Below are 56,599 nucleotides of genomic sequence, written 5' to 3'. Positions count from 1 at the left end.
TTCTGGCTCGAAGATGCGGATTCGCCGCACCGCAACCCGGCCTGGTATGTGAATGCCGGGCTCGACCCCAACGTCTATATCGCGCGCCATTATGCCGATGCGCCGACGCGGATGCGCGCGATGATCACCTTCCTGCGCAAGATCCCCGACGCGGCCGCGCAGATCAAAGCCAACCTCAAGGCGCCGATGCCGCTCAGCTACGTCAATTTCGGCGTGGCGGCGTTCAACGGCTTTGGCGATTATTACACCGGCGATGCGAAAAAGGCGTTTGCCGATGTGAAGAGCCCGGCGCTGCAGGAGGAATTCGACAAGGCCGCGACGGCCGCGTCCAAGGCGATGCACGATCTCGGCAAATGGGTGGAGAGCCAGCGCGGATCGGCGACGCAGGACTTTGCGCTGGGGGCCGACCGCTTCTCGCGCATGATCAAGATGACCGAGGGCGTCGACGTGCCGCTGGCGACGCTGGAGGCGGCGGGCAAGGCCGATCTGCTGCGCAACCAGAAGGCGCTCGCAGAGGCGTGCGCGCAGTTCGCACCCGGTGCCACGATCCCGGCCTGCATGGCCAAGATGAACGCGAACAAGCCTGCCAATAACGATCCGGTCGCCGAGGCGCGCAAGCAGATCCCCGAATTGCGCGCCTTCGTGCTCGCCAATGACATCGTGACGATCCCCGACAACGAACAGGCTTTGGTCGAGGAGAGCCCGCCCTATAACCGGCAGAACAGCGCTTATATCGATCCGCCCGGGCCGTTCGAGAAAGGCATCCCCTCGGTTTACTACATCTCCCCGCCCGACCCGGCGTGGAGCAAGGCCGAGCAGGAGGGCTTCATTCCCGGCAAGATGGATTTGCTGTTCACCTCGGTCCATGAAGTGATGCCGGGGCATTTCCTGCAATTCCGCCATGCCAATGCCTCGCCGTCCATCTTCGGGCGGCTGTTCGTCGGCTATGCCTTTGCCGAGGGCTGGGCGCATTATGCCGAGGAAATGATGTGGGAAGCCGGGCTCCACAAGGGCGATGCCGAGACGCATATCGGACAATTGTCGAACGCGCTGCTGCGCGATTGCCGCTATCTTTCTGCGATCGGGATGCACACCCAGGGCATGACACAGGAGCAATCGCGCAAAATGTTCGTCGAGCAATGCTATCAGGACGAGGGCAATGCCAAGCAGCAGTCGGCGCGCGGCACCTATGACCCGGCCTATCTCAATTACACGATGGGCAAATTGATGATCCGCAAGCTCCGCACCGACTGGACCGCGACGCATGGCGGCCGCGCGGGGTGGAAGGCGTTCCACGACCAGTTCCTGCGCTATGGCGGGCCGCCGATCCCGCTGGTGCGCAAGGCGATGCTGGGCGGCGACGGCAAGGCGGTGTTCTGAAGCTGCGAAGGCCGGTCAGCGAACCTGGCTGGCCGGTTGGACATCGGCGGCTTCTTCGCCTTGCGGCATACGGATGGATGGACGCAGGCGCGCCAGGCTGCATAGCCCGGCAATGAAGGCGAGCCCCGCCGCAACCAGCGGCGGAGTGGCACCGCCACCGATCCCCAGCGCGAGCAGCGCGGCGACAAGCGTCGCGCCGGTCGTCTGACCGAGCAGGCGCGTGGTCGAGACCAGGCCGCCCGCTGCCGCTGCGCGCTCGCGCGGCGCGCTACCGATAATCAGGCGCGCATTGGGTGGCAGAAAGGTGCCAAAGCCTCCGCCACACAGCGCCATTCGCCAGATCACGTCGAAATGCGTCGGATGGGCTGGCATGTCGGCGATCAGCAGCAACGCGACGATCGAGATCGCCATGCCGATTCCGCCGAGCGCGCCCGCCGGAATGCGGCTCGACAGCCAGCCCGACAGCGGGGCGACGATGATGTTGGTGAGCGGCCACGGGGCCATCAACAACCCCATTTCGGGCGCGGTGAAGCCGAACTCGCTGGTCAGGCGGAAGGGCATCGAGATGATCAGCGTCATCGAGGCGATGAAGGCGGTATAGGCACCGATCACCGACAAGCGCAGCACCGGGCGCTCCAGCAAATCGATCGGCAGGATCGGGTCGGTCTCGCCGCGCTCGCGCCGCACGAAATAGAAGCCGACCAGAACCCCGGTTAGCACGATCGCGGCCGAGACGACCGGGCTGTTGCCATGCACCGCCGTTTCCAGACCACCGATGATCAGCCCGAACATCGCCGCACACATCACGCCGCCGAAAAACGTCGAACGGGGTGTTGCCGGGCGGCGTATCGGGCAGCGCGCGACCGAGGATTAGCGATCCGATCGCAAAGGGCACGGCGCTCGCAAACACCCATGGCCATGGTGCCACGCCGAGGATGAACCCGCCGAGCGACGGCGCAAGTGCGGCCCCCGCCGAGACGATCGCGGAATTGATGCCAAGCCCGCTGCCGAGCTGCTTGGCGGGGTAAGTGGAGCGGATCAACGCGGAGGATACGCTCAGCGCCGCTGCCGCGCCCATCGCCTGCGCCGCGCGGACGATGAGCAGGAAGGGCAGGCTCTTTGCAAAGAAGCACAGCAGCGTGGCGACGGTGAACACCATCTGCCCGATCTGGTACATGCGCTTAAGGCCAATGCGCTCGCCCAGCCCGGCAAAGGGCAGCAGCAGCATCACCAGCATCAACTGATAGACCGTTACCACCGTCACGGCGGACGACTGATCGATCTTAAGATCGCGCGCGATCGTTGGGAGCGCGATGTTGGCGACGCCACCGTCGATGATGATCAGCGCGGTGCCGAGGCAAAGCGCGGCAATGGCCGCGTAGCGGCGGGGTAGAGGAAGGCCATCCATCATGCGAGCGTGCTAATCCTCGGCCCGCACAGTGCAAGCGGCCTTCCCCCCATTTATAGTCAGCCGAGCGAAACTTCGGCGACCTTGTCCTTGTAATCCTGCTTGGGGTCGATCCCGAGCAGCACCTTCACCCCGGCGAGCATGCTCGACGCATCGACCCAGATCTGCGCGCGCTCGGTATCCAGCCGCAGCAATTGCAGCTTGGGGTCGTCCTTGCCGCCTTCATACCAAGCCGCGACGAAGCTGTTCCACAGCCGGTGGATGACCGCGCGATCATTCTCGGCGACCAGCGTGCCGTGGATCGTCGCGAACACATCATTGCCCTTGGATGCGAAGGTGGCGACGGCGCGGCTGTCGTGCTTCAGGTCGGCGACCAGTTCGGTGTCCTTCGCGGTGAAGAAATAGATCGGGCCGCGATCTTCGTCGCCGTCGAGTTGCCCCGTCATCGGCGCGTATGGCCCTCGTCCACGCCGGCCAGGCCGAGCATCATCGTCCGGTCGGAGCGCAACGCCTTCCAGAATTTCGCTTCGATTTCCGCGTCGTTCGCGGTGTTGTCAGTAAACATGGCATCGTCTCCTTGCTCGCTTCGAACGGGCGGAGGCCGATGCGGTTCCCTCAATGCGGGGACCAGCCAGGCGGTGCCAGCTCGAACCCGCCAAAATCAAAGGCGGGGGTGACGACGCAACTGACCAGCGCCCAGCCTTCGCGCGCCTCGGCCGATTGCCACGCATGGGCAGGGACGATTGCTTGCGGGCTTTCCCCGGACAGCAGGTGCTCACTTTGGTCGATCAACAAGGTGAGCGGCGCGCCCGCATGCCACAACCACAGTTCGGTCGCGTCTACACGATGCCAGTGCGACCGCTGCCCATCTTCCAACAGGAACAGAATGGCCGTCGCCAGCCCGCGGCCGCCATCCGGCGAAGGCTGGCGCATCGTTTCGCGATACCAGCCGCCTTCGGGGTGGGGGGACAGATCCAGCGAGGTGATCAAGGGATGCGACATCGCGCACGCTGTTAGGGCAGACGCCCCCTGGAGGCGACAGGAATTGAACATGAGGCTCTCCGCTCTCAGCGCGCTCCCACGATCGGGGTGGAGTTGGTTCTTGCTGCATCGCACCATTTTCGGTACAGCATCGTCATCAAGACTCCCGAGTATCAGGGCTACGCCGTGCAAAATCCATCCGGGCCGACCGGCCCCGTTCCGACTGTCTTCGAAGCTATTGTCCGGAAGCGGTGCTTGCGCGCGACCTACAATCGCACCGATATTACGCTCGCACCGCACATCATCTATACGCGCCACGATGACCTGTTCGTGGATGGTGTCGTGCTCGAGCGCGATGGCAAGCCGCCGCGCGAACTGAAGCTTGGGACGTTCAAGCTGGCCGGGCTCAATGGCGTCGGCCTGACCGAGCGCGACTTCGATGCCAACCCGCTGTTCGCCGCCAACGATCCGAAATATGGCGAAGCCGCTTTGATGGCGGTGGAGGCTTAACGCCCGCGCGCCGCCAAATGGCGGCGCACCATCGCCACCAGCGTCAACGCAACCCCGGCGACGGCGGCACCGGCCACCATGTCCGCCAGATAATGCGTGCCCTCGACCGGTGTGGCGAGCAACATCGCCGTGCTGAGGACCACGACCGGCCCGCGCAGCCGGAGCAACGGCCAGCCTGCCGCGATGTACAGCACCGCGCTTGCGGTGTGGAAGCTGGGGGCAGAGACGAGCCCGCGCAGCGATCCCAGATCGATCTCCAGTAACGCGTGGGCCCGCAATTGGGGAATCAGTTCTGCCTCGTACAGCGCACTTTCCGGCAGATAGGGGACCGGGCCGTGCCACAGCGTGGCGAGTGGCCCCACCGCCGGAAGATAGCGGAACAGCAACAGGCATAACACGGCCGCCACCCAGAAGCTGGCGATGAAGGCACGCGCCTCGGTGCGTTTGTCGGCCCAGGCGCAATAGCCGAGGATCAGAGCAGGGGTGACGAAGATGCTCTGATAGGCGGCGGTCCCGAGCAATTGCAGCGACCGATGGGCGGCGACCGCGCGATACCAGGCAAGCCAGTCGAACCGCAGCGCGACGTCGATTTGCTGGAGCAGCGGATCGATGCTGCCGCGCGTATCGGCCGCCAGCGGATAGGTGGCGACCGCGCCGAGCAAGGCGATCCCCGTGAACAGGCCGACCGATTCCGATAAATCGCGGGCGACGCGCTGCGCCGGGCTGGCGGGTGTTCGCATGGCATAGCGCAGCCCGATCGCCAGCGCGGCGAACATCGAAAAGATCAGCGTGCTGGGCGTGCGCGGACGGATGGTCATCCCCGCATCCCACAGCAGCGATCCGACGCATAGGGCGCTGAAGGCGAAGCCGAGCACGAGCCAGCGGCCGGGGATCAGGCCAGGCTGCGCCGTGCTGCCGGGATAGAGCGGTGCTGACAGCGGGAAGAAAGTGGTGGGACGGTTCACGGGGCGCCTGATGAGCAGACGATGTTCGCAATCGCCGACTGGGAAGGGGTATGCGATGCCGCGAACGGCTACCCTTCATGCCGTGAACTTTTTTGTGACGTCCAGATGACATTTTTGGGCGAGGAGGGGGGCCCCCTCCTCGCGCCAGGGTCAGCGGTAGCAGACCGTCACACGACGGTGATGACGCCATTCGGTGTGGCAGCGCGGACGGTGGCGATCGCCGCCATAATAACGGCCATGGTCGCGCCAGTCGCGGCGGTCGCCACGATGATCGTAGCGATGGTCATAACGGGGGCGATCGCCGCGATAGTCCTGCGCGGAGGCTGCAGTGGAAACACCAAGCCCGGCAACCATGAGCCCGGCGGCGATAAGGTGGGTCAGCTTCATGTCCTGTCCTTTCGGCCCGACGATCGGGCGTGGGTCTTCTTTACGCTTTACTGTCGCGATGGTTGCTGAACGCGTTTGTAGGGCTGCGTACAGCTTGGCGCGTTACAGCGCGATGCCGATCCGCGGCGCGAGCGCGACCATGCCGAGATACAGCAATACCGTCAGCGCGCAGCCCAGCCCGAGCGCGGGCCAGAAACCGATGCCTGCACGCAGCAAGGCGGGAATGACGAGGAACATCGGCAGCGACGGCAGCACATACCAGAAGGTCGCCTGGACGTGCGCCGCCATGTTGGCGGGGTCGGGCTTCTCGCCCCACAGCCAGACCATGCCGAGCACCGACACCAGCGGCAGCGACGCCACCAGCGCGCCGAACCCCGGATAGCGCTTGGCCAGCGTCGAGGCGATGGCAATCACGATGCCAGAGATCAGGGCCTTCAGCGCGAGGAACAGCATAGCCCCTATATGCGGCCGGGCGCAGGCGGAGGCCAGCGGCATTGCAAATTGGGGGAAGGTAACGAAGGTAAGCCCATGTCACCGCGGAAGCGGTGGCGACGGGCGACGAGCGGCGTGCCGGGGCGCGGTCATTCGGTGCGCTCATCGGGGGCGGGCGTGTCGCCCAGCGCAGCCAGCGCCGCTTGCATGCTCACGGTATCCGGCTCGACCGACGGCATCGCGCGCAGCACGGCGAGCACCAGCCGATTGTCGAACGCCTGCCGCACCCCGATCTGTCGCCCGCGATAAAAGATCGGCGTCGCGGTGCCGATGAGCGCGCGTTCGATCGCCAGATCGACTACGCGGTCCCGCCCTTCGCCAAGCGCCGCCTCCCATGCCGCCGCGAAGCTCTCCGCACCAGCGCGCTTGCGCAACGCGTAAGCCGATTTCGCCGACATCCCGACCGCTCCAGCTGCCGCCGACACCACACCGATGCGGGCGAGCTGCTGGAGGAAGACGCGCTGGCGCTCGGGCGTCCAGCCGTCATGCCGCGTCGAGCCGCTTGGTACGGGGGTGAAGGGGATGTCCGCGGCCGCGTCTGGCTCGGCGGGCGGTAAGGCGGGATAGGGGCGCATCGCCGATTGTATGTCATAGTGGCAGGTTTGTAGGACAGCGGGATTTTGGGTGGAATTTTCCGGCAGCGCTGTGGGTGTGAAGATATCAGGCGGCGCGACTCCATGTCTCAGCTACCGGGGCACCGCTGAGCCGTTGCTGAGGTGAGGGCGCGTCGCGAGAGAGCGTTTGTTAGGGTGAGCGCGTCACCCCGCCAGCGCCGCGATGACATCCGTCTGCGCGAAATCGTTTCCAACGAACAGCAGCGGGCAGTTATGCGCCGTCGCCAGCGCATAAGCGAAGACGTCGCAGATGTTGAGGGCGGCGGGATGGTGACGTTTGCCCCAGCGGAGATAGGCGCGCACGGCGGCGTAGCTGAGCTCTACGGTCAGCGGCTCGACGGTCAGCGCGAGATCGTCGATCAAGCGTGCCATTTCGCCGTGCAATGCGCGACCGGCCGCGACGATCAGGGCTTCGGTCAGGGTCGGTGCCGCGATGCGGATGTCCAGTTCGCGGGCGACGACGGCGCGGCACGCGTCGGCTTCGGGTTCGCCCAGCAGGATCGCCATCAGCGCCGACGTATCGACGACGATCATGCAGGCAGGCCGTTGTCATCGTACAGATCATCCGCGCTACGAGCGGCGCTGGGCTTGCCATCGGGGCCACGTTCGCGCGCCGCCGCTATGGCGCGATCGATGGCATCGAGACGCCGTTGGCGCACCGCTGCCATGTCGACTTCGTCGGTGACGCGCGTCAGCCGCACGGTCGGGTGGCCGCGGCGGGTGAGGGTGATCTCTTCGCCGGCTTCGGCGCGGCGGACGAGGTCGGTGAGTTGGGCTTTGGCGTCGGATACGGAGATGTGCATCGGGCGGGTCCTTCTTGGACCAAGTAGATAGACCATTTTGCGTGTTTGGCCAAGGGCGCGCTCGATCCAGCCCCTCTCCCCGACCCTCTCCCCGCAAGCGGGGAGAGGGAGACATTAGTTAGTCGGCCCGCCGGACGTAGCTCTGTTCATAAACATCGACCACAATGCGCGTGCCCGCGCCAATGTGCGGCGGCACCATCACGCGCACGCCATTTTCCAGGATCGCGGGCTTGTAGCTGGACGAAGCGGTCTGCCCCTTCACCACGCGTCGGCCTCGACGATCAGCGCCTCGATCGTGTCGGGCAGCTGCACCGAGATCGGCCGCTCTTCCCACAGCTCCATCACGACATCCATGCCATCCTGCAGGAAGGCGGCGGCATCGCCCAAAAATGTCGGCGTCGAGCGAGATCTGCTCGTAATTGATCTTGTCCATGAAGGTCAGCGTGTCGCCTTCGCGGAACAGGAACTGGAAATCGACCGTATCGAGCCGGACCTTCTCGACGCTTTCCGCCGAGCGGAAGCGGACGTTGGTCTTGCGGCCGTCGATGAGGTTCTTCATCTCGACCTGCATATAGGCACCACCCTTGCCCGGCTGGGTATGCTGGATTTTCACCGTCTTCCAGATGCCGCCTTCATATTCGAGAATGTTGCCGGGACGGATTTCGACCGCGTTGATCTTCATGGGGGTGCCTGTAGTTGGAAAGAGCAAGGCGCGGCCTTTAGCCGGGCAAGGGCTGTCCGGCAAGATAGCGGTAGGGGTCGACATCCTCCCCTTCATACCAATGCTGCTCGGGCGTGGTGCGCGTCAGGCCGAAATGCAGGTGGAAATTGCCCGCACCGGCATTGCCGGTATCGCCGACATAGCCGAGCACCGTTCCAGCCGCGACACCCTGCCCCTCGTGCAGCCCCGGCGCATAGGCGGAAAGATGCGCGTAATAATACGTCCAGCGCCGGTCGGGCGAGCGGACATAGACGGTGGTGCCGCCCGCCGCGCTTGTGAACAGCTTCTCAACCGTACCGGACGCGGCTGCCAGCACTGGACTGCCCGCCGGAGCGGCAATGTCGGTGCCGTGATGCAGGCGCAGCCCATTCTCCCGCGGATCGCCCCAGGACTCGATGAGAGCGCCGCGCGCCACCCTTGCCACCGGAACGACCAGACGCGTGCCGGACGGGTTCCGTTCGGCCACAACCGGTCGCGTGGTGAGTCCCGCCGCCGTGCGCGGAGCGTCGGGCAACAATGCCAGCAAGGCGATCCACCCGGCCGCCGCGACGGCAATGACCAACAGCGCGATACGACCCAACCACCCCACGGATTATTCCTGGAACACAGCCGGCGTGCCCGGCTTGATCATCATCGCCAGCCGCGCCGCATCCCAATTGGTCAGGCGGATGCAGCCATGGCTTTCGGCCCGGCCGATCGTCTCTGGCGAAGGCGTCCCGTGGATGCCGTAATGCGGCTTGGACAGATCAAGCCACACCACGCCCACCGGCCCGTTTGGACCCGGTGGCAGCAACGCCGCCCTTGCGCCCTTCTTTGCGTCCCAGAACAGCTTGGGATTGTAGTGGAAGGGCGGATTGTAGGACGGCCCGAGGATCTTCCAGGTGCCGATCGGCAAGGGATCATGCTCGCTCCCCATCGTCGCCATGAACTGCGCGACCAGCTTGCCGTCCTTGTCCAGAACGCGCAGCACCTCCTCGGACTTGTCGACCACCACCTTGGCCCCCGTCGGCTGAGTCGAGTCGACGTTCAGGTCGCTGAGCGTCTGCCGCCATTTCTCGGGGAGCTTGGGATCATAAGCGTGGTCGGCGGCGATCGCGTTGGGCACGACGATCTTGCTGCCCGGCACCAGCCGGGTTTGCGGACTGTTCAATTCGAGCAAGACCGACGGCTTGGTGTGAAACATCTCGCCGAGCTTCTCCATCGGCGAGCGATATCCGAGCGTGGTCAGCCTCGCTTGCAGTTGCGGGTTCTTGGGTAGCGGATTGACGAACGGCCCGGCCAGCATGTCGGTGGTCAACGCGATCGTCTGGGTCGGCCGCCACTGCGCATAAGGATGCAGCGCGCGCAGCGTCGTCAGATCCATCTCGCCTGTTTGCGGCAGCCCGCACGTTTCCTGAAAGCCCTTGAGCGCCGCCACCAGTGATTTCCCGGCGCGCCCATCCAGCACGCCGGGCGAGAAGCCAAGATGATCGAGGATGACCTGCACATGTAACGTCGAAAGATCGAGCGCTGGAGTGTCCGTTGCGCTGATGGTTCCCACCGGCGCGGCCGCAACAAGGCCAAGCGATGCTATTGCCAGACAAGCCGATCCGGCCAAGGTTTTTCGCATCGCTTCAATCTCCTACATAGTAATCTAAGCAGACAAACGATTGGAATAGCGGCTTGTGTCCAGCGCGATGCCTCAAGCGATGATAGTGTCCCGACGCGCGATGCTTGGCGGCGCGCTGGTTGGCGGTGCGGCGCTTGCGCTTCCTTTTCCGGCGATGGCGGTCGGCACGGAATGGCGCCTCGCCATTCGCAACGTCCACAATAACGAAACCGTCGATGCGCTGTTCGCGCGGAACGGGACTTTCCTGCCCGAGGGGCTGGCCGAGCTGAACCATGGCCTGCGCGACTGGCGCACCGGTGAATCGACGGTGATGGACCGCCGTCTGCTCGCCTTGCTCGTACAGTTGCGCGACAAGCTGGAATTGAGCGGCGGCAGCAAGATCAATCTGATCTCGGGCTATCGCTCGCCCGCGACCAACGCCGCGCTCCGTGCCAAGGGCGGCGAACATACCGGCGTCGCCAGCCAGAGCCAGCATATGCTGGGCAAGGCGACCGACATCATGGTGCCCGGCGTGACGCTCGACCGGCTGCACGGCGCAGCTCTCGCTCTGGGCGGCGGCGGTGTCGGCTATTATCCGCGCGACGGCTTCGTCCATGTCGATACGGGGCGCGTGCGGCACTGGTAACCTTGCGCCGTTAATCGCCCACTGGACTTGCCCGTCCCGCTGGGCAACAGTCCTCCTCCGTGCGCAAGATCCTAGCCGACGCTGAAGCCGTTCTCGGCTCGCCTGCCAGAAATCTGATCACTATTCTCGGCTATGTCGGGCTGGTGATCGTCCTGGCGACACTCGGCTATATGGCGGCGGGGTGGAGCTTCGTCGACGCCTCGTACATGGTGCTGCTGACCGTCTTCTCGGTCGGGTATGATGAAGTCAGGCCGATCGACACCGGCTATTTGCACACCATCACGATCGCGACGATCGTGTTCGGATGCACCGGCATGATCCTGTTGACCGGTGCGCTCGTCCAGTTTTTCACCGTCCTGCAACTGCGCCAGATCCTGGGAGCCAACCGTATGCGCGCGCGAATCGACAAATTGTCCGGCCATGTCGTGATCTGCGGCTTTGGTCGCATCGGAACGATGCTGGCGCGCGACCTTGCCGAGGCGAACATGCCGCTGGTCGTGATCGAACGCAGCGCCGATCGCCTCGCCGAAATCGAAGCCGCCGGCCACCTGTGCATCGGAGGCGACGCGACCGAGGAAGAGATTTTGTTCGCGGCCGGGATCGACCGAGCACGTGTACTCTCGACAGTCCTGCCAGACGACGCGGCGAACGTTTTCATCACGCTCAGCGCGCGCAATCTCAACCCGACGCTCGAAATCATCGCGCGCGGCGAGGCCCCGACGACCGAACGCAAGCTGCGCCGCGCCGGGGCCGACCATGTCGTGCTGCCGACCCATATCGGTGCCGAACGCATCGCACGCATGGTGCTCTTCCCGAAAAGCGCGGATCTGGGATCGGACGCGGCGCTCAAACGCGCGCGCGGCGAACTCGGCGAAATGGGCCTGGATCTGGAAATCGTCTCGGCGCACGCCGGGTCGGCGATGTGTGTGTTGACCGTCGGCGAGGCCGAACGTCAGGCGGCCGGTGCGTTTTTCATCGTCCAGATCAAGCGCGGCGGTGCCGCCATCCTGCGGCCGTCCCCCGACGAGAAGATCCAGGTCAATGACGAGGTGATGGTGCTGGTGCGCGATGCCGGCACCACCGCCCGCAAGCTGTTCACCGCCAAGGCTGAAATCCGCGCCGGGCGGAACACCTACTGAAGCGCCATCAGGCGGCGAGCACGGCCTCGAACGCGCGTACCGCAGCCGCCTCGTCCCCGCCCCACACCGCGCCCGACACCGCGAGAAAATCTGCACCGGCGCGGATCAGCGGCGGCGCGTTGACCGGTGTGATACCGCCGATCGCGACGCACGGGATCTCGAACACCGTCGACCACCAGCTCAGCAGCACCGGATCGGCGACATGCTCGGTCGTCTTGGTGGTCGTCGGGTAGAAGGCCCCGAAGGCAACATAGTCGGCCCCCGCCTCGCCCGCTTCCATCGCGAGATGGCGGCTGTCGTGGCATGTGACGCCTATCTGCGCCGCTGGCCCAAGCTGCGCGCGCGCCTCACGCGGGTCGCCATCGCCCTGCCCCAGATGCACGCCGTCCGCGCCCAGCCGCTTGGCGAGCGCAATGCTGTCATTGACGATGAAGGCGACGTCGGCATCCGCGCAAATGCGCTGCAACGGCTCGGCGAGGGCCGCGGCGCTGTGCTGGTCGATGTCTTTCACGCGAAACTGGAACGCCGCGACCGGGCCTGCATCCAACGCGCGCTTCAGGCGATCGGGAAAGGTGCCACCGACTTCGAGCGGCGAAATAAGATAAAGCTGACAGCGCGGCCGACGGTCGTCGCGCTGGAATTGCACCGCGAAATCGGGGTCGAGCGGGCCTAGCGGGTCTTCACTGTTCATCCCTGCGCGATAGCGCGGTGATCGCGGCATGGAAAGCGGCGGGATCGTCCAGTTTGTGCGCAACCGCGTGGACCTGCCTGCCGCGCCGCGTCGGCACGGGCGGATCGAGGTCGATCACCACGCTCGGCCAACTCACCAAAGCAAGGTTCACCACGCCGCGCTGCTTCAGCGCCGCCGCATCCCAGGTCGCGCGCAAGCCCGCAATCTGGCCTACCGGAACCACGACCGACTTCAACAGGCCCGCCCGCAGCGTCAGCACGCCATCCGCAATCGTCACCGGCAGTCGCCGGAAGGAACGCAGCAACAGCGCCAGGCCGATCACCAGCGAAAGGTCGAGCACCCCCACGACCAGCGCAACCGTCCACCCGAACAGCGCGCCCACCACCAGATGCACCACGCACATCTCGACGATCGCAATACCGAGCAGTACGCCTATCATCGGCCCAAGGCTGCGATGATAGGCGAACTCTTGGGGCATCGCGTTCAGACGGCTCCCACCACGGCCAGCACGAAGCCATCCCATTTCTTCGCGCCAACGGTCTGCACCGCTGTGGCGCTCAGCCGTGGTTCGTCCGCGATCATCTTGAACAGCGCCCGCACCCCACGAACGCGCGAGTCCGCACTTGCCGGATCGAGCACCTCGCCGTCGCGCACCACATTATCGACCACGATCGTCGTGCCCGGTCGCGCAAGCGCCATAGCCGAGCGGACATAGGGGACACAATTTTCCTTGTCCGCATCGACAAACACCAGGTCGAACGGCGCTTCTCCCTGCGCGATCATCGCCTCAAGCGATAACAGTGCCGCGCCGACGCGGACTTCGACCCGTTCGCCAAGGCCAGCGCGCGCGATGTTGTCGCCCGCCACCGCCGCATGGTGCGGATCGATCTCCAGCGTCACCATTCGCCCGTCTTCGGGCAGGGCCCGCGCCAGCCAGATCGTCGAATAGCCGCCAAGCGTGCCAATCTCGAGGATGCGCCGCGCGCCGACCATCCGCGCGAACAGATGCAGCATCTTGCCCTGTGCGGGCGAGACATCGATCTGCGGCAGTCCGGCGGCGGCGTTGGCAGCGAGGGCTGCATCCAGCACCACATCGTCACCCAGCAAATGATCGACGATATAGCCGTCGACCGCCTCCCACGCCGCCCCGGACATCGGGTTTACTCCTCGCCCTTGTAGATCGCGATGATCTTGGCGAGCATCTCGAGCGCCTCGGCGCGCGGGCGCTGGAAGGTGTTGCGACCGATGATCGAGCCGTTGCCACCGCCATCGCGAATGTCGCGCGCGTCCTGATAGACCGCATCGGCACCCTTGGCCGCGCCGCCCGAGAACACCACGATCCGCCGCCCGGCAAAGCTCGCCTGCACGACATGGCGCACCCGGTCCGCCTGCTTCGACCAGTCGGTGCCCTCATAAAGGGGCTTGGCTTCCTTCTGCTCGATATGGTCGCTCGGCAGCTTCACCTTGATGATGTGCGCACCCAGCAACGCCGCCATGTGCGCGGCATAGGCACCGACATCGAGCGCCAGTTCGCCCGACTTGGGCAGGATGCCGCCGCGCGGATAGGACCAGATCACGGTGGCGATGCCGACCGACTTTGCCTCGGCCGAAAGCTCACGAATCTGCCCGATCATGTCGAACAAATCGTCCGAACCGGGATAGATGGTGAAGCCGATCGCCGCGCAACCAAGCCGCACCGCATCCTCGACGCTGCCGGTCACCGCCTGGTTCGCGCCCTGCGCCCAGCTGTTCGAGCTGTTGACCTTGAGGATCGTCGGGATCTGCCCGGCAAAGGTCTCCGCCCCCGCCTCCAGCATGCCGAGCGGTGCCGCATAAGCCGACAGGCCGGCATCGATCGCCAACTGATAGTGATAATGGGGGTCGTAGGCCGCCGGGTTGACCGCGAAGCTGCGCGCCGGGCCATGCTCGAACCCCTGGTCGACCGGCAGAATCACCAGCTTGCCGGTGCCGCCAAGCTTCCCCTGCATCAGGATGCGGGCGAGATTGGCCTTGGTTGCAGGGTTGTCCGACTCATATTTGTCGAGAATGGCCTTGACCTGTGGCGTCATCGGAAGCTCCCATTTCCTAAAGCGGTGTTGTTATGGCCGCGGGTGTTAGCGACCCCGATCCTCCGGGGCAACGCTTGACGCGCGCCTTGGGGCGCGGCACGCTCGCGGGCATCTCTGAGGGGGGAAAGCCATGCGCCGTTTTTCGAAAGTCGCACTGTCGGGCGCATTGGCGCTGGCCGCTGTCGCCTTGTTGGGCGCGGGCGGAGCGCCCAAGGTGGGTGATGTCGCGCCACCCTTCGAACTCACGCTGATCGATGGCAGCAAGGTCTCGTCAGACGCCTTGCGCGGCCAGGTCGTCGTGCTCAATTTCTGGGCCACCTGGTGCGGGCCGTGCAAGAAGGAACTGCCCACGCTCGATATGTATTACGAGCTGCAAAAAATCCACGGCCTCAAGGTGTTCACCATCGCCACCGAGGATTCGCTGCCGCTCTTCCAATTGAAGAAGCTGTTTGCGGTGATGCACATGCCCTCCGCACGCCGGATCAAGGGCAATTACCCGATCCTGAGCGGGGTTCCGACCAACTACATCATCGATCGCTCGGGCCATGTCCGCTACGCCAAGGCAGCGGCGTTCGATCTCGATTCGCTCAACGCCGAACTCGTCCCGCTGTTGCGGGAGCCGGCACCACCGACCCCGCAAAGCTGATCATCCGCGCGACAGCGCGGCGACACCGGGAAGGTCCTTGCCTTCCATCCACTCCAGGAACGCGCCACCGGCAGTCGAGACGAAGGTGAAGTCGTCCGCTGCGCCCGCCTGGTTGAGCGCGGCAACCGTGTCGCCACCGCCCGCCACCGAGACGAGCGAGCCGCTCTTGGTCAGAGCGGCGGCGGTCTTCGCCAGCGCAACCGTCGCCGTGTCGAACGGCGGCGTCTCGAACGCGCCCAGCGGCCCGTTCCACACCAGCGTCCGGCAATTCTTGAGCACATCGGCGAGTGCCTCGGTCGCAGCCGGTCCGATGTCGAGGATCATCTCGTCGGCGGCGACTTCATGCACATTGACGGTGCGGACCGGCGGGTTGGCGCGGAATTCCTTCGACACCACCACATCATAGGGCAAATGGATCGTGCAGTTTGCGCTGTCCGCTGCCTCGAAGATTTCCTCAGCCGTTCCGGTCAGTTCGTGCTCGCACAGCGACTTGCCGACATCGACGCCGCGCGCCGCAAGGAAGGTGTTGGCCATGCCGCCGCCGATGATGAGGTGGTCCACCTTGGTAACCAGATGCTTCAGCACATCGAGCTTGGTCGAAACCTTGGCCCCGCCGACCACCGCCGCCACGGGATGCTCAGGGTTGCCCAGCGCCTTGTCGAGCGCGTCGAGTTCCGCTTCCATCGCGCGGCCCGCAAAGGCCGGCAGCTTGTGCGCCAGCCCCTCGGTCGAGGCGTGCGCGCGGTGCGCGGCGGAGAAGGCGTCGTTCACATACAGGTCGCCCAGCGCCGCAAAGCGGTCGATCACCGCCGGATCGTTCTTTTCCTCGCCGCCAAAGAAGCGCGTATTCTCCAGCACGGCAATGTCGCCGGGCTGCAACGCCGCAACCGCTGCGGCATCGCCTTCCCAATCGACATAGGTCACCGGCCGACCGAGCACGACCGCATAAGGGCCAACCAGTTGCTTCAGCGACAGCTCGGCCGAGGGGACGCCCTTGGGGCGCCCGAAATGCGCGAGAATCAGCACGATCGCGCCCCTGTCGGAAAGCTCGGTCACCGTCGGTACGGTCGCGCGCAGCCGCGTATCGTCGCTCACCGCGCCGTCGTGCATCGGCACGTTGAGATCTTCGCGTACCAGCACGCGCTTGCCGCGCACATCGCCCATGTCGTCCAACGTCTTGAAGGCCCGCGTCATGTCCATCACTCCTCAAGAACCACAATTGCATCGCCGACGCGGATCGTCCCGCCGACCAGGACGCGCGAACACGCACCCCCGCGCCAATCTGGCAGCAGCGCCGCCTTCAATCCGGGGGCGAGCGCTTCCATGCGCTCGCACGGATCGGTTTCGCGCGTAATCATCAGACTACCGTTTCGCCGATCCGCAGCCGCGTGCCCGGGGTCTGCGGTAGATCAAGCCCTTCGACCAGCAAGTTCGCACGGCGTTCGAACCAGGGCAGGCTGTGGCCGACCTCGGCCATTGCCGCGTCCCAATCAGCAAGTTCGAGCAGCGTGACTTGCCGCCGTCCCCTGCCACCGGGTTTGATCACCCCGCGAAAATCGCCGTGGAGACCGCCCTCCAGTGTCACGTCGACATGGTCGACGGTCTCCATCGGACCCTTCGGGCGGCCATGGCGGGCGATGCCCGCCAGAACCCCCATCAGAGGAACTTGCCCATTGCCCCCGCAGTGTCGACCATGCGGTTGGAGAAGCCCCATTCATTGTCATACCAGCTGACGACGCGCACCAGCTTGCCGTCCATCACGGCGGTCTCCAGGCTGTCGACCGTCGACGAGGCAGGCGTGTGAACGATGTCGGCCGAGACCAGCGGCTCGTCCGAGAAGACCAGCACGCCCTTCAGCGGGCCGTTCTCGGACGCTGCCTTCAGGATCGCGTTGACCTCTTCCTTGGTCGTGTCGCGGCTCGGCATGAAGGTCAGGTCGATGAGGCTGCCATCGGGGACCGGCACGCGGATCGCCGAACCGTCGAGCTTGCCCTTAAGTTCAGGCAGCACTTCGCTCACCGCGCGCGCGGCACCGGTCGTGGTCGGTATGATGTTCATCGCGGCAGCGCGCGCGCGGCGCAGATCGGGGTGGATCTGGTCGAGGATCTTCTGGTCGTTGGTGTAGGCGTGGACGGTGGTCATCAGACCGCGCTCGATGCCCAGCGCGTCGTTCAGCACCTTGGCAACCGGTGCCAGGCAGTTGGTGGTGCACGATGCGTTGGAAACGATCGTGTGCGCCGCTTCGAGCTTGTCGTGGTTGACGCCGTAGACGACGGTCAGATCGACGCCCTTGCCGGGTGCCGAGATCAGCACCTTCTTGGCACCGGCATCGAGATGCTTCTGGCAGCTCGCGCGATCGGTGAAGAAGCCGGTGCATTCGAGCACGATGTCGATGCCCTGCTCGGCATGCGGCAGATTGGCGGGGTCGCGCTCGGCGGTCACGCGGATGCGCTTGCCATCGACGACCAGGTCATTGCCCTCGGCTGACACTTCGCCCGGATATTTGCCATGGACCGAGTCGCGGCTGAACAGCCAGGCGTTGGACTTGGCATCGGCCAGATCGTTGATCGTCACCAGTTCGAGGCCGCTATCGCCCCGCTCGAGAATCGCGCGCGCGACCAGGCGGCCGATGCGCCCGAAACCGTTGATCGCTACCTTGATCGTCATAATGCTGGCTCCTTCAAGCGGCTGACCCTGTAGCAGCGCGCCACCGAGTCCTTCGAATGCGCGCGTCTTTGCGGGCGACAGGCGGGCACGTCAACCGCCCGCCCCGTTCCGCCCTCTTCATCGTGCAATCCGAACGGATGACACGAACTCGTCACAAATGCGCCTTGTCCCCGCCTCGCGCCATGCTATCTCGTGAGGATGGCAGACGTCCCTTATCCTGCCGCGCTCGACCGGATCGACCGTGCCCTCGCTCGTATCGACGCCGCAGCCCAAGCGCGGATAACCCACAGCCAAGTATTGGCCCGCCGCCATGAAACGCTGCGCACCCGCATGGCGGAAGCCATCGCCGCGCTCGACGCCATCCTGCAGCGCGAGGGCGAGTGATGGGCGACGTTACGCTGACAATCGGTGACCGTCGCCACACCGTGGCCTGTCCCGACGGGCAGGAAGATCAATTGCTTCGTCTCGGCGCATTGCTGGACGCGAAATGGGCCACCGCAGCGCGCGCGTCGGGCGGAATGAATGGCGAACGCACGATGCTGTTCGTCGCCCTGATGCTGGCAGACGCCCTGGATGAGGCGGAACGTCGCCCCGCCAAGATCCAGGACGAGGTCCTGCTCACGCGCATCGCCGAACGGCTCGAAGCGCTCGCCACATCCCTTGAGCAATAGCGCACAAGCGCCTATATCGGTCGGCGGCGGGCACTGCCCGGTACGAGCCTTTATTATCCCTGAGGCTATTCATCATCCAAGGGGGCTGTCCCTGCCCGGGCCCTGGCCCGACGCACATGGTCCCCACCTGACGTACCGTGCGTCAGAGGATAACCCGGCACACGGCCACGGCGGTCCCGCCACCCCGCTTTCCCGTGGCGCTCAGGCCACGCATTGGCCATCGCCGGACGAGAGACCGTGATGCAGACCACGATCGACAAGCGGGCGTTGCGCGCGCGGATTCGCGCCGAGCGCGACCGCTTTTTCGGCCAATCCCCCGCACCGATCGCGGCACCGGCGGCCTTGCTTGCGCTGCTGGAACCGGGGCGGATCGTTACCTCCTACATCCCCATCGGCAGCGAAGCCGATCCCCAACACCTCGCCGCTGCGGCACTGGCCGCAGGCTGCCGTCTGGCTTTGCCCCACATAACCACGCGGGAAGCGCCCATGCGCTTTCTGGGCTGGGATGGGTACTCGGCGCTTGTCGAGGGCCGGTACGGGCTCTCCCAGCCTCCCAGCGACGCGCCAGAGGTAGTCCCCGACATCATCCTCACGCCGTTGCTGGCGTTCGACGCGAAGCTCGATCGGCTGGGGCAAGGTGCGGGCTATTATGACCGCGCCTTTGCGACGTTTCCCGACGCTTGGCGGATCGGGGTTGCGTGGAGCGTGCAACAGGTCGAGTCCTTGCGGACCGAAGCGTGGGACATGCCGCTCCACGCCGTCATCACCGAATGTGGATGGATTCCCCGACCATGACCCCAAGTTGGCGTAAACCCGTCGGGATGCTGGCGATTCTGGTGTTGATCGGCGTGTGGTGCATCCTGGTTGCCAGCCTGTCTCGCCTGGTCGGCGGCTGGCATCCATTGTTGCAGGCCGCATTCTATCTGATCGCTGGCATCGCCTGGATCTGGATCCTGCCGATGCGGCGCATGCTGGCGTGGATGGAGACAGGGAAATTTCGCTGATTCCCCCTGGGCATGAAGGGGAATGGCGCGAGTGACGGGGCTCGAACCCGCGACCTCCGGCGTGACAGGCCGGCGCTCTAACCAACTGAGCTACACCCGCTTGAGAAGCGAGAGGCGCGGCTCCTAAGCGACGCCCCCTACCCTGTCAATGACCTCAGGAGAACACGATACGATTGTTCGTCGAACGTTCAACACTAATGCCTGAACCCAGGCTGCAGGACGTCAAAAAATTGAGGGGATATCGCGGCCTTCCCAAGCAATTTGCGGGGAATGGCGCGAGTGACGGGGCTCGAACCCGCGACCTCCGGCGTGACAGGCCGGCGCTCTAACCAACTGAGCTACACCCGCTTGAAAAGCGTGAGGCGCGGCTCCTAAGCGACGCCCCCTAGCCTGTCAACGCTCCGTTTCACTTTCTTCGAAAGAAGCATCGACGCGGCCGCGACGCGGTCGGGTCAAGGTGCCGTGTTCAAACAGAAAACCTGCAATATCCGGCTTGCCTGCTGCCCCCAGCACGGTCTGGATGATGATCAGCAAGGGCACCGCCAGCAGCGTGCCCGCCGTGCCCCACACCCAGCTCCAGAAACTGATCGACACCAAAATCATGATCGGGTTGATGGTCAAGCGATGCCCGACAATCAACGGCGTGACCGCATTCGCCTCGATCAAATGGCACCCGATCATCACAAAGGCGGGCACAAGCGCGACCCAGATGTCGTGGAAGGTCATCAATCCCCCCAGCGCGAGTAGCAACGCCGCCGTGATCGGGCCGAAATACGGGACGTAGTTGAGCAAGGCGACGATCCCCCCCCACATCAACGGATAGGGCATTCCCATCACCCACAACACGCCGGCGATGATCAGGCCGAAGGACAGGTTGATGATCGTAATCGTACCAAGATAGGCCGACGTATCGTCCACGACATCCTGAATGACCCGCGCCGTCGCCATTGCCCCGCCGAAGCTGGCGCGGCTGGTGATCGTCTTCTTGCGTAGCCCGGTCCAGCCCGAGAGGAAGAAGAACACCACCAGGATCCCGAAGAACACCTGCACGATCACCGATGGCGCAAAACTCGCGGCGAGCTCCAAGATCGAACTCGGCGGTGCGACTGCAGTGGTGGCCGGTGCCCGGACCGGCCCCGATGCAGCCAGATGTTGCACCGTGCGATTGAGATAACGCTCGAAACTCGAATAGAAATCGATCAGGGGCGCGATGTTCATCTGGATCCGGTCGATCCGTTCAGGCAAGCGACGAAAAAATTCCGTCGCGGGAACTACGATCGCCGCCAGCGCAACGTTTGCCGCGACCAGAAACAACAACACACAAATCAACGCAGCGAGCGCAGACGGCACGCGCCGTCGCTCAAACCATTCCAGAACAGGAACCAAGGCGATCGCGATCACCAAAGCGGCGGTGGTTGGCAGAAAGAACTCGGCCCCTGCCTTCAACGCAAAGGGCAGCGCCAATGCCAGGCCCACGCCGGCGATCAGCGTCAGTGCGGCCAACAGGCGATCGCGCCGCAATCCAATGCGACGTTCCTCCTCAGTGTCATGCGCACGCGTCGCGGTCAGGCCGAACGCGTCGCTCTTGCTTTCATCCCGATCTGCCATGTCCCGTTCCTAGCGGCATTCCCTCGCCGCGCAAACCGCGCTAGCCCTTGTCCCATGTCAGACCTCATTCTCGTTATAGACGAAGGCACGACCTCGACGCGTGCCATGGCTTTTCGCCTCGACGGCAGCTGTGTGGCGACGGCGGGCGCAGAACTGACCCAGCATTATCCCGAACCCGGGCGAGTCGAGCACGACGCGTCCGAGATCTGGACAAAAACCCTCGCGGTCGCCCGCACGGCGATAGAAAAAAGTGGGGGGTGCCGAAAAGATTGCCGCGATCGGCATTACCAACCAGCGCGAGACGATCGTGTTCTGGGACCGCGAAACGGGCGAACCGCTTGCCCCCGCGATCGTCTGGCAAGACCGGCGTACCGCAGCGACCTGCCGCTCGCTGAAAGAGGCGGGCAATGAGCCGATGGTGCAGGCCAAGACCGGCCTTTTGCTCGACCCGTATTTTTCGGGGAGCAAGATCGGCTGGGCGATGGCGCATTGGGATGCCGTAAAAACCGCCGGATCGCGACTCGCTGTCGGCACGGTCGAAAGCTGGCTGATCTGGAAGCTGACGGGCGGCCTGCACATCACCGACGCCACCAACGCCAGCCGCACCGCGCTGATGGCGATCGGCAGCGGCCATTGGGATGACGGACTGATCGAGCTGTTCGGTGCCCCCCGCTCGGCCTTGCCCGAAATCGTCGATTGCGCCGGGCATTTCGGTGAAACCCGGTTGTTCGGCGCGCCCATCCCGATCTGCGGCATCGCCGGGGATCAACAAGCGGCAACCATCGGCCAATCCTGCCTCGAGATCGGCGAGACCAAGGCGACCTTCGGCACCGGCGCATTTGTCCTGAGCCAGGCCGGGCCGATCCCGCCGACCTCGCGCAACCGGTTGCTCTCCACGATCGTGTGGCAGATTGACGGGCGACGCGCTTATGCGCTGGAGGGCTCGGTATTCGTCGCGGGCAGCTTGATCAAATGGTTGCGCGACGCGGTCGGCCTGATCGGCACCGCTGCGGAAACCGAGATACTGGCGCGCAGCGTTCCCGACAATGGCGGAACCTTCCTCGTACCGGCCCTCTCCGGCCTGGGTGCGCCGTGGTGGGAACCCGAAGCGCGCGCCGCCATCTCGGGCTTAAGCTTTTCGACCGGCAAGGCGCATATCGTGCGCGCCGCGCTGGAGGCGATGGCGCATCAGGCGCACGACCTGAAAACCGCCTTTGCTGCGGACGGCGTCGACTGGGCGTGTGTGCGGATTGATGGCGGGATGGTCGCCAATAACTGGATGGCGCAGGACATGTCCGACATTCTCGGGGTCAATGTCGAGCGCCCCAAATTTGCCGAGACAACCGCACTGGGCGCGGCGATGCTGGCGGGAGTCGGCTGTGGCCTTTTCGCCAATCTGGCAGAGGCCAGCGCGATGCGTGGACACGTTGAAACCTTCACCCCGCAAATCGCCGAGCAGACCCGCGTCGACCGACTCGACGGGTGGTGCCGCGCGGTCCAGCGGGTTATCGCGCCGAACTGATCGACCGCCTACCACGACACGCCCAAAATCGCCGGGGGGACCTTGATGACCGACGCCGACACCGCTCAGCCCCGTGACCGGGGACTCCGCCGCATTTTCATCGGTAACGACGGGCTACGTGCGGGGTGGAGTCTGCTGCTGTTTTGCCTGATCCTGACCGTGCTCACGATCGGCGCGGTGGCTGCGGCAACCTTTATCAACGGAAAGCCTCCCCACCCCCCTTCAGGTGCGCCGCAAGGCGTCATCCCATCGATCAAGGGCGAAGCGCTCACCTTCGCGGTGCTGCTCGTCACCTCTTGGCTGATGTCGCGGATCGAGCGTCGCCCCTTCGCTGCTTATGGCCTGCGCCGGGAGCGCGCTGTGCCCGATCTGCTCACCGGCATGGCCTGGGGCATTGCCATGCTGTCGCTGCTGGTGGGAATGCTGACGCTGTCCGGCGCGCTGGTGTTCGACGGCTTCGCGATCGGCGGCAGTGCGGCGCTGGGGTATGGCGCGGCGTGGTTCTTCGCCTTCTGCCTGGTCGGCCTGTTCGAGGAATTTCTGACCCGCGGTTTCCTGCAATACACGCTTGCGCGGGGTGTCGCGGGAATTGTGCGCGCCGTGGCTCCCGCCAGCAAAAACGCCCGCACGATCGGGTTCTGGGTGGCGGCACTGGTCTTCTCGGTCGGGGTTTTTGCGGGCGGGCATCTCGCCAATAAGGGCGAAACGGCGATGGGGCTGGTCAGCGTCGCCCTCGCCGGGCTCACCTTCGTCTATGTGCTGTATCGCACCGGGTCGCTGTGGTGGGCGATCGGCTTCCACGCAACGTGGGACTGGGCGCAATCCTTCCTGTATGGCGTGCGCGATTCCGGGCTGGCGATGGAGGGGCACCTGCTTGCCTCGCACCCGGCCGGGGCCGCGTTGCTTTCGGGCGGCGAAACCGGGCCGGAGGGGAGCATCCTGGTGGTTCCCACGCTGCTGCTGACGGTGTTTATCATTCACCGCACGCTGCCGCGTCGCGCGGCCGCGTTCGACGCCTGATCGCTCAGGCGGCGGCGCGATCCTCAAACAGGCCCTTAAGGTCCTTCTTCAAGATCTTGCCGTTGGCATTGCGCGGCAGCGTTTCGGGAACGAAGCGGATCGCCACCGGCGTCTTGAACACCGCCAGCCGCTCGCGCACCCACGCCTGCAATTCCGCCTCGGTTGCGGTCGTACCTGGGGCAAGGTGGACCACCGCCGCCGGTTCCTCGCCCAGCGTGCGGTGCGGGATGCCGATCAGCGCGCAATCGGTCACCGCCGGATGCGCATAGAGCACGTTCTCGACCTCCGATGAGTAGATGTTCTCGCCGCCGCGGATGATCATGTCCTTGGCGCGATCGACGATATAGACGAAGCCTTCCTCGTCGAGCCGTGCGAGATCGCCGGTGCGCACCCAGCCGTCGACGAAAGTGGCGGCGGTCGCCTCCGGCTTGTTCCAATAGCCTTTGACCACCATTGGCCCACGCGCCCACAATTCGCCGACCTCGCCGATCGGCAGCTCGGTGATACCGTCTTCGTCCATGATCTTGAGGTCGCAACGGGCACCGGCGGCCCGGCGCTGGTCGGCCGCGCAAGATAATCCTCGGCACCGTGTCCGGTCACCGTCGCCATCGTTTCGGTCATGCCCCAGCCGTTCGACGGCAGCGCGCCAAATTCGGTGTAGATCCGCCGCACGAGCTCGGGGGCCGATGGCGCACCGCCATAAGCGATCATCTCCAGCGAGGAGAGGTCATATCGGGCGCGCTCAGGATGCTCCAATATCTGCCAGGCGATCGTCGGCACGCCGCCGGTGGCGTGAACCTTCTCCGTCTGAATGATCTCCATCGCGCGTACCGGATCCCATTTGCGCATGAACACCAACGTGTTGCCTGCCGCTATCGAACCCATCATCGTTGCGCTGCATGCCGTCACATGGAACATTGGGATGACGGTCAGATAGGTCCTTGGTTGCGGGTCGGGTACAGCTTCGCCACGCCGCACAAAGCGCGTGCGCCGCCAAAAGCCGAACTGAGGATATTGGTCATCAAATTGCGATGCGTGCCGAGCGCCCCCTTCGGATTGCCGGTGGTGCCGCTTGTGTAGAAAATCGTCGCGTCGTCGTCGGTCGCAATCTCGATCGGGGGCAGTTCCGTGTCGGGCAATTGCGCATAGTCGTGCGGCGTGCCGATCAGATCCTCGAGCCGCTGTGCGCCGTCGCCGACCAGGCCCGGCGCGCGCGCCACGATCATTGTCTCCAATGCGGGCAAAGGCGGGGCGTGCGCCACCAACCGCTGATAGCGTTCGTTATCGACAAACAGCACACGGCACCCCGAATCATCGATGCCATATTCGAGCTCGCCTGCGGTCCACCACGCATTGAGCGGCACCACGATCGCACCGATGCTGGCGGCGGCGAAGAAGATTACCGGCCATTCGGGCAAATTGCGCATCGCCAGCCCGACACGGTCGCCCCTGCCGATTCCCATCGCGACCAGCGCATGCGCCAGCGCAGCCACCGCGCGAAAATTCGCCGCATAGCTGACGCGTTCATCCTCATAGACGGTGAACAGTCGCTCGCCATGCATCCGCGACGCGGCGATCAGCCACGCGAGCGACGGCGGCGCATGTTTCCACACCCGCGTCGGAATACCACCGATCGTCACCGTCTCGATCTCGAACTTGGTGCCAGCCGCCGTCAGCGCGGCGGTCGCCTGCGCCAGTGTCATTTTCGGCCATGCCGGATCGAGCACGACAAGCGGTTCTGTATCCACGATGCATCCTCTTCCCTAGCCGGTCGCACGCCCGAGTTGAAACTCGGGTTTGCCAAAACCAGCGCTGATCGCAAGGTTAGTGTTGATTCATGCGTGACTCAAGGCAATAGGGGAATAGGACTTTCGAAGTGAGGGTATGGAAATCGCTATGGGCAGAACGATGCCGGAGATCGGACGATTCGACGCTGCACGGCTGGAGCGGATCGATACTTTCCTGAAGGAGCGCTATCTCGATTCCGGGCGGCTGGCCAATGCGCAGATCCTGATCGCACGCGGCGGCGACATCGCGCACTTCTCCTCGCAAGGGCCGGCGCGCGAGGGCGGCAAAAGCATCGACGAAGGGTCGTTGTTCCGCATCGCCTCGATGACCAAGCCGATCACCTCGATCGCCTTCATGATGCTGCTGGAGCAGGGCAAGGTCGCGCTCGACACGCCCGTCCATCACGTCCTGCCCGCGTTCAAGGGAGTCGGCGTGTACAATGGCGGCGGGGGTGGCGTGCCATTCCAGACCCGCCCGACCAGCGAGCCGATGCGGATGCTCGACTTGCTCCGCCACACATCGGGGCTGACCTACAGTTTCCAGAACCGGTCCTATGTCGACGCCGCCTATCGCGAGGGCAAAATCGAGAACTGGCACGGCAACCTCGATCTGGACGGTTTCATCGAAGCGGTCGCGAAAGTGCCGCTCGAATTTTCGCCCGGCGAGGCATGGAATTATTCGGTCTCGACCGATGTGCTGGGCGCGGTGGTCGAGAAGGTTTCGGGTCAGTCGCTCGCCGACTTCTTCCGCACGCAGATCTTTGCTCCGCTCAAGATGGACGACACCTTTTTCGCGGTGCCCGAAGACAAAATCGACCGGCTCACCGATTGCTACACCTTCACCCCCGAAAAGGGCCGCTTCCTGTATGACCGCGGCGAAGCGAGCGCGTGGAGCCGCCCGCCCAAGCTGGTGTCGGGCGGCGGCGGCCTGGTTTCGACCGCGCTCGATTATCATCGGTTTTGTACGATGCTGCTGAACGGCGGCGAGCTCGACGGCGCGCACATCGTCGGGCGCAAGACGATCGAACTGATGACGATGAACCACCTGCCAGGCGGCTCGGATCTGTCGAAAATGTCTAAGTCGCTGTTCAGCGAAACCGCCAATGCCGGCACCGGTTTTGGTCTGGGCTTCGCGGTCAACATCGATGTCGCGCGCTCGATGATTCCGGGTTCGGTCGGCGAATATTATTGGGGCGGGATGTTCTCGACCGCCTTTTTCGTCGATCCGGTCGAGCAGTTGTCGATGGTGTTCATGACGCAAATGAGCCCGAGCAATGTCTACCCGATCCGCCGCGAGCTGAAGACGTTGATCTACAGTGCGCTGACCTGATTTTCCGTCACCCCGCGCCTTGTGCCGGGGTCCACTCATCCACCAGCGCTTTTCTAGAGAGGCGCGGTGGACCCCGGCACAAGGCCGGGGTGACGCTTAGGAGAATGCCGATGACTAGCCCGATCACCACCGAACTCCACGACGACGTCCTCGTCATCATCTCGAACAACCCGCCCGTAAACGCACTTGGCGCGGCGGTGCGGCAGGGGCTGGAGGCCGGGATCAAGGAAGGCCTCGCCAACCCGCAGGTAAAGGCGATGGTGATCCGCTGCGATGGCCGCACCTTCTTCGCAGGGGCCGACATCACCGAATTCGGCCGCCCGATGCAGGAGCCGGGCCTGCCGACCGTGGTCGACATGATCGAAGCCGCAGACAAGCCGGTGGTCGCCGCAATCCACGGCACCGCGCTCGGCGGCGGGTGCGAGGTGACGCTCGGCTGCCATTATCGCATCGCTGTCCCCAGCGCGAAAATCGGCACACCCGAGGTCAAGCTTGGCCTGTTGCCCGGCGCGGGTGGCACGCAGCGCCTGCCACGCATCGCGGGCGTGAAGCTTGCGCTCGAACTGACCGCCAAGGGTGATCCGATTCCGGCAAAGCTCGCTTTGTCCGCCGGGCTGATCGACCGGATTGCGGGCGAGGACAGCTTGGTTGCCGACGCGATCGCCTTCGCGCGCGACGTCGCCGATGCGCGCCCCTTGCCCCGCGCGCGCGACAAGACGGCCCAAGCCGATCCCGAGGCGGTTGCGGCGTTCAAAAAAGACAACGCCAAGCGCTTCCGCGGCTTCGACGCGCCCGCTGCCAATATCGCCTGCGTCGAAAAGGCAACCGACGGCTCCAGCTTCGACGAAGGCATCGCCTTCGAGCGGCAGGAATTCATGAAGCTCATGATGGGCGTGCAGTCCGCCGCGCAACGCCACATCTTCTTCGCCGAGCGCCAGGCCGCCAAGATCGACGGCATCGATCCCAAAATCCCGCTCCGCGAGATCAAGCGCGTCGGCGTCATCGGCGCGGGCACGATGGGCGGCGGCATCTCGATGAACTTCCTGTCCGCCGGCATCCCCGTCACGATCGTCGAAATGGCGCAGGACGCGCTCGACCGAGGCACCGGCGTGATCCGCAAGAATTACGAAGCCTCCGCCGCCAAGGGCCGCTTGAAGCCCGAACAGGTCGAGGCCGCAATGGGCGCGCTGACCCCCACGCTCGACTTTAGTGCCCTCGCCGAGTGCGACCTCATCATCGAGGCCGTGTATGAGAATATGGACGTGAAGAAGGAGATCTTCACCAAGCTCGACGCCATCGCCAAGCCCAAGGCGATCCTCGCGTCGAACACCTCCTATCTCAACATCGACGAGATCGCCTCGGTGACCAAGCGCCCCGGCGACGTGCTCGGGATGCACTTCTTCTCGCCCGCCAACGTGATGAAACTGCTCGAGGTCGTGCGCGGCGCACAGACCGATGACGATGTGCTCGCGACCGTCATGGCGCTGTCCAAGACGATCCGGAAGGTCGCGGTGGTCGCCGGGGTGTGCGACGGCTTCATCGGCAACCGAATGCTGAAACCCCGCCAGGTCGAAGCGATGAAGCTGCTGCTGGAAGGGGCGACGCCCGAGCAGATCGACCGCGTCCACGTCGCCTTCGGCATGCCGATGGGGCCGTTCCAGATGAGCGATCTCGCCGGCGTCGACATTGGCTGGCATCGCGACCCGACGCGCATCGAAAACATCCGCGACGCGCTCGCCGCCGAAGGCCGTTGGGGGCAAAAGACCGGCAAGGGCTTTTACGATTATGACGAGAAGCGCAACCCGACGCCCTCGCCCCGCGTCGCTGAAATCATTGAGGATTTCCGCTCGAAATCGAACCTGCAAAAGCGCGAGATCAGCGACGAGGAGATCGTCGAGAAGACGCTCTACACCATGGTCAATGAAGGCGCGTTGATCCTCGAGGAGAAGATGGCGCAGCGCGCGTCCGACATCGATGTGGTGTGGATCTATGGCTATGGTTGGCCGGTCTATCGCGGCGGGCCCATGTTCTGGGCGGATACCGAAGGGCTCAAGAAGATCGTGGCCGGGCTCGAAAAACACGGCTTCGCGGTGGCGGAGCTGCTGAAGAGCAAGGCCGAAAGCAACGGTCGCTTCAATTGAGCGCCGCGCTCGCGGCGAACGGCGCGAGCGCACGAGACGAATGGAGGAGACGATATGACGGACCTCGACACCTTCCGCGCCGAGACGCGCGCCTGGCTCGAAGCGCATTGCCCGCCCGAAATGCGCGAGCCGATCCGGTCGGAAAAGGATGCCTGCTGGGGCGGCCGTAATCCCGATTTCCAACCGGGCCAGAAGGCGTGGATGGATGCCATGGCCTCGCGCGGCTGGACCGTGCCCGATTGGCCGACGGCTTATGGCGGCGGCGGCCTGTCGCCTGCCGAAACCAAGATTTTGCGCGAAGAAATGGCAGCAATAAAGGCGCGTAATCCGCTCAATTCCTTCGGTATTTCCATGCTCGGACCGGCGCTGCTCAAATATGGCACCGAGGAGCAGAAGCTCGATTATCTCCCCAAGATCGCACGCGGCGAAATCCGTTGGTGCCAGGGCTATAGCGAACCCAATGCCGGCTCCGATCTCGCCAGCCTCGCCACCTCGGCCGAGGACGCGGGCGACCATTATATCGTCAACGGCCAGAAGGTTTGGACGTCCTATGCCGACAAGGCTGACTGGATTTTCTGCCTGGTTCGCACCTCTAAGGAGTCAAAGCAGGGCGGCATCAGCTTCGTGCTGTTCGACATGGCCTCGCCCGGTGTTTCGACCAAGCCGATCCTGCTGATCTCGGGCTATTCGCCCTTCTGCGAAACCTTCTTCGACAATGTGAAGGTGCCCAAATCGCAGCGTGTGCATGAGGAGAATAAGGGCTGGGATGTCGCCAAATATCTGCTCGGCCATGAACGCGAAATGATTTCCGGTATGGGCCTGGCAGGAAACGGTGGTAACCCGTTGATCGAAGGTGCGATCGCGACGGTTGGGCTCGACCATGACGGGCGCTTGGCCGATCCGCTGCTGCGCGCGGCGATCGCGACGTTCGAGGTCCGCTCCCAGGCGTTCGGGGCGATGTCCGAACGCTTTATCGACGAGTTGAAAGCAGGCCGCGCGCACCCCGCGCAACCCTCGATGATGAAATATTACGGCACCGAGCTGAACAAGGCCCGCCATGAACTGCAAATGGCGGCAGGCGGATCGAACGCGCTCGAATGGGAAAGCGACGCGTCGGGCGGCGGGCGTGAGGCGCGCGCATGGTTGCGAACCAAGGCAAATTCGATCGAGGGCGGGACGAGCGAGGTACAGCTCAACATCATCGCCAAGCGGATCCTGGAATTGCCGTCGTAAAATCGAGGGAGCCGTCACCCCGGCCTTGTGCCGGGGTCCACTTCTCCCACCAGCGGCTCGGCCCGAGGCGCGGTGGACCCCGGCACAAGGCCGGGGTGACGCATTGTTAGGACTGACACATGCCACTCTATCTCAACGACGATCAGACAGCGCTTCAGGACACGATCCGCGACTTCGTCGCCGACCATGCGCCGGTGACGCACATGCGCGCGCTACGCGACAGCAAGGACGCCGCCGGATTCAGCCGCGACCTGTGGAAGAGCTTCGCCGAAATGGGCTTTACCGGCATTTTGATCGACGAAGCCGAGGGCGGCCTTGGGCTCGGCCATGTCGAGGCGGGCGTGGTGCTGGAGGAAATCGGCCGCAACCTGTCGCCTTCGCCCTTCCTCGCCACCGCCGTCGCCGCGGTCGAAGCGCTCAAGGGCACCGCCCATGCCGCGCGCTGGTTCCCCGGCATCCTCGCGGGTGAAACCGTCGCCGCTCTTGCGATCGACGAAGCTGCCAAGCATCGCGACACGATCGGATTGCAGGCCGAACGCTCGGGTAACGGCTTCAAGCTCACCGGCAAGAAGCAATTCGTCACCCACGGGCATGTCGCCGATCTGCTGATCGTTGCCGCGCGCACCACAGGCAATGCCGACGATGCCGAAGGCATTACGCTCTTCGCCATCCCCAAGGGTGCCGCCAACCTGACCGCGACGCCCGAGCGCCTCGCCGATGCCAGCTTCGCCGCGCGGCTCGAATTCGACGGCGTCGAGGTCGATGCCGACGCGGTGATTGGCGAGGTCGATCATGGCCGCTCGCCACTCGACCGCTTGCTCCGCGCCGGACGCACGGGGGCCGCCGCCGAGCTACTCGGCGTCGGTGGCGGCGCGATGGACATGACGGTTGGCTATCTCAAGGAACGCAAGCAGTTTGGCGCGTTGATCGGCAGCTTTCAGGCGCTGCAGCACCGCGCCGCGCATCTCTATTCCGAGATGGAGGTCGCGCGGGCGGCGGTACTGAAGGCGCAACAGTTGCTGGACGCCGGGAGCGATGCCGCCGACACCGCCGTGTCGGTTGCCAAAGCGATGACGGGCATGGCGACGACGCTGTCGGTGCAGGAAGGCGTCCAGATGCACGGCGGGATCGGCATGACCGATGAATATGACATTGGCTTCTACATGAAGCGCGCGCGCGTGCTGGCCGAGATGTTCGGCGACGCCAATTTCCATGCGGACCGGATCGCGCGGGCGGCGGGCTATTGATGGACGACCTGCCCACGCCCGCCGAGCTTGCGCAAAACCTCGTCGATTTGCTCGATGTCGAGGAGATCGACACCGATCTGTATCGCGGCATCCGCGGCAATGACGGGTTCGGGCGCGTGTTCGGCGGACAGGTCATCGCGCAGGCGTTGCAGGCAGCGCAACGCTCGACCGATGCGCCACGCGCCGCGCATTCGCTTCACGCCTATTTCATGCGACCGGGGGCGGAGGACCACCCGATCCTGTACCGGGTGGTGCGCGATTTCGACGGCAAGAGTTTCTCCACCCGTCGCGTGATCGCGACACAGCGCGGCGTGCCGATCCTCAACCTTGCTTGCTCGCTACAGATGCCTGAGGGCGGCCTCACCCATCAGGACGCGATGCCCGACGTCCCCCCACCCGAGGGCCTCACCAACGATCGCGATATCCGGCTCGCAATGATCGACCGCATTCCCGATCGCTTCCGTGCCAATTTCCTGCGCCCGCGTATGGTGGAAATTCGCCCGGTCTCGCCGCGCAGTTGGTTGGATCCGGTCAAACAGGCACCGTTCCAGAACAGCTGGTTTCGCGTCGTTGCGCCGATTCCCGATGATCCCGCCCTGCACCGCGCGGTGCTCGCTTATGCCTCGGACATGTCGCTGCTCGGCACGGCAACGCTGCCGCACGGTGTCAACTGGCTCACCCACAAATTGCAGAGCGCCAGCCTGGATCACTCGGTGTGGCTGCACGAGGATTTCCGCGCCGACGACTGGTTGCTCTATGCCTGCGACAGCCCCTGGGCGGGGCATGCGCGCGGGTTCAATCGCGGCAAGATTTTCACGCGTGACGGTCGTCTGGTCGCCAGCGTCGCGCAGGAAGGGCTGATCCGCCTGCGCGAATGAGCTGATCTTCCGTGCACCCCGAGCCCGTCAAAGGGCCATCCCCTATGCGATGGCGGTGCCTGGGCGAGGAGGGCTTCGACAGGCTCAGCCCGAACGGATTTGGGCGTTACACGGCGGTCTTGCCATAGTCCTGCCGGGTAACCGGGTGGCTGCTGGATAGCCCGCCATCAACCGCAATCGCCTGCCCGTTGACATAGCTTGCCGCATCCGATGCCAGGAAGGCAGCGACTTCCGCCAGTTCCTCGGGCTGCGCGCCGCGTCGCAGCGGGTTCAGCCGACCGAGCCGATCCATCTTCCCCGCGTCGCGCGCATAATCGAAGGTGGGCCTGGTCATGCCCGTCTCGGTCAAGCCGGGGCAGATCGCGTTGACGCGGACATTCGATCCCGAAAGCTGCTGCGCCGACACCATCGCCAGGTTGATAACGCCAGCCTTGGATGCGGAATAGGCCGGCGACCCCGCGCCCGAGCGGATGCCCGCGACGCTCGCGGTCAGCACGATCGCGCCACCGCCACGCTCGGCGATCTTGGGTGCGGCGTGTTTGATCGCGAGGAACGGACCAATCAAATTGACGCGCAGCACTTCGGTGATCAGCGCGACATCGGTATCGAAGATATTCGCCATCCCACCGGAAATCCCGGCATTGGCGAACATGACGTCAAGACCCCCATAATATTCGCACGCGACATTCACCGCGCGCACCACGTCCTCCTCATTTCCGGCATCGATCCGGATCGCATGGGCGGTGCCGCCAGCGCGATCGATCAAATCCGCGGTTTCTTCGACCGTCTCGGCCTGGTCTGCAACGATCACCGATCCGCCCTCGCGCGCAAACAAGAGCGCCGTCGCCCGCCCGATGCCCGATCCTGCGCCCGTTACGATGATCGATTTGCCGGTAAAGCGCGCCATATCTGCCTCTCCTAAATCGTCACGCCGCCATCGAGCACGATCGTCTGGCCGGTCATGAAGCTGCTCGCTTGCGCGGCGAGGAACACCACCGCCCCGGCGATTTCCTCGGGCTCGCCGATCCGGCGCAGGGGCACCGTCTTGTTGGCGGCCTCGATCCGCTCGGGATCTTCCCACAAGGCGCGCGCGAAATCGGTCTTGATCAGGCCGGGCGCGATGCAGTTGACCCGGACGTTATCGGGCCCGAACTCATGCGCGAGATTGCGCGCCAATTGCATGTCAGCGGCCTTGGAAATGCAATAGGCCCCGATCAGCGTCGAGCCGCGCAACCCGCCGATCGACGAAATGATGATGATGCTCCCCGCTTTGCGCGCGCGCATTTCTGGCACGACCATCGCGATCAGCCAGTGGTTCGACACGATGTTGTTGTCGAGAATCTTGCGGAATTGCTCGTCGGCAATCCCCGCCTGCGGGCCATAATAAGGGTTGGATGCGGCATTGCACACCAGCACGTCGATCTGCCCAAAGGCGGCACGCGTGGCATCGACCAGATGTTGCAGCCCGGCCTTGTCGGAGATGTTGGCGGCAACCGCGATCGCGCGGCCTTCCCCATAACGCGCGTTGATCTCGGCGGCCACGGCATCGCACGCCTCCTGCTTGCGGCTGGAGATTACCACATTCGCGCCATGCTCCGCCAATTCGAACGCGCTCGCTTTGCCGATCCCGCGCGAGGAGCCGGTGATGATGGCGACTTTGCCGCTCAGGTCGAATTGGCTCATGCTTTTCCCTCTTTCGGCCCGCGCTTACGCGCCTGCCTTCTTGGCGAAATCCCACGCCGCTTCGGCCAGCGGGCCGACCCGCTCGGCCGTCCGCGCCGCTTGCGCGCTGGAGGCAGTGCCATCGACGATGCGTTTCTTGATGCCCTGGACAATGCCGGTCAGGCGGAACAGGCTGTAGGCGAAGTACCAGTTGAGGTTGGGCAGACCGTCCCGCCCTGTTGCCGCGCAATAGCGCGCCACCACCTCGTCCACGGTCGGTATGCCGCTCTCGGGACCATCCAGTCCCTTCACGCCCGATCGCCCCTCTGGCTCGGTCACCCAGTTCATCAGGAAATAGGCGATGTCGGCCAGCGGATCGCCCAGTGTCGACAATTCCCAGTCGAGCACCGCCGCGACGCGCGGCGCGTCGGCCGCAAAGATCATATTGTCGATGCGAAAATCGCCGTGGACGATCGACGTGCGGGTCTGATCTGGCAGGGTGGCGGGCAGCCATTCGATCAACGCCTCGACCGCTGGCATATGCTCGGTTTCGGACGCGCGATATTGCTTGGTCCAGCGCGCCACCTGGCGTTCGAAATAATTGCCCGGGCGGCCATAATCGCCCAGCCCCGCCGCGACATAATCGGTGTTGTGCAAGGCGGCGAGCGTATCGACCATCGCCTCGTAATGCGCGCGCCGGTCGGCCGGGGTCATGCCCGGAAGCGCGCCGTCCCACAGGCTGCGCCCCTCGACCAGTTCCATTACATAGAACATCGATCCGATAACCGCTGGATCTTCGCATAGCCCGAACGGCGTCGGCACCGGAAAGCCGGTTGGATGCAGCCCTGCAATCAGCCGATATTCACGGTCCACGGCATGCGCAGAGGGCAACAGCTTGCCGAACGCTGACGCCGCAAAACATAGCTTTTCCCTGATACATCAACGCGATATGTCGGGTTCGACTGACCGCCTTTGAACTTCGATAGCGTGACAGGACCGTCGATTGCGGGCATATGGCCCTTCATCCACGCCGCCACCGCGCCTGCGTCGATCGTGTCATCGGCGGGCACCGGGATCGTCCCGACCATCGTGACGTCCGCGCTGTCGGCCATCATGCGAACTCGATCACAGACCGCACCGTGTCCCCGGTGCGCAAATTGGCGAGCGCATGGTTGACGCCTTCAAGCGCGATCCGCTCCGCCACCATCGTGTCGAGATCGAGTTTGCCGTCGAGATACAATTGCACCAGTCGCGGCATGTCGATCGGGAAGCGGGTCGATCCCAGCAACGACCCTTGCAACTTCTTGCCGGTCAGGAAGGTCGGCCCGGCGATCTTCACCTCCCCACCCGGCGCGATCATGCCGAGGATCGTCGCGGTGCCGCCGCGCCGCAGGATCGTCCAGGCAAGTTCGGCGGTGTTGGGCCGCCCGACCGCCTCGATCGCATAATGCACCCCGCCCCCGGTCATCCCGGCAACCGTCTTCGCCAGATCGGGATCGTTCGAATCGAGCGTGTGCGTGGCACCCAGCTTCTCCGCCAGCGCGCGCTTGTCGGCGACGGGGTCGATCGCGATGATCTGTCCCGCGCCCGCAATCTTGGCGGCGTTGATCGCCGCGAGCCCGATCCCGCCGCAGCCGATTACGGCAACGCTTTCGCCCGGGCGCAATTGGCTGTCGTTGAAGATTGCCCCCGCGCCCGTAATCACCGCGCAGCCAAGCAACGCCGCCCGGTCCAGCGGCATCTCCTTGCTGATCGCGACGCAGGCATTTTCGTGCACCAACATCATCTCGGCAAAGGCCGAAAGGTTGAGGAACGGGGCGAGCGGCGTGCCGTCCTTCAGGCTCAGTCGCGGCGGCGCGCCCTTCGCCCGCCGCGTCGAGGGATCGATGCACAGCGACGGTCGCCCGCTCACGCAAAATTCGCACGCGCCGCAGAACACCGTGAAGAAGGTGATGACATGATCGCCCACCTTCAAATGCGCGACGTCCGAGCCAACCGCCTCCACAATCCCAGCCGCTTCATGACCCGGCACCGTCGGCATCGGGTGCGGAAACGCCCCGTCGACGAAATGCAGGTCGGACCGGCATACCCCGCACGCGACGGTGCGGATCAGCACTTCGCGGGGCCCCGGATCGGAGATCGCGATGTCCTCGATCACCAACTCGGTTTTTGGCGCATAAAGGACGGCCGCTTTCACCGCGACACCGCCAGATCGCCGCTCGACGGACGATCCACCTTGAACTCGGCATATTTGCCAAACTCGTTGCGGGCGATCGCGCGGTTGTGGACTTCATCCGGGCCGTCCGCGAAGCGCAGGGTGCGCATCGCCGCCCAATCGTGCGCCAGATGGAAATCGCTGGAGACACCCGCGCCACCATGTGCCTGAATGGCGTCGTCGAGGATCTTCAGTGCCATATTGGGGGCCTGCACCTTGATCATCGCGATTTCGAGCTGGGCCGATTTGTTGCCGGCCTTGTCCATCATGTCGGCGGCCTTCAGGCACAGCAGCCGCGTCATCTCGATGTCGATCCGCGCGCGCGCGATCCGTTCTTCCCACACGCTATGGTCAGCGATGCGCTTGCCGAAGGCGACGCGCGACAACAGCCGCTTCGCCATCGCCTCGATCGCCGTTTCGGCCGTCCCGATCGTGCGCATACAATGGTGGATGCGCCCCGGCCCGAGCCGCCCTTGCGCAATCTCGAACCCGCGCCCTTCGCCCAACAGGACGTTCTCGACCGGAACGCGCACATCCTTCAACACCACTTCGCCGTGGCCATGCGGTGCGTGGTCATAGCCATAGACCGACAGCATACGCTTGATCGTCACGCCGGGGGCATCCATCGGCACCAGCACCTGGCTCTGCTGGCTGTGGCGCGATGCATCGGGGTTGGTCTTGCCCATGGTGATAGCGATCTTGCAGCGTGGATCGCCCACGCCCGACGACCACCATTTCGTCCCGTTGATGACATATTCGTCGCCATCGCGCACGATCGAGGTTTCGATGTTGGTCGCGTCGGAGGATGCCACCGCAGGCTCGGTCATCAGGAAGGCGGATCGAATCTCGCCGTTCATCAATGGCCGCAGCCACCGCTCCTTCTGCTCGCGCGTACCATAACGGTGGAGCACCTCCATATTGCCGGTATCGGGTGCCGAACAATTGAAACATTCGCTGGCCCAGCCGACCTTGCCCATCTCCTCGGCGCATAACGCATATTCGAGATTGGTCAGTTGGGTGCCTTCGAACACGAAGCTGTCATCGACATGGCTTTGCCCCGAATGCGGCGGCATGAAGAAATTCCACAGCCCGGCCGCCTTCGCCTTTTCCTTCATCTCCTCGATGACGGGAATGACCTTCCAGCGCTCGCCCGCGTCGTGTTGTGCGTCGAATTCGGCCTGGCGCGGACGGATCTGCTGGTCGATGAACCCCTTCACGCGGTCCCGAAAATAGGTTTCGCGTTCGCTGAAGCTGAAGTCCATCTGCGCTCTCCGATCTTGCTGTCGGATCGCTGGTTAGACCGTACCGCGTATTCGGTAAAGCGTCTTTGCCGCTCAAAATGCGCGGAATGCCGCAGCCAACAAAAATGACTGTTTCTTCTAAAAGATGATGTTACAGTTTCCGGCATGGAGGCCCCCGACACCATTCCGCCCGAGGAAGACACCAGCACCAAGCGCTTTCGCGCCAAGCGCGACGCCATCTTGGCTGCCGCAGCCGAAGCGATCAACGAACAGAGCGCGAAGGGCATGACCTTCGCCGACGTCGCGCGCCGGGTCGGCCTCAACACCACCAGCGTGACATATTATTTCAAGCGCAAGGAAGATCTGGCGGCGGCATGCTTCGAGCATACGCTGGAGCGGCTGCTGGGCATGCTCGAGGAATCGCTCGCCGAGCCGACGCCCCGCGCCCGAGTCGCCAAATATCTGTCGCTCAACATGGCCCGGTTGGCGCGGATCCAGCGTGGAGAGGAAACGTCCTTCGCCATCCTGTCCGATCTGCGCGCAATGGAAGAGCCCGTGCTCGGCCGCCTGATGGCCGGCTGGCGCGAAGTCTTCCGCAAAACGCGGAGCCTGTGGGGCCCGACCGCCAATCGCGCACAAACCGATTTGCACGGCGGGCGGGCGCATGTGTTGCTGGAAAACACCTTCTGGCTGCCGGTGTGGCTCAACCGCTACGATCTCGACCAATATCCGCGCGTCGAAGAGCGCTTGATGGACGTGTTCGCACACGGCATCGCCGGGCCGAACGCGCGTTGGGCACCCGAGTTGATCGATCTCGCGCATGACGAGCCCGAGCCGGGCCGCGAGGCATTCCTGCTCGCCGCAACGCGGTTGATCAACCAGCTCGGCTATCGCGGTGCCTCGGTGCAGAAGATCGCTTCCGAACTCAACGTCACCAAGGGCAGTTTCTACCACCATCTCGATGCCAAGGACGATCTGGTGCTCGCCTGCTACAAACGCAGCCTTGATACCGTCGCCGATGCGCAACGCCTTGCCGATGATCGGGGCGGCAGCCATTGGGAGCGTCTTTCGGGGACGATTGCCACACTGCTCGACGTCCAGTTTTCCGAACGTGGGCCGCTGTTGCGCACCACCGCGCTTTCCGGCCTGCCGTCACAGGCGCGGCTCGCAATGGTCGATCGTTCGAACCGGATCGCGCGCCGTTTCGCCGGCACGATGAGCGACGGCATCGCCGAAGGCTCGATCCGCCCGGTCGACCCGCTGATCGCCGCGCAAGCGCTGATGGCGATGCAAAATGCCGCGTTCGACATGCGCAAATGGGCGCACACCATGACACGCGAGCGCGCGATCGGCTATTACGCCTCGACGCTGGCATTCGGCTTGTTCGACGACCGGATTTTAGACCAATAACCGTCGCCCCGGCGCAGGCCGGGGCCGCTGCGGTCGTGGCAGGGTGTTCGCGACATTCCAGCGGCCCCGGCCTTCGCCGGGGCGACGTGAGAAGGAAAGCAAGATGGCCGACATGGCGCGTTTCGATTGGGCCGATCCCTTTTTCCTCGACGATCAGCTCGAGGATGACGAACGGATGATCCGCGATTCGGCGCGGGCGTATGCGCAGGACAAGCTCGCCCCGCGCATTATCGACGCCTTTCAGAACGAAATCACCGATCCCGACATCTTCCGCGAAATGGGTGCGCTTGGCTTGCTCGGGCCGACGGTGCCCGAGGAATATGGCGGCGTGGGTGCCTCCTATGTCGCTTACGGCTTGGTCGCGCGGGAGGTCGAGCGGATCGATTCTGGCTACCGCTCGATGATGTCGGTGCAGTCGAGCCTCGTGATGTACCCGATCTACGCTTATGGCTCCGAGGAGCAGAAGCGCACATATCTGCCCAAGCTCGCGAGCGGCGAATGGATTGGCTGCTTCGGCCTGACCGAACCCGATGCCGGCTCCGACCCCGGCAGCATGACGACGCGCGCGAAGAAGGTCGATGGCGGCTATTTGCTGTCGGGTGCGAAAACGTGGATCTCCAATTCGCCGATCGCCGACGTGTTCGTCATCTGGGCCAAGTCCGAAGCGCATGGCGACGGCATTCGCGGCTTCGTCGTCGAAAAGGGCGCGAAGGGCCTCGCCACGCCCAAGATCGAGGGCAAACTCAGCTTGCGCGCCTCGATCACCGGCATGATCCTGATGGACGAGGTCGAACTCAGCGAAGACGCGTTGCTGCCCAATGTGCAGGGCTTGAAGGGACCGTTTGGCTGCCTCAACCGCGCGCGCTACGGCATCAGCTGGGGCGCGCTCGGTGCCGCCGAATTCTGCTTCCATGCGGCGCGCCAATATGGGCTCGACCGCAACCAGTTCGGCACCCCGCTCGCCGGGCGGCAACTGTTCCAGAAGAAGCTGGCCGACATGGAGACCGAAATCGCGCTCGGCCTCCAGGCTTCGCTGCGCGTCGGGCGTCTGATGGATGCGGGCAAATTCGCGCCCGAGATGATCTCGATCGTCAAGCGCAACAATGTCGGCAAGGCGCTCGATATTGCCCGCAATGCCCGCGACATGCACGGCGGCAACGGCATTTCCGGCGAATATCAAGTGATGCGCCATTTGATGAACCTGGAAACGGTCAACACCTATGAGGGCGCGCACGACGTGCACGCGCTCATCCTCGGCCGCGCCATCACCGGGATCGCCGCGTTTTAAGGTTAAGCAGGAGAGACAGCATGGCATCCCCGCCCCTCGCCGGACTTCGCATCCTCGAAATGGCGGGGATCGGGCCGGGGCCATTTTGCGGCATGATGCTCGCCGATCACGGCGCGGAGGTGATCCGCGTCGAACGGCCCGGTGCCAGTGGTTTGACCGAGGCCGCACGCGACCCATTGTTACGCTCGCGCCGGACGATCATGCTCGATCTGAAAAAGCCCGAGGCAATCGCCGCCGTCCGGCGCATCGCAGCCACATGCGATGGATTGATCGAGGGCTTTCGACCAGGCGTCATGGAGCGGCTTGGCCTCGGGCCAGAGGCGCTACTCGCCGATAATCCCAAGCTCGTTTATGGCCGCATGACCGGCTGGGGCCAGACCGGGCCGCTGGCCAGCGAGCCGGGCCACGACATCGACTACATCGCCATCTCCGGCACGCTCCACGCTCTGGGCGAAGCCGGGCGTAAACCGGTCGCGCCGATGAATCTGGTCGGCGATTTCGGCGGCGGCGGCATGATGCTGGCCTTCGGCATGCTCGCCGCGATTCTGAGCGCGCAAGCGACGGGCCAAGGACAAGTCGTCGATTGCGCGATGACCGATGGCTCGGCGGTGCTCGCCAGCATGATCTGGGGCTTTCGCGGCATGGGCCGCTGGAGCGCAGCGCGCGGCACCAACCTGCTCGATGGTGGTGCGCATTTCTACGACACCTATGAAACCGCCGATGGCAAATGGATTGCGGTCGGGGCGATCGAACCGCAATTTTACGCGGCTTTGCGACAGGTTATGGGGCTGGACGGGGCCGAGTGGGAGGCGCAGTTCGCGCCCGCTTCGTGGCCGCGCCTGAAGGCAGACCTCGCCGATCGCTTCAAACTGCGCACGCGCGACGCTTGGGTTTCGGCCTTTGAGGGGCACGAAGCCTGCATCGCCCCCGTCCTCGGCTTCGATGAAGCCATCGCGCACCCGCACAACGTCGCGCGCGCGACCTTCGTTACGGCGGGCGGGGTTACCCAGCCCGCTCCAGCGCCGCGTTATTCGGTCAGCGCGACAGTGCCCCCGCGCATGGCGGACGCACCCGACGGGGCCGCGATCCTGGCCGAGGCAGGCTTTACCCCAGCCGAGATCGCAGCGCTGCGCTTTTGAATTCAGGCGTCGGCGTATTGGGGTGCCGGCCGCGCTGCGTAAACGCCGAACGCGCAGATCACCACATAGCACGCCACCGGAATAAGCAGCGCGAGCGTCAGGCTTCCGCTCGCATCCGCCAACGTTCCGGTCGCCAGGGGCAGCACGGCACCGCCGAAGATCGCAACGTTGATGATTCCCGATCCATCTGCCGCACGTGCGCCGAGCCCTTCACAGGCAAGACTGAAGATCGTGGGGAACATGATGGCGTTCATCAGCCCGACCGCCAGCAGGCTGTAACCCGCGACCGAGCCCGTTGTGTAGCTCGAGATCAGGATCAGCGCGACCGCACCGACGGCGACGCCCGCCAGGACCTTGCCCGGGTTGACGACACGCAACACCGCAGAGCCGACAAACCGGCCGATCATCGCCCCGCCCCAGTAAAATGGGATCATCTTGCCAGCGCTGGTGATGTCGAGGTTCATGACGCCAGGCTGTTTGAGGTAGTTGACGATCAGCGAGCCGATCGACACTTCCGCACCGACATAGAGGAAGATGCAAAGCGCGCCGAGCGCGAAGCGCGGACGTTGCATCAGGTCGTTACCGTACAACCAGATTACCGGCGCCAGCAAAATGAGCACCAACCCGATCCACGCCTGCACCTCCACGGCGACGACCGCGCCGAGCGCGGCCAGAGCCAGGCCCGCGACGTAGCGCGTGGCACCGACAAGCGGCTTGTCTTTCGCGGCATTGGCATCATGCGGCAGCCGATTGCGAAACAGCCAGACGCGGTCGCGACGACAGCCAGCGCAACCGCCAGACCGAGATAGCCACGAACGATCGCGCCGCTTTCCGCCGTGCGATACGCATCCAGCGCCGCGCCGGTCAGGTCCGACGCCGAAATCTTGGAAAGGCTGCCCAAAATGATGATGGCGCCGGCATATGGAAAGATCGTCGTGCCGAGCGAATTGAACGCCTGGGCGAAGGTCAGACGGCTGGATGCGGTTTCGGCTTTGCCAAGCAAGCTGATCAGCGGATTGGCCACGATCTGAACCAGCACCACGCCCGCCGCCAGGATGAACAGCGCGAACAGGAAAAGCGCGTACGTCGCTGTGCTAGACGCGGGAATGAACAGCAGGCAGCCAACCAACATCGTCACCAGCCCGGCGACCGCGCCGCGCATATAGCCGATCCGCTTGACCAGCGCCGCCCCCGGAATGCCGATCAAAAGATAGGCGGTGAAGAAGCAGAACTGAACGAGCATCGCCTGCGTGTAGGTGAGCGTGAACAGCTCCTTCAGCTTGGGAATGATGACATCGTTCAGACTGGTGATGCCGCCGAAGATGAAGAACAATGCGAACACGAACACCTGCAGATCGGGCGCATTCACGCCCTTGGTGGCGATGTCGTCGGCATCCTGCGGTGTTTTGGCGGCGTCGATGTGCATGCGATCCTCTCCCGGCCGCTAACGCGCCGTTTCCTACTCGCCGCCCCCATGCCCGGACCAAGCCGGGTCTGGCAATCCCCCGCTCTGGCAATCCGGCAAATCTCATGCGATACCGAGTCCAGAAAAAAACGACCCGGATGAGGAGAGTCCGCTATGGCCACCGCAATCCTTCGCGCTGCGAAGATGTCCGAAGCCGAATGGGCGACGCGACAGGAACTCGCCGCCTGCTACCGCGTGTTCGCGATGCTCGGCTGGTCGGAAATGATCTACAATCACATCACGCTGAAAGTGCCCGAGGAAGAGGGTGCCTTCCTAATCAATCCGTTCGGCCTGCATTTCAGCGAGGTCACCGCCTCCAGCCTGGTCAAGATCGATATTGACGGCAACAAGCTCGACGACAGCCCCTACCCCGTCAATCGCGCCGGGTTCGTGCAGCACGCGCTGTTCCACCGCCATTTGCCCGACGCGCATTGCATCATGCACACCCATACCACGGCGGGCATGGCGGTGAGTTCGCTTGAGGGCGGCTTGCGCGCCACCAATTTCTACGCCTGCAATTTTGCCGGGCAGATCGCCTATCACGATTTCGAAGGGGTCACCGTCCGCGACGAGGAAGGCACCCGGCTGCTCGAACATCTTGGCGACAAGCGTGTGATGCTGCTCAAGAACCACGGCATCCTCGTCATGGGCAGGACACTGCCCGAGGCGTTCATCAAGCATTGGTCGCTACAGCGCGCTTGCGAAATCCAGATCGCGACGATGTCGATGGGCACGCCGATCGAGGTGTCGCCCGAGGTGATCGCGGTGCATCAGCGCGACTTGCACATGGCGCAGGTGCCGGGTGGCCCGGGCAAGGCCGATTTCGACGCGATGGTGCGCCTGGTCGACAAGATCGATACCGGCTGGCGCGCCTGAGGCGTCAGCCGAAGCGATAGCCCGAGATCGCCCAGCCGAGCACATGATCGGCATAATCGCGCACGGCCGGGCCATCGCCGCCCGCGCCGAGCGCAACCATCAGCGGCAGCAGATGCTCGGCCTGCGGATGGGCGAAGCGAGCGTGGGGAAGTCTCTCCCACGCGGCCACGCGCGCCGCACGCGAGGCCGGATCGGAATCGGTAACGGCTGCGGTCAGCGCGGCGTCCCATTCGTCCGCTACCGCCGTCACTTGCGCGCCGCGAGCACGCAAATTGTGGAAACTCATGCCGGAGCCGACGATCAGCACCCCTTCGTCGCGTAGCGGTGCCAGCGCCCGACCGATCGCGATGTGCGCGGCGGGATCGAGATCGGCGCGCAGCGAAAGCTGCGCCAGCGGGATGTCGGCGTCCGGAACTGCCACCATCATCGGGATGAAAACGCCGTGATCCCAGCCGCGTGCCGAATCTTCCGTCGTGGGGAACCCGGCGGCCTCCAGCAGTGCAGACGCACGCCGCGCGACATCCGGGCTGCCGTGCGACGGCCAGTCGAGCCGATAAGTATGCTCCGGGAAGCCGTAATAATCGAACAGCATGGGATGCCCGTCACCGCCATTGACGGTCAATTCCGGCTCTTCCCAATGCCCCGATACCATCAGGATGGCGCGCGGTCGCTCGGGTAGTGCTGCGATCACCCCGGACAGATAGGCCTGCATCGGCCGCCACATCGGGTCGGGTGGCCCGCCCGCGGGATCCATGAAGAAACAGGGCCCGCCGCCATGCGGGATGAACAGGGTGGGAAGCGTCATGAGGGTTATATCGCCTGCCTCTCCCCGCCCGACAATCGCAGGACGGGAAACGACCCGTTTCGTACCGACACATCTTGGCCTATCGTGCCGACATGACCCGCTTCACCGTCAACAATCAGCCCGTTCAATATAAGATGGACCCGAACACGCCGCTCTTGTGGGCGCTGCGCGATGCCTCCAACCTCACCGGCACGAAATATGGCTGCGGCAATGGCGAATGCGGGGCGTGCACCGTCGAAATCGATGGCGAAGCCGTGCGCTCGTGCCAGCGTACGATCGGCGCGATCGAGGGCAGTTTTGTCACCACGATCGAGGGGCTGTCGCGCGATCGCACGCATCCGGCGCAAATGGCGTTCCTTGCCAAGAACGTGCCACAATGCGGCTTCTGCATCCCTGGCATGATCATGGCGGCAGCGGTGCTGCTCAAGAAGAACCGCAACCCAAGCGAGGATGACATCCGCGCGAGCATCACCAACCTGTGCCGCTGCGGCATCTATCCGCGCCTGGTCGAAGCGGTGTTGCTGGCGGCAAGCGTACAACGCGGCGACGAAACGATCGACGCTCCGCCATCGCCCGGCGTTTCTCCAACCGACGCAGCACGCGAAGTTCCCGCGCTGATCCCGCGAAGTAAATAATACCTTTCGCAAAGCTGTCAGCCCAATTCAGCGACGGCTCATCGACACGGGACCATATAGGGTTCAACGACCGGACATGGCGTCTGGACGAAGAGAAGGAAGTTTTGATGCGCAAGTCTTTGCTCGCCGCAATCATGGCGGCCTCTGCGTTGATCCCGGCGGCCGCAATGGCGCAGGAGGGCAACGACCGGCCGCATCGTGAAGAGGGCCAGGGCCAACGAGAAGGGCGCCCGCAGCGCCCGGCGATGGTCGGAGATGCGGGCCGTCCGCAATGGCGGCGTCCGGAGGGTCAACCGGCCGGGCAAGCGCCCGCTGCCCGTCCACCAGCACCACAATCGCAAGCCCAGCCCCAGGCGCAACCGCAGCCGCAACAGCCCCAGGCACCAAGGTGGTCAGGGCGGGATGATCGCGGTGGACGCCCGAATGGCCAGGGTGGCCGACCGGGTTTTCGTCCCGACTTCGGCAACGATCGTGGCGACCGCCCGCAGGGACAGCCCCCGCAGCAGCCGGGCGGCCGTCCGTTCGATGGTCGCCCCGGGTTCAACGGTGGTCCGAATGGCGGTCGGCCGGCGTTTGACGGAGCCCAGCCGGGCCGCGATCCCCGCTATGGCGGCGGTGCACAACCCGGCCGCGGGGATCCGCGCGGCAATGACGGGCGCGGCGGCGATTGGCGCGGTGACCGGCACGACGGTCGTCCCGGCTACAATAACGGCTGGAATAACAACGGTAACCGCGGCTGGAATCGCGACTGGCGGCGGGACAACCGGTATAATTACAACTATTACCGCAACCAGAACCGCAACCTTTACCACCTGCCCCGTTATTATGCTCCAGCGGGTTGGGGCTATGGCTATCGCCGTTTCTCGATCGGCTTTACGTTAAATTCGTTCCTGTACGACCAGGATTATTGGATCGACGACGCTGACTATTATCGGCTGCCGCCAGCCTACGGGCCTTATCGCTGGGTGCGCTATTACAATGACGCGCTGCTCGTGGATATCCGCACCGGCTATGTCTCGATACGGTGTACGACATTTTCTGGTAACCACCCGATCAGGGGCCGCAAACTTGGGTTTGCGGCCCCTGTTTTTCGAGTTGTTTTTTCGAGCGCGCACGGCAAAGTCCCGCGCCATGGCTCTGTTTGCAAAGAAATCCGGCGGCCCTTCGCCTGTGCGCCGCCTGGTCGGCGAATCCGTTTCCCGTCGACTCGATTCCAACCCGGCCGTGAAGCGCGCCAAGGTCGACGAGGCGCAGATTTTCTACCATCCCGATTTCCTCGATGCCGCGACCTGCGACCGGCTGGTGGCGCTGATCGACACAAATCGCCGCCGCTCGACCGTTCTGGCAGAGGAATCGGTGCAGGACTTTCGCACCAGCGACAGTTGCGACATGGATCGCTGGTCGCCCGACGTCCGCCCAACCGACGAGGCGATTGCCGATCTCCTCGGTATCGATCCCGTCCACGGGGAAACGATGCAGGGCCAGCGCTATGCGGTCGGCCAGCATTTCCGCGCGCATTTCGACTATTTCAACGAAGCCCAGCCGTATTGGCCCAAAATGGTCGAAACCGGCGGACAGCGGACCTGGACCGCGATGATCTACCTCAACGATGTCGAGGAAGGGGGCGCGACATGGTTCCCGACCATCGGCATCCGCGTCGCCCCGAAAAAGGGGTTGCTGCTTACCTGGAACAACATGAAGCCCGATGGCGACCGCAACACCGCCACGCTGCACGAAGCATGCCGGTGGTTCAGGGGACGAAGTACATCGTCACCAAATGGTTCCGCGAGGGCAATTGGATGAAGGCGTGATCCAGCCGCTTATTCGCTGATCCGCACGCTCTTGCGCCCTCCGTCTGCCAAAAATTTGCGCCTCGCTAAACGGCAAATGGTGGAAACGCTTCGCCGAAAAACTCGCGCGTCTGGTCTCCGAAATAAGGCGATGCCGGATCGGTCGACTGCGAATAGCTGAGCAACGCGTCCGCCACCGGCCCGACCGTGTCGAAGGTGACAATCTGGACATAGCTTGACCCATGCTTCGGCACGATCCCGCCCGGAACGGCGTCGGATTGCTGGACGTTGAGCACCCCCAATTGCCCGGACGCGCCGTGGATCGGGATATGGTCCTGACCGCGCACCGCGAACTGGACGTCGCCCCAGCGCGCGTCGAGCGCGATGCCCTGCTTTGCCAGCGTCGCCGCTGCTGCCTTTAGCGCGGCGAGCAGTTTCGCCCCTTGCGCGCCGCTCGTCACCAAATCGCGCGGCGTGTGGACGGGATCGGCCTTGTCGAATGGCACCGCCCACAAGCCCGGCAATGACCGCACGCCCTCCCAGAAGGTTGCGAACAAATACGCGCCGCGGCTGTCGAGATTGAAGCGCCGGTCCCAACCGCCAAGCGCCGCGCACGCCGCCGCTACATCCTCCTGCCCGCGACACAAAGCCAGTAATGGATCAATCGCGAGTTCGGCCGCCAGGCTCTTATTGGCAAAGGCCATCGCTTCAGCGGCGGCGGGGTCGACCTTGGTGCCCGGCAATCCATCGGTGCCGCTCAGCCGTCGGTCGATCTCGATCAGACCGGAGCGCGTCCGCAGCGTGCGTTCGCTCTCGGCTGCCCCCAGGATAGGCGAGCGGACCACGGCAGGCACCTTGGGGTTGCTCAACCAATAGCTGTCATTGCTGTTGGCGACATAATCCCGCCGCTCCAGCACCGCCTGATCCCCCGCCGGCATCAAGCCGGCGACCGGCGTGCCCGCAGCCCGATCCCAATCGCAGACCGAGCGGCTACCGTCGAGCAGAATGAGTTTGCCTTTCAGCGCGCCGGACAGCGGCATCCCGCACGTACGCACCTTCTCCGCCGATACGTTGGGCACGGCCGTTACATCGGCGTGCAGCGCATTCCCCGCGCGATCGGCGGCGATGGTGTTGACCCACGGAATACCCAGCGTCCGCTCCACCGCCGCGCGCACCTCGCCGACGCTGCGCGCTTGCCCGATCGCGACCCAGGTTTCCAGCGCCCGCTGGTTATTGTGGTTGGCATCGCGCAGCGCATAGGCCTGCGTCTTGGTCCAGCCGAAGCCCGCCAGCGGATTGTAGACGATCGGCCCATAGCGCGTCGCATAGGTGGTCCGCTGTACCGGCGGAGCGCCATCCGGCATCGGCACCGAAATCACCTGCCGCCGCATCGGCTCGCTCTTGCCATCGACCAGATATTTGGTCGGGTCGGCCGGATCGAGCTTGAGCTGGAACACCGTGAAATGCTGGGCCGCCGTCACCGTATGCGTCCAGGCGACATTCTTGTTAAAGCCAAGCGTGACGACCGGCGCGCCGGCGATCCCCACCCCCATCGCATCATACTGGCCGGGCAAGGTCAGGTGCATTTCATAGAAGCGCGACGGCCCGTTCCACGGAAAATGCGGGTTTCCGACAACAAGGCCACGACCATTGGCGGTGACGTCTTTGCCGAAAGCCCAGCCATTGCTGCCAAACCCAATATCGCGCGGCCGCAGCGGGTCTTCACCGGGAACCAGCGCAGCCTGTGTCGCGCCGGGCGGCACCGCGTGCACGACCAGCGGTGCCAACGCAAGCGAGCTCGCCAGCAACATCTGCTTCTCGTTCAGCCGCAGCATATCGTCGAGCGCGATCGGGCGGACCCAGCCCTTGCCGCGACACTCGCCGGGGACGCCCGCCGGGCCGATATCGCGCAGCAGCTTGTTATACCCGGCGACATAGCCGCGCACGAGCGCGCGCGTGGTGGGATTGCCGCGCGCCATACCCGCCCGCAAGGTCGGCACATCGATCACCGAGCGGAAGAAGACATCCGACGAGAGATTGTCGATCTTGTCGAAGCCGAGCACCGCGCTTTCCTTCGGCCCGAACCAGCGCGATCGCTCGCCCGCCACGGTCGCGAACTCTTCGGCCAACATACACAGATTATCCTGCGCATAGGCATAAGCGACGCCGTAGCCGAGGCCGCCCCATGTGGTCGCGCGGATATGCGGAATGCCGAAGGTCGTGCGGGTGATCGTCGCGGAAAAATGCGCCGGAGCGGCCCCCACCGGCGTCGCCGCCATCAATGCCAATCCCAACGCCGCGCTCGTCACGTACCGCATCGCCCCACCCTCTCTTGTTTTTTGGCATCGTCGCACAGCGCGGGGATACGGTCCAGCCGCGCCGTGATTTGCGCGAAGGCGACATCGGCGTAGGAGGGCGGCAATGAACACCGTGCTCAACATCACCCATTCGATTCTCGGCCAGCCGTGGCGCTGGCGTATGCTGGAGACCGACGCGCGTGACCCCGGCTTCGCGCCCGACGATCTGGTCACGCAATTGTTGCTCGCGCGGGGCTGTCCACGCGATGCGCTGGCGGCGCACAAGGCCCCCAGCATCCGCGCCTTCATGCCCGATCCCTCGATTTTCCGGGATATGGACCGCGCCGCCGATCGCCTTGCCAACGCAGTGCAGGCAGGTGAGCAAATCGCGGTGTTCGGCGATTATGACGTCGATGGCGCGACCTCGGCGGCGCTGATGATCCTGTTGTTGCGCGACCTTGGCCTGGAGGCGCGGTCCTATATTCCGGACCGGCTGATGGAGGGTTACGGCCCGTCAGGCCCGGCACTGGTGCGCCTGAAGGACGAAGGTGCCAGCCTCATCATCACCGTCGATTGCGGCGCGCAGGCGTTCGAGGCGCTGGAAATGGCGCGCGTCGCGGGCGTGGACGTTGTCGTGGTCGACCATCACAAATGCGCGAGCGCCCTGCCCCATGCACTCGCCCTGGTGAACCCCAACCGGCTCGACGAGACCGAGGGGGCCGCGCATGGCCATCTCGCCGCCGTCGGCGTCGCCTTTCTGCTCGGGGCCGCGCTGATTCGTGCACTGCGCACGCGCGGATTCTTCGCCGATCGTCCCGAACCGAAATTGCTCGATTTGCTCGATCTGGTGGCGCTCGGCACCGTGGCCGATGTCGCCTCGCTCAAAGGCCTCAACCGCGCCTTCGTCGCGCAGGGGCTCAAGGTGATGGCCAAGCGCGGCAATATCGGGATCGACGCGCTGCTCACCGCCTCGCGGCTGACTCGCGCGCCGACCAGCACCGATCTCGGCTTCGCGCTCGGCCCCCGCATCAATGCCGGTGGGCGCGTCGGCAAGTCCGATCTCGGTGTCCGCTTGCTGACAACGCGCGACCCGGGCGAAGCCGAACGAATCGCAACCGAGCTCGACCGGCTCAACGAGGAACGCCGGGCGATCGAGGGGATCGTGCAGGAAGCCGCCGAAATGCTCGCCGCACACAAGAGCAACCGCGCGGTGATCGTCGTCGCCGGGCACGGCTGGCACCCCGGCGTGATCGGGATCGTCGCCGGACGCCTGAAGGAGAAGTTCGGCCGCCCGGCACTGGTCATCGCGCTCGACGATGCGGGCATCGGCAAGGGTTCGGGGCGATCGATCCCCGGCGTCGATTTGGGAGCCGCCGTGCTCGCCGCGAAAGAGGCCGATCTGCTGGTGGCGGGCGGCGGCCATGCGATGGCGGCTGGCCTGACGATTGCCGAGGACCGCATCGAAGCTTTGGCGACTTTCTGAGCGAACGTCTCGACGCCGCCGTCACCCGCGCGATGGGCGACCGCGCCTTGTTGCTCGACGCGGTGCTGAGCGCGCGCGGCGTGACGCCCGATCTGGTCACGACGATGGAGGCCGGCGGCCCTTATGGCATGGGCTGGCCGCAACCGCGCGTGGTCGCGGGGCCAGTGCGCGTGCTCAAAGCCGATGTGGTCGGCAACGGCCATGTCCGCGCGATCGTTAGCGGGGATTGCCCTGGCGGCGGCGGTGGCACGCTGAAGGCGGTCGCCTTCCGCCAGGCCGACACCGCGCTGGGCCAGGCCTTGCTGGGTGCGGCACCGCATCGCCGCCTGTGGCTTGCGGGTCGCGCACGCATCGACGATTGGGGCACCCGCCCCGCCGCCGAATTGCACATCGACGACGCCGCCTGGGCCGATTGATTCAACAAATGCGACACAATGGGTTGACCAACCCGTCCGCTTTGCCTAACCGGCCCTTCGCTCCCGAGCATTCGGGCACGGCCCCTTCGTCTAGCGGTTAGGACGCGGCCCTTTCACGGCTGAAGCACGGGTTCGATTCCCGTAGGGTCACCATCTTTCGGAATTTCGGCAGAATCCAGCGTTCACCGCATCTTCACCCTCCGCAGGCATAGCGAACGGGCATAGCGAGACGCGAGATGGTCCACATGGCGACCCCCTGGAAACACCCCAAGACCGGGATCTACTACCTCAACCGGCAGATTTCGCTGCCGCTCCGGACGGAGTTCGGGGGCCGCGTCCATTGGAAGGAGTCGCTACCTTTTCAAAGGTCGGCGCGGCCTTACGCGCCATGAGGCAGGCCCGTCGCCCGCGCGAACGGCCTTGCGCAAATTCGCGGTCGGAATGCGCGTCGACGAGAGGAACGTCCTGGCCAATCGCGGCACTCGCGTGTTGCCGGAGGATCGCGCTCCGCTGTCGCTAACGAGGGGGGTAGAGGCCAAACATATCGGCCTGCCTGCCGGGGCCTGCATGTTGGACCTCGAGGGTCGTCAACGCCATCGGAACCTCCGCAATGCAGTCCCAGATCGAGTCCCACACTTTGATCCGGATTTAGCGGAAAATTGTGGGATGCACTGGCTCAACAGTTTTCCAATATTTTCAACAAGCTCAAAAAGCTGAGACGTAATGATGGTGCCTGAAACTTCACAACGGTACCCGTAGGGCCACCAAAATTTCGGACGATTGCCGAGACGGGCAGGAAACCAAGCGTCGTGGCTGCAACAAGGACCGTGCCACCCTCCCTTCCCGCGCGGACAGCCATGCGCAACCCACAACCGTGCAAATTGGCCCGACCAATATGGACAGACCAACTGTGGGTCCCTAGGATGGCGGGCAGACGCTGCATACGGCGCAGGAGGGGAACGGGCATGCGGATACGAAATCTGCGCTGGTGGATCGTCGCGCTGATCTGCGCGGGCACCGTGGCCAATTACCTTGCGCGTAATTCGCTCGGTGTCCTTGCACCTGAGCTGAAGAGCGCACTGCACATGACGACCAAGCAATACAGCTACGTCGTCGGCGCGTTCCAGCTTGCCTATACCGTAATGCAGCCCGTGGCGGGTGCGATTATCGACCGGTTCGGGCTGCGCGCGGGCTTTGCTGTGTTCGGCATCGCGTGGTCGCTCGCCAACATGCTGCATGCCTTTGCCTTTGGCTGGATCAGCCTTGCATTGTTCCGCGGCTTGCTGGGGCTCGCCGAATCCGCCGCGATTCCGTCGGGAATCAAGGCGGTTGCCGAATGGTTTCCGGCGCGCGAGCGTTCGGTTGCGGTGGGCTGGTTCAACGCAGGAACCTCGCTCGGGGCGCTGATCGCGCCGCCCGTCGTGGTCGCGGTAGCGCTGTGGGCCGACTGGCGCTGGGCGTTCATCGTTACCGGTGCCGTGGGGATCGTCTGGGCGGCGGCGTGGTATGCGTTCTACCGGACGCCGGAGACGCACCCTGCGATCACGCCCGAGGAACGGAGGATGATCGCCACCGACCGCCCGCCCGCCACCACCAAGCGCGTGAAGCCGCGCGAAATCCTTGGCTCGGCCCGCTTCTGGGTGATCGCGATCCCGCGCTTCCTCGCCGAGCCCGCCTGGCAAACCTTCAGCTTCTGGATCCCGCTCTACCTTGCCACCGAACGCGGCATGGATCTGAAGCAGATCGCGCTGTTCGCATTTCTGCCGTTTCTCGCAGCGGACCTTGGCGGCATCCTCGGCGGCTATTTGTCGCCGTGGCTGATGAAGCGCGGCGTTGCGCTGATTCCATCGCGCATCGTCGGCATTTCGCTGGGCGCGGTGCTGATGATCGCGCCGGGCTGTATCGGCCTTGCCGCCAGCCCCTATACCGCGATCGCCTTGTTCTGCGTGGGCGGCTTCGCGCATCAGATGATCTCGGGGCTGATCAACACGCTGTCCGCCGACGTGTTCGCGCCGAGCGAGGTCGGCACCGCCAACGGCTTTATCGGGCAGGCCGGGTGGATCGGCGGCCTGCTCTTTTCGCTGATGATCGGCCAGTTGGCCGATACCGTCGGCTATGCGCCGCTGTTCGCGGTGCTGGGGGTGTTGGATCTGATCGGCGCTGCCGTCCTGATCCTCTTCATCCGCAAGCTGACCCTGCCCCCCGTCCCTGCCACGGAACCGACACTATGAGACACGCCACCTTGTCCAACCCGCCCCGCTTCGTGCTGACCGCGCGCGTGCCGGGCCGCATCACGCTCACCGCCGACACTGGTGCCGTCGCGCATGTGTTCGTGCTGGAGGATGATATCGTGCGCCTGTTGCTGCTCGCCACCGGCACGGTGACGAGCCCGCCGAGCTGGGCGATCGCCCCCGGTGCCGCCGACATCGCCGAACCCGGCCGCGACCGCATGGATGTCGGCGGTTTTACGTGCCCTGCCTTCGACTGCGTGGCGACGGAAGATAGGCTGACGCTTACGACCACCCGCCTTCGCCTCACCATCCGCCTGCACGGCCTCCATTGCAGCTGGGAGCAGCGCGACGGCGACACGTGGCGGCCAATGGCGGCCGATCGCCCGACGCAAGCCTATGATTTCGGCTGGTGGGACGGCCGCGCGCACCATTATCTCGCGCGCCGGCCCGACGAACGCTTTTACGGCCTGGGCGATCGCACCGGCGACACCAACCGCGCGGGTCGCCGCTTCCGCCTGACCAACGTCGATCCGATGGGGTTCGATGCCGAGCATAGCGACCCACTCTACAAGTCCATTCCCTATCTCCTGGTCGCCGACGGGGATGGCCGCTGCCACGGTACGTTTTACGACAGCGTCGCCGATGTAACGGTCGATCTCGGCCGGGAACTCGACAATTATCACGGTCTCTACCGCCATGTCGTGGCGGACGCAGGCGATGTCGATCTGTGGATGATCGCCGGGCCGGACCCGCTGGCGGTGACGCGCCGCTTCACCTGGCTGACCGGCCGCCCCGCGCTGATGCCGCGCTGGTCGCTGGGCTATTCGGGCTCGACGATGAGCTATACCGACGCGCCCGATGCCGCAGTGCAGATGGCGAGCTTCCTCGACCAATGCGCCAGGCACGATCTCGGCTGCACCTCGTTCCACCTCTCCTCGGGCTACACCTCGATCGGCGACAAGCGCTATGTGTTCCACTGGAACCGCGACAAATTTCCCGATCCCGCCGCCTTTATTGGCTCCTATGCCGATGCGGGTGTGCGGCTGGTGCCCAACATCAAGCCCGCCCTTCTGCGCAGCCACCCGCGCTATGACGAAGCAGCGGCGGCCGGCCTGTTCGTGGCCGATGCCGAGGGCCAGCCGGTCGAGGCACAATTTTGGGACGAAGTCGGCAGCTATATCGATTTCACCCGGCCCGAAGCCGCGCAGTGGTGGCGCGCACAGGTGACGACCAGCCTGCTCGACCAGGGCATGGAAGCGACCTGGAACGACAATAACGAATATGAAGTGTGGGATCGGCGCGCGCGCTTCCACGGTTTCGGCAGCCCCGTCGCAGCAGCGGCGATGCGTCCGGTGCAGCCCTTGTTGATGACGCGCGCGTCGCGGCAGGCGCAAATCGAGGCACGCCCCGGCCAGCGCCCCTATGTCGTGACGCGATCCGGGATGGCGGGACTGCAGCGCTATGCGCAGACCTGGACCGGCGACAACCGCACCGAGTGGAAGACGATCCGCTACAATATGCGCCAGGCGATCGGCCTTGCTCTATCGGGCGTGTCCAACAGCGGGCACGATGTCGGCGGCTTTTCGGGCCCCGCCCCCTCGCCCGAACTGCTGGTACGCTGGGTGCAGGCGGGGGTGCTGATGCCGCGCTTCAGCATCCATAGCTGGAATGACGACCGCACCGTCAACGAGCCGTGGATGTACCCGCAAGCGCTGCCCGCGATCCGGCGATTGATGGCGTTGCGGCAGACGCTGCTGCCGTTTCTCTACGACCTTTTGCATCGCTATCACGCGGCGTATGACCCGATGGTGCGCCCGCTCTGGCTCGACTTTCCGGGTGACCCGGCGGCCTGGGCCGAGGGGGACGATCATCTGCTCGGGCCCGATTTGCTGGTCGCAGCGGTGGCCGAACCGGGGGCGACAACGCGCACGGTGCGTACGCCCGCTGGCGCGGACTGGATCGATGTCTGGACCGGCAACCGCGTTGCGGGCGGCGTGATCGTCGAGCTCGATGCGGCATTGGATGGCCCGCCGCCGCTGCTCGCACGTGCCGGATCGGCGATGCTGGTAGACCTCGCCACCGGCGGATGGCGGCCCGAGCCCTATAAGCGCGGCATTTGGCTGTTCCCGCCCGGCAAGGGCCCCTTCGCCTGGTCGGCTGTCGAGGATGGCGGCGACGGCGACGGGCCGATCGACCGCTGGCGGATGAAGGGCCAGGCCGATGCCCAACGGATCGATCTCACGCTGAGCCGCGATGGCCCCGGCACCTGGGGCGACGACCGCGTGACACTGTTGCTCCCGCCGGGCGAAAAACGGACGCTCATCGTCAATGGCGGCGCGGGCGAAGCGGTGATGATTGCAGGGCGCAGCGGTATTTCGCTGACTGTCGGGGACGCGTAACGGCGGCGGGTCAGACCGCGCCGCGCTTGGCCAGTGCGGTGCGCTTGACCTCGAGCTCGGCGCGGGTACGCTCCATCGTGTCGATTTCGGTGGCCTGGAGCAGCCCCTCGATCACGCGGGCGAGATGGTCGCGCATCGCCGCGCGCGCGGCAACGGGATCGCGCTCCCGCAATGCCTGCAGGATATCGAGATGTTCGTCGATCCGCGGCTGTACGCCGACACTGCGGGCGCGTTCGAGCATGTGCGCGCAGAGCGGCGAGCTGTAGCGCGCGTCCCATAGCGATTCGACGACGCCGACGATCGCCGAATTTTGCGTCGCGCGCGCGATCACGACGTGAAACTCGCGATCGGCGTGCTCACCGCTGACATGTTCCTGATTTTCGCGTTCCATGTCGGCCACCAGCGTTTCCAGCCGTGCGATATCCTCGTCGGAGATCGAGACCGCCGCCAGCGCCGCAGTTTCCCCTTCGAACAGCCGCCGCGCCTCGGTCAGCTCGAACGCGCCGATATCGAGACTCAGCATAAGCGTGTCGTTGGGCGGATTGTCGACGACGAAGATACCCGAGCCATGGCGCGAACGCACCAGCCCCGTCACCTCAAGCGCAATCAGCGCCTCGCGAATCGTCGGGCGGCTGACCTTATGTTCTTCGGCCAGTTCGCGCTCGGACGGGATGCGCTGGCCGGGCCGATAGTCGCCGCGTTGGATCGCCGCCGCGATCGTGGCCGCCGCCTGCTGATACAGCTTTCGCCCCCCGGGGTGCAGGGTCGACGGAGTGGGACGAAGTGGCCTGATCACTTGATGTTCGCCTGTAGAACGGAGCGCTTCGGTTTACTCAACATGCCGGGCTCGCGCAATCGCGATAGGCCCGATCCTCCTGCAGGTCATTCCATCATTTGCAATTGGTAAGACCATTTGGTATGAGAGTCGCGAGACGGTCGACACGCAACGGCCGCGCACTTTTTGGGAGGGGAAATATGCAGACTCTACGCACGTCGGTTGCCAGCGCAGCCCTGGCGGTTTCGCTCATTGCCACGGCGGCTCCCGCCATCGCCGAAACCGGCGCGGCGGCACCAACCCCGGCCGACCCGGCCTTCCGCG

48 protein-coding genes, 3 tRNA genes and 10 pseudogenes (1 of these 61 cut by a window edge) are annotated in these 56,599 nt (G+C 64.6%); 27 read left to right on the top strand and 34 right to left on the bottom strand.

Annotation, left to right across the window (positions count from 1 at the left end):
- Positions 1 to 1,380, top strand: partial view of a DUF885 domain-containing protein gene (locus tag NW75_RS13840; protein ID WP_033965777.1) — the 3' portion only. 357 nt of this gene lie to the left of the window's left edge; 1,380 of the gene's 1,737 nt are visible here — the last part of the coding sequence; its start codon lies beyond the left edge, outside the window; the stop codon is at positions 1,378 to 1,380.
- Between the two features lie 15 nt (positions 1,381 to 1,395).
- On the opposite strand, the pseudogene NW75_RS13835 reads toward NW75_RS13840, so the two are convergent.
- The 4 genes and pseudogenes from NW75_RS13835 to NW75_RS13825 form a co-directional block, all read right to left on the bottom strand.
- A pseudogene (locus NW75_RS13835) lies at positions 1,396 to 2,791 on the bottom strand (MFS transporter).
- Positions 2,792 to 2,847: 56 nt separating this feature from the next.
- Entirely contained in the window at positions 2,848 to 3,234 is a 387-nt protein-coding gene (locus NW75_RS13830; protein WP_231565210.1) for a pyridoxamine 5'-phosphate oxidase family protein, read from the bottom strand.
- Positions 3,231 to 3,353 (bottom strand): hypothetical protein, encoded by a 123-nt coding sequence (locus NW75_RS27405; RefSeq protein ID WP_269430335.1) that lies wholly within the window; start codon positions 3,351 to 3,353, stop codon positions 3,231 to 3,233. The genes NW75_RS13830 and NW75_RS27405 overlap by 4 nt, the downstream gene beginning before the upstream one ends.
- A 50-nt stretch (positions 3,354 to 3,403) precedes the next feature.
- Positions 3,404 to 3,790 carry a cupin domain-containing protein gene (locus NW75_RS13825; RefSeq protein WP_033965776.1) on the bottom strand — a complete coding sequence of 129 codons (387 nt, stop codon included), beginning with the start codon at positions 3,788 to 3,790 and terminating at the stop codon, positions 3,404 to 3,406.
- Between the two features lie 234 nt (positions 3,791 to 4,024).
- Here NW75_RS13825 and NW75_RS13820 point away from each other — a divergent pair, with 234 nt between their 5' ends.
- On the top strand, positions 4,025 to 4,279 hold the full coding sequence (locus tag NW75_RS13820; protein ID WP_171010487.1) for a hypothetical protein: 255 nt from the start codon (positions 4,025 to 4,027) through the stop codon (positions 4,277 to 4,279).
- Here the strand turns inward: NW75_RS13820 and NW75_RS13815 are convergent.
- From NW75_RS13815 to NW75_RS13775, 9 genes and pseudogenes are all read right to left on the bottom strand, one after another.
- A complete protein-coding gene (locus NW75_RS13815) occupies positions 4,276 to 5,244 on the bottom strand; it encodes a phosphatase PAP2 family protein (RefSeq protein ID WP_033965775.1) in 969 nt (322 codons plus the stop codon). The genes NW75_RS13820 and NW75_RS13815 overlap by 4 nt on opposite strands.
- 150 nt (positions 5,245 to 5,394) lie before the next feature.
- On the bottom strand, positions 5,395 to 5,631 hold the full coding sequence (locus NW75_RS13810) for a hypothetical protein (protein WP_033965773.1): 237 nt from the start codon (positions 5,629 to 5,631) through the stop codon (positions 5,395 to 5,397).
- Positions 5,632 to 5,733: 102 nt separating this feature from the next.
- A complete protein-coding gene (locus tag NW75_RS13805) occupies positions 5,734 to 6,084 on the bottom strand; it encodes a DUF3147 family protein (RefSeq protein WP_033965772.1) in 351 nt (116 codons plus the stop codon).
- Positions 6,085 to 6,212: 128 nt separating this feature from the next.
- Positions 6,213 to 6,698 (bottom strand): hypothetical protein, encoded by a 486-nt coding sequence (locus NW75_RS13800; protein WP_052192410.1) that lies wholly within the window; start codon positions 6,696 to 6,698, stop codon positions 6,213 to 6,215.
- Positions 6,699 to 6,881: 183 nt separating this feature from the next.
- The gene (locus tag NW75_RS13795; RefSeq protein ID WP_033965771.1) at positions 6,882 to 7,271 is read right to left on the bottom strand and encodes a type II toxin-antitoxin system VapC family toxin; all 390 of its coding nucleotides are present in this window, start codon (positions 7,269 to 7,271) and stop codon (positions 6,882 to 6,884) included.
- Positions 7,268 to 7,540, bottom strand: a complete 273-nt coding sequence (locus NW75_RS13790; RefSeq protein WP_033965770.1) for a type II toxin-antitoxin system Phd/YefM family antitoxin — start codon at positions 7,538 to 7,540, stop codon at positions 7,268 to 7,270. Before NW75_RS13790 ends, NW75_RS13795 begins: the two co-directional genes overlap by 4 nt.
- Positions 7,541 to 7,658: 118 nt before the next feature.
- Positions 7,659 to 8,222, bottom strand: a pseudogene (gene efp, locus NW75_RS13785) (elongation factor P).
- A gap of 37 nt (positions 8,223 to 8,259) precedes the next feature.
- The gene (locus NW75_RS13780) at positions 8,260 to 8,850 is read right to left on the bottom strand and encodes a M23 family metallopeptidase (protein WP_137902345.1); all 591 of its coding nucleotides are present in this window, start codon (positions 8,848 to 8,850) and stop codon (positions 8,260 to 8,262) included.
- A 3-nt stretch (positions 8,851 to 8,853) separates the two neighbouring features.
- On the bottom strand, positions 8,854 to 9,870 hold the full coding sequence (locus tag NW75_RS13775; protein WP_033965768.1) for a L,D-transpeptidase family protein: 1,017 nt from the start codon (positions 9,868 to 9,870) through the stop codon (positions 8,854 to 8,856).
- A 79-nt stretch (positions 9,871 to 9,949) separates the two neighbouring features.
- On the opposite strand from NW75_RS13775, the gene NW75_RS13770 reads away from it, so the two are divergent.
- The gene (locus NW75_RS13770) at positions 9,950 to 10,495 is read left to right on the top strand and encodes a DUF882 domain-containing protein (protein WP_033965794.1); all 546 of its coding nucleotides are present in this window, start codon (positions 9,950 to 9,952) and stop codon (positions 10,493 to 10,495) included.
- Between the two features lie 59 nt (positions 10,496 to 10,554).
- Entirely contained in the window at positions 10,555 to 11,634 is a 1,080-nt protein-coding gene (locus NW75_RS13765; RefSeq protein ID WP_033965767.1) for a potassium channel family protein, read from the top strand.
- A 7-nt stretch (positions 11,635 to 11,641) separates the two neighbouring features.
- On the opposite strand, the gene thiE is transcribed toward NW75_RS13765, so the two are convergent.
- From thiE to NW75_RS13745, 4 genes are read right to left on the bottom strand one after another with little or no spacing between them, the layout of a single operon-like run.
- Complete coding sequence (gene thiE / locus NW75_RS13760) at positions 11,642 to 12,325, bottom strand: thiamine phosphate synthase (RefSeq protein WP_033965765.1); 684 nt, start codon at positions 12,323 to 12,325, stop codon at positions 11,642 to 11,644.
- Entirely contained in the window at positions 12,315 to 12,803 is a 489-nt protein-coding gene (locus tag NW75_RS13755) for a hypothetical protein (RefSeq protein ID WP_231565209.1), read from the bottom strand. The genes thiE and NW75_RS13755 overlap by 11 nt, the downstream gene beginning before the upstream one ends.
- A 5-nt stretch (positions 12,804 to 12,808) precedes the next feature.
- Positions 12,809 to 13,480 carry an O-methyltransferase gene (locus tag NW75_RS13750; RefSeq protein WP_033965764.1) on the bottom strand — a complete coding sequence of 224 codons (672 nt, stop codon included), beginning with the start codon at positions 13,478 to 13,480 and terminating at the stop codon, positions 12,809 to 12,811.
- Positions 13,481 to 13,485: 5 nt separating this feature from the next.
- Complete coding sequence (locus tag NW75_RS13745; RefSeq protein WP_033965763.1) at positions 13,486 to 14,394, bottom strand: class I fructose-bisphosphate aldolase; 909 nt, start codon at positions 14,392 to 14,394, stop codon at positions 13,486 to 13,488.
- A 130-nt stretch (positions 14,395 to 14,524) separates the two neighbouring features.
- On the opposite strand from NW75_RS13745, the gene NW75_RS13740 reads away from it, so the two are divergent.
- Positions 14,525 to 15,040, top strand: coding sequence for a TlpA family protein disulfide reductase (locus NW75_RS13740; RefSeq protein ID WP_033965762.1), 516 nt, complete (start codon positions 14,525 to 14,527; stop codon positions 15,038 to 15,040).
- Here NW75_RS13740 and NW75_RS13735 read toward each other — a convergent pair whose 3' ends face one another.
- The 3 genes and pseudogenes from NW75_RS13735 to gap all read right to left on the bottom strand — a co-directional run bounded on the left by NW75_RS13735 (position 15,041) and on the right by gap (position 17,707).
- Entirely contained in the window at positions 15,041 to 16,234 is a 1,194-nt protein-coding gene (locus NW75_RS13735; protein ID WP_171010437.1) for a phosphoglycerate kinase, read from the bottom strand.
- Between the two features lie 5 nt (positions 16,235 to 16,239).
- Positions 16,240 to 16,697, bottom strand: a pseudogene (locus NW75_RS13730) (MOSC domain-containing protein).
- Positions 16,697 to 17,707, bottom strand: a complete 1,011-nt coding sequence (gene gap, locus NW75_RS13725) for a type I glyceraldehyde-3-phosphate dehydrogenase (protein ID WP_033965760.1) — start codon at positions 17,705 to 17,707, stop codon at positions 16,697 to 16,699. Before gap ends, NW75_RS13730 begins: the two are co-directional and overlap by 1 nt.
- 198 nt (positions 17,708 to 17,905) lie before the next feature.
- On the opposite strand from gap, the gene NW75_RS13720 reads away from it, so the two are divergent.
- The 4 genes from NW75_RS13720 (at position 17,906) to NW75_RS13705 (ending at position 19,382) form a co-directional block, all read left to right on the top strand.
- Positions 17,906 to 18,091 carry a hypothetical protein gene (locus NW75_RS13720; RefSeq protein ID WP_029622315.1) on the top strand — a complete coding sequence of 62 codons (186 nt, stop codon included), beginning with the start codon at positions 17,906 to 17,908 and terminating at the stop codon, positions 18,089 to 18,091.
- Entirely contained in the window at positions 18,091 to 18,378 is a 288-nt protein-coding gene (locus tag NW75_RS13715) for a cell division protein ZapA (RefSeq protein WP_033965759.1), read from the top strand. Before NW75_RS13720 ends, NW75_RS13715 begins: the two co-directional genes overlap by 1 nt.
- Positions 18,379 to 18,618: 240 nt before the next feature.
- Positions 18,619 to 19,173: a 5-formyltetrahydrofolate cyclo-ligase gene (locus tag NW75_RS13710; RefSeq protein ID WP_033965791.1), complete on the top strand. Its 555-nt coding sequence runs from the start codon at positions 18,619 to 18,621 to the stop codon at positions 19,171 to 19,173.
- Positions 19,170 to 19,382 (top strand): DUF2842 domain-containing protein, encoded by a 213-nt coding sequence (locus NW75_RS13705; protein WP_033965758.1) that lies wholly within the window; start codon positions 19,170 to 19,172, stop codon positions 19,380 to 19,382. The genes NW75_RS13710 and NW75_RS13705 overlap by 4 nt, the downstream gene beginning before the upstream one ends.
- Before the next feature lie 23 nt (positions 19,383 to 19,405).
- Here the strand turns inward: NW75_RS13705 and NW75_RS13700 are convergent.
- The 3 genes from NW75_RS13700 to NW75_RS13690 all read right to left on the bottom strand — a co-directional run bounded on the left by NW75_RS13700 (position 19,406) and on the right by NW75_RS13690 (position 20,990).
- Positions 19,406 to 19,482: transfer RNA gene (locus tag NW75_RS13700), tRNA-Asp, on the bottom strand.
- A 171-nt stretch (positions 19,483 to 19,653) separates the two neighbouring features.
- Positions 19,654 to 19,730, bottom strand: a tRNA-Asp gene (locus tag NW75_RS13695).
- A 45-nt stretch (positions 19,731 to 19,775) separates the two neighbouring features.
- Positions 19,776 to 20,990 carry an AI-2E family transporter gene (locus tag NW75_RS13690; protein WP_033965757.1) on the bottom strand — a complete coding sequence of 405 codons (1,215 nt, stop codon included), beginning with the start codon at positions 20,988 to 20,990 and terminating at the stop codon, positions 19,776 to 19,778.
- A 54-nt stretch (positions 20,991 to 21,044) separates the two neighbouring features.
- Between NW75_RS13690 and NW75_RS13685 the strand changes: the two are divergent.
- Positions 21,045 to 22,512 (top strand): annotated as a pseudogene (locus tag NW75_RS13685) (FGGY family carbohydrate kinase).
- 45 nt (positions 22,513 to 22,557) lie between these two features.
- Complete coding sequence (locus NW75_RS13680; protein WP_033965756.1) at positions 22,558 to 23,532, top strand: CPBP family intramembrane glutamic endopeptidase; 975 nt, start codon at positions 22,558 to 22,560, stop codon at positions 23,530 to 23,532.
- 4 nt (positions 23,533 to 23,536) lie between these two features.
- Here the strand turns inward: NW75_RS13680 and NW75_RS13675 are convergent.
- A pseudogene (locus NW75_RS13675) lies at positions 23,537 to 25,235 on the bottom strand (class I adenylate-forming enzyme family protein).
- A 181-nt stretch (positions 25,236 to 25,416) separates the two neighbouring features.
- On the opposite strand from NW75_RS13675, the gene NW75_RS13670 reads away from it, so the two are divergent.
- From NW75_RS13670 to NW75_RS13650, 5 genes are all read left to right on the top strand, one after another.
- Positions 25,417 to 26,649 carry a serine hydrolase domain-containing protein gene (locus tag NW75_RS13670; RefSeq protein ID WP_033965755.1) on the top strand — a complete coding sequence of 411 codons (1,233 nt, stop codon included), beginning with the start codon at positions 25,417 to 25,419 and terminating at the stop codon, positions 26,647 to 26,649.
- Between the two features lie 110 nt (positions 26,650 to 26,759).
- Positions 26,760 to 28,790: a 3-hydroxyacyl-CoA dehydrogenase NAD-binding domain-containing protein gene (locus NW75_RS13665; RefSeq protein ID WP_033965789.1), complete on the top strand. Its 2,031-nt coding sequence runs from the start codon at positions 26,760 to 26,762 to the stop codon at positions 28,788 to 28,790.
- A gap of 54 nt (positions 28,791 to 28,844) precedes the next feature.
- On the top strand, positions 28,845 to 30,023 hold the full coding sequence (locus tag NW75_RS13660; protein ID WP_033965753.1) for an acyl-CoA dehydrogenase family protein: 1,179 nt from the start codon (positions 28,845 to 28,847) through the stop codon (positions 30,021 to 30,023).
- A 119-nt stretch (positions 30,024 to 30,142) separates the two neighbouring features.
- Positions 30,143 to 31,270, top strand: a complete 1,128-nt coding sequence (locus tag NW75_RS13655) for an acyl-CoA dehydrogenase family protein (RefSeq protein ID WP_033965752.1) — start codon at positions 30,143 to 30,145, stop codon at positions 31,268 to 31,270.
- Entirely contained in the window at positions 31,270 to 32,148 is an 879-nt protein-coding gene (locus tag NW75_RS13650; RefSeq protein ID WP_033965751.1) for an acyl-CoA thioesterase, read from the top strand. The genes NW75_RS13655 and NW75_RS13650 overlap by 1 nt, the downstream gene beginning before the upstream one ends.
- A 106-nt stretch (positions 32,149 to 32,254) precedes the next feature.
- Here the strand turns inward: NW75_RS13650 and NW75_RS13645 are convergent, their stop codons facing one another.
- The 5 genes and pseudogenes from NW75_RS13645 to NW75_RS13625 all read right to left on the bottom strand — a co-directional run bounded on the left by NW75_RS13645 (position 32,255) and on the right by NW75_RS13625 (position 37,287).
- Positions 32,255 to 33,055: an SDR family NAD(P)-dependent oxidoreductase gene (locus NW75_RS13645; RefSeq protein WP_033965749.1), complete on the bottom strand. Its 801-nt coding sequence runs from the start codon at positions 33,053 to 33,055 to the stop codon at positions 32,255 to 32,257.
- Positions 33,056 to 33,066: 11 nt separating this feature from the next.
- The gene (locus tag NW75_RS13640; protein WP_033965748.1) at positions 33,067 to 33,831 is read right to left on the bottom strand and encodes an SDR family oxidoreductase; all 765 of its coding nucleotides are present in this window, start codon (positions 33,829 to 33,831) and stop codon (positions 33,067 to 33,069) included.
- Between the two features lie 24 nt (positions 33,832 to 33,855).
- Positions 33,856 to 34,922: pseudogene (locus NW75_RS13635) on the bottom strand (phosphotransferase family protein).
- Positions 34,922 to 36,007, bottom strand: a complete 1,086-nt coding sequence (locus NW75_RS13630) for a Zn-dependent alcohol dehydrogenase (protein WP_033965747.1) — start codon at positions 36,005 to 36,007, stop codon at positions 34,922 to 34,924. Before NW75_RS13630 ends, NW75_RS13635 begins: the two are co-directional and overlap by 1 nt.
- The gene (locus NW75_RS13625; protein WP_033965746.1) at positions 36,004 to 37,287 is read right to left on the bottom strand and encodes an acyl-CoA dehydrogenase family protein; all 1,284 of its coding nucleotides are present in this window, start codon (positions 37,285 to 37,287) and stop codon (positions 36,004 to 36,006) included. The genes NW75_RS13630 and NW75_RS13625 overlap by 4 nt, the downstream gene beginning before the upstream one ends.
- 144 nt (positions 37,288 to 37,431) lie before the next feature.
- Here NW75_RS13625 and NW75_RS13620 point away from each other — a divergent pair, with 144 nt between their 5' ends.
- From NW75_RS13620 to NW75_RS13610, 3 genes are all read left to right on the top strand, one after another.
- A complete protein-coding gene (locus NW75_RS13620) occupies positions 37,432 to 38,676 on the top strand; it encodes a TetR/AcrR family transcriptional regulator (protein WP_033965745.1) in 1,245 nt (414 codons plus the stop codon).
- A gap of 103 nt (positions 38,677 to 38,779) precedes the next feature.
- Positions 38,780 to 39,964, top strand: a complete 1,185-nt coding sequence (locus NW75_RS13615; protein WP_033965744.1) for an acyl-CoA dehydrogenase — start codon at positions 38,780 to 38,782, stop codon at positions 39,962 to 39,964.
- A 20-nt stretch (positions 39,965 to 39,984) separates the two neighbouring features.
- Positions 39,985 to 41,103 (top strand): CaiB/BaiF CoA transferase family protein, encoded by a 1,119-nt coding sequence (locus tag NW75_RS13610; protein WP_033965743.1) that lies wholly within the window; start codon positions 39,985 to 39,987, stop codon positions 41,101 to 41,103.
- Positions 41,104 to 41,105: 2 nt separating this feature from the next.
- On the opposite strand, the pseudogene NW75_RS13605 reads toward NW75_RS13610, so the two are convergent.
- Positions 41,106 to 42,529: pseudogene (locus NW75_RS13605) on the bottom strand (sugar MFS transporter).
- A 153-nt stretch (positions 42,530 to 42,682) separates the two neighbouring features.
- Between NW75_RS13605 and NW75_RS13600 the strand changes: the two are divergent.
- The gene (locus tag NW75_RS13600; protein WP_033965741.1) at positions 42,683 to 43,444 is read left to right on the top strand and encodes a class II aldolase/adducin family protein; all 762 of its coding nucleotides are present in this window, start codon (positions 42,683 to 42,685) and stop codon (positions 43,442 to 43,444) included.
- Positions 43,445 to 43,448: 4 nt separating this feature from the next.
- On the opposite strand, the gene NW75_RS13595 is transcribed toward NW75_RS13600, so the two are convergent.
- Positions 43,449 to 44,249: a DODA-type extradiol aromatic ring-opening family dioxygenase gene (locus NW75_RS13595; protein WP_033965740.1), complete on the bottom strand. Its 801-nt coding sequence runs from the start codon at positions 44,247 to 44,249 to the stop codon at positions 43,449 to 43,451.
- A gap of 92 nt (positions 44,250 to 44,341) precedes the next feature.
- Here NW75_RS13595 and NW75_RS13590 point away from each other — a divergent pair, with 92 nt between their 5' ends.
- Positions 44,342 to 44,884 carry a (2Fe-2S)-binding protein gene (locus NW75_RS13590; protein ID WP_081988767.1) on the top strand — a complete coding sequence of 181 codons (543 nt, stop codon included), beginning with the start codon at positions 44,342 to 44,344 and terminating at the stop codon, positions 44,882 to 44,884.
- Positions 44,885 to 45,276: 392 nt separating this feature from the next.
- On the opposite strand, the gene NW75_RS26610 is transcribed toward NW75_RS13590, so the two are convergent.
- Positions 45,277 to 45,570: a hypothetical protein gene (locus NW75_RS26610; protein WP_033965738.1), complete on the bottom strand. Its 294-nt coding sequence runs from the start codon at positions 45,568 to 45,570 to the stop codon at positions 45,277 to 45,279.
- Between the two features lie 126 nt (positions 45,571 to 45,696).
- Here NW75_RS26610 and NW75_RS28285 point away from each other — a divergent pair.
- Positions 45,697 to 45,840: pseudogene (locus tag NW75_RS28285) on the top strand (RcnB family protein); the annotation flags it as partial.
- Positions 45,841 to 46,015: 175 nt separating this feature from the next.
- Positions 46,016 to 46,695 (top strand): annotated as a pseudogene (locus tag NW75_RS13580) (prolyl hydroxylase family protein).
- A 65-nt stretch (positions 46,696 to 46,760) separates the two neighbouring features.
- Here the strand turns inward: NW75_RS13580 and NW75_RS13575 are convergent.
- Complete coding sequence (locus NW75_RS13575) at positions 46,761 to 48,992, bottom strand: penicillin acylase family protein (RefSeq protein ID WP_231565207.1); 2,232 nt, start codon at positions 48,990 to 48,992, stop codon at positions 46,761 to 46,763.
- A gap of 103 nt (positions 48,993 to 49,095) precedes the next feature.
- Between NW75_RS13575 and recJ the strand changes: the two are divergent.
- From recJ to NW75_RS13555, 4 genes and pseudogenes are all read left to right on the top strand, one after another.
- Positions 49,096 to 50,870 (top strand): annotated as a pseudogene (gene recJ / locus NW75_RS13570) (single-stranded-DNA-specific exonuclease RecJ).
- Between the two features lie 79 nt (positions 50,871 to 50,949).
- Positions 50,950 to 51,023: transfer RNA gene (locus NW75_RS13565), tRNA-Glu, on the top strand.
- Between the two features lie 812 nt (positions 51,024 to 51,835).
- Positions 51,836 to 53,101: an MFS transporter gene (locus NW75_RS13560; protein ID WP_033965737.1), complete on the top strand. Its 1,266-nt coding sequence runs from the start codon at positions 51,836 to 51,838 to the stop codon at positions 53,099 to 53,101.
- On the top strand, positions 53,098 to 55,500 hold the full coding sequence (locus tag NW75_RS13555; protein ID WP_033965736.1) for a glycoside hydrolase family 31 protein: 2,403 nt from the start codon (positions 53,098 to 53,100) through the stop codon (positions 55,498 to 55,500). Before NW75_RS13560 ends, NW75_RS13555 begins: the two co-directional genes overlap by 4 nt.
- 10 nt (positions 55,501 to 55,510) lie before the next feature.
- Here the strand turns inward: NW75_RS13555 and NW75_RS13550 are convergent, their stop codons facing one another.
- The gene (locus tag NW75_RS13550) at positions 55,511 to 56,296 is read right to left on the bottom strand and encodes a FadR/GntR family transcriptional regulator (protein WP_231565206.1); all 786 of its coding nucleotides are present in this window, start codon (positions 56,294 to 56,296) and stop codon (positions 55,511 to 55,513) included.
- Positions 56,297 to 56,599 lie beyond the last annotated feature (303 nt).

Origin of the sequence: Sphingomonas sp. Ant H11, from assembly GCF_000797515.1 — a bacterium.
Taxonomy (GTDB): domain Bacteria; phylum Pseudomonadota; class Alphaproteobacteria; order Sphingomonadales; family Sphingomonadaceae; genus Sphingomonas.
This window is presented reverse-complemented; position numbering and strand designations above follow the sequence as displayed.

Bases quoted from the DNA above. Each gene is read 5' to 3' on its own strand.
- NW75_RS13655 (WP_033965752.1), top strand. From the start codon at position 30,143: ATGCCACTCTATCTCAACGACGATCAGACAGCGCTTCAGGACACGATC.
- NW75_RS13600 (WP_033965741.1), top strand. From the start codon at position 42,683: ATGGCCACCGCAATCCTTCGCGCTGCGAAGATGTCCGAAGCCGAATGG.
- gap (WP_033965760.1), bottom strand. From the start codon at position 17,707: ATGACGATCAAGGTAGCGATCAACGGTTTCGGGCGCATCGGCCGCCTG.
- NW75_RS13660 (WP_033965753.1), top strand. From the start codon at position 28,845: ATGACGGACCTCGACACCTTCCGCGCCGAGACGCGCGCCTGGCTCGAA.
- NW75_RS13740 (WP_033965762.1), top strand. From the start codon at position 14,525: ATGCGCCGTTTTTCGAAAGTCGCACTGTCGGGCGCATTGGCGCTGGCC.
- NW75_RS27405 (WP_269430335.1), bottom strand. From the start codon at position 3,353: ATGTTTACTGACAACACCGCGAACGACGCGGAAATCGAAGCGAAATTC.
- NW75_RS13830 (WP_231565210.1), bottom strand. From the start codon at position 3,234: ATGACGGGGCAACTCGACGGCGACGAAGATCGCGGCCCGATCTATTTC.
- NW75_RS13825 (WP_033965776.1), bottom strand. From the start codon at position 3,790: ATGTCGCATCCCTTGATCACCTCGCTGGATCTGTCCCCCCACCCCGAA.
- NW75_RS13750 (WP_033965764.1), bottom strand. From the start codon at position 13,480: ATGTCCGGGGCGGCGTGGGAGGCGGTCGACGGCTATATCGTCGATCAT.
- NW75_RS13770 (WP_033965794.1), top strand. From the start codon at position 9,950: ATGATAGTGTCCCGACGCGCGATGCTTGGCGGCGCGCTGGTTGGCGGT.
- NW75_RS13795 (WP_033965771.1), bottom strand. From the start codon at position 7,271: ATGATCGTCGTCGATACGTCGGCGCTGATGGCGATCCTGCTGGGCGAA.
- NW75_RS13590 (WP_081988767.1), top strand. From the start codon at position 44,342: ATGACCCGCTTCACCGTCAACAATCAGCCCGTTCAATATAAGATGGAC.
- NW75_RS13800 (WP_052192410.1), bottom strand. From the start codon at position 6,698: ATGCGCCCCTATCCCGCCTTACCGCCCGCCGAGCCAGACGCGGCCGCG.
- NW75_RS13690 (WP_033965757.1), bottom strand. From the start codon at position 20,990: ATGGCAGATCGGGATGAAAGCAAGAGCGACGCGTTCGGCCTGACCGCG.
- NW75_RS13610 (WP_033965743.1), top strand. From the start codon at position 39,985: ATGGCATCCCCGCCCCTCGCCGGACTTCGCATCCTCGAAATGGCGGGG.
- NW75_RS13575 (WP_231565207.1), bottom strand. From the start codon at position 48,992: ATGCGGTACGTGACGAGCGCGGCGTTGGGATTGGCATTGATGGCGGCG.
- NW75_RS13560 (WP_033965737.1), top strand. From the start codon at position 51,836: ATGCGGATACGAAATCTGCGCTGGTGGATCGTCGCGCTGATCTGCGCG.
- NW75_RS13805 (WP_033965772.1), bottom strand. From the start codon at position 6,084: ATGCTGTTCCTCGCGCTGAAGGCCCTGATCTCTGGCATCGTGATTGCC.
- NW75_RS13665 (WP_033965789.1), top strand. From the start codon at position 26,760: ATGACTAGCCCGATCACCACCGAACTCCACGACGACGTCCTCGTCATC.
- NW75_RS13645 (WP_033965749.1), bottom strand. From the start codon at position 33,055: ATGGCGCGCTTTACCGGCAAATCGATCATCGTAACGGGCGCAGGATCG.
- NW75_RS13755 (WP_231565209.1), bottom strand. From the start codon at position 12,803: ATGCCCCAAGAGTTCGCCTATCATCGCAGCCTTGGGCCGATGATAGGC.
- NW75_RS13775 (WP_033965768.1), bottom strand. From the start codon at position 9,870: ATGCGAAAAACCTTGGCCGGATCGGCTTGTCTGGCAATAGCATCGCTT.
- thiE (WP_033965765.1), bottom strand. From the start codon at position 12,325: ATGAACAGTGAAGACCCGCTAGGCCCGCTCGACCCCGATTTCGCGGTG.
- NW75_RS13705 (WP_033965758.1), top strand. From the start codon at position 19,170: ATGACCCCAAGTTGGCGTAAACCCGTCGGGATGCTGGCGATTCTGGTG.
- NW75_RS13745 (WP_033965763.1), bottom strand. From the start codon at position 14,394: ATGACGCCACAGGTCAAGGCCATTCTCGACAAATATGAGTCGGACAAC.
- NW75_RS13710 (WP_033965791.1), top strand. From the start codon at position 18,619: ATGCAGACCACGATCGACAAGCGGGCGTTGCGCGCGCGGATTCGCGCC.
- NW75_RS13680 (WP_033965756.1), top strand. From the start codon at position 22,558: ATGACCGACGCCGACACCGCTCAGCCCCGTGACCGGGGACTCCGCCGC.
- NW75_RS13555 (WP_033965736.1), top strand. From the start codon at position 53,098: ATGAGACACGCCACCTTGTCCAACCCGCCCCGCTTCGTGCTGACCGCG.
- NW75_RS13620 (WP_033965745.1), top strand. From the start codon at position 37,432: ATGGAGGCCCCCGACACCATTCCGCCCGAGGAAGACACCAGCACCAAG.
- NW75_RS13790 (WP_033965770.1), bottom strand. From the start codon at position 7,540: ATGCACATCTCCGTATCCGACGCCAAAGCCCAACTCACCGACCTCGTC.
- NW75_RS13720 (WP_029622315.1), top strand. From the start codon at position 17,906: ATGGCAGACGTCCCTTATCCTGCCGCGCTCGACCGGATCGACCGTGCC.
- NW75_RS13810 (WP_033965773.1), bottom strand. From the start codon at position 5,631: ATGAAGCTGACCCACCTTATCGCCGCCGGGCTCATGGTTGCCGGGCTT.
- NW75_RS13670 (WP_033965755.1), top strand. From the start codon at position 25,417: ATGGAAATCGCTATGGGCAGAACGATGCCGGAGATCGGACGATTCGAC.
- NW75_RS13735 (WP_171010437.1), bottom strand. From the start codon at position 16,234: ATGACGCGGGCCTTCAAGACGTTGGACGACATGGGCGATGTGCGCGGC.
- NW75_RS13595 (WP_033965740.1), bottom strand. From the start codon at position 44,249: ATGACGCTTCCCACCCTGTTCATCCCGCATGGCGGCGGGCCCTGTTTC.
- NW75_RS13715 (WP_033965759.1), top strand. From the start codon at position 18,091: ATGGGCGACGTTACGCTGACAATCGGTGACCGTCGCCACACCGTGGCC.
- NW75_RS13640 (WP_033965748.1), bottom strand. From the start codon at position 33,831: ATGAGCCAATTCGACCTGAGCGGCAAAGTCGCCATCATCACCGGCTCC.
- NW75_RS13615 (WP_033965744.1), top strand. From the start codon at position 38,780: ATGGCCGACATGGCGCGTTTCGATTGGGCCGATCCCTTTTTCCTCGAC.
- NW75_RS13650 (WP_033965751.1), top strand. From the start codon at position 31,270: ATGGACGACCTGCCCACGCCCGCCGAGCTTGCGCAAAACCTCGTCGAT.
- NW75_RS13625 (WP_033965746.1), bottom strand. From the start codon at position 37,287: ATGGACTTCAGCTTCAGCGAACGCGAAACCTATTTTCGGGACCGCGTG.